This window comes from Elioraea sp. (assembly GCF_022842375.1).
Lineage (GTDB): Bacteria > Pseudomonadota > Alphaproteobacteria > Acetobacterales > Acetobacteraceae > Elioraea_A.
Genome location: NZ_JALHPR010000009.1, coordinates 57,330 through 111,820, shown reverse-complemented (window position 1 = coordinate 111,820; position 54,491 = coordinate 57,330). Strand labels below are relative to the sequence as shown.

The window sequence follows — 54,491 nt, the reverse complement described above, 5'->3', positions numbered from 1 at the left end:
GTGATCGGCAACGCGAACGCCATCAGCCCCTCCGTGTTCGCCACCGGGAACACGATCGCCTCTGTGATCGCGCTCGAGTTCCCCGAGGCGTTGCAGGGATCGCTGAAGCTGTCCTCGCTGCTGGCACTCGGCTTCATCCTGTTCGTCATCTCCTTCATCGTGCTCGCCGCATCGCGCTTCATGCTGCGGCCGCGGCTCGCGAAGTGACCCAGGAAAGCGATCAGGGGAACATGACCAATGGCTGACGCAGTTCCCACCGCCACCGTTCCCCGCCCGATGCGCCAGGCGAACTCCGCGCTCGGCCGCCGGCGCAAGCGGATCGACCGGGTGGTCTCGGTGTTCGCCTACGTGTCCACGGCGATCGGCCTCTTCTTCCTGGCGTGGCTGCTGGTCACGCTGTTCGGCCGTGGCTTCGCGGCGTTCAACCTCAGCGTGTTCACACTCTCCACCGCACCGCCGGGCAGCAATGGCGGCCTGCTCAACGCGATGGTGGGAACGCTGATCCAGACAGCGCTCGGCACCGCGATCGGGGCGCCGATCGGGCTGCTCGTCGGCACCTATCTCGCCGAGTACGCGCGCAACACCTGGCTCGGCAACGTGGTGCGGTTCGTCTCCGACATCCTGCTCTCCGCGCCGTCGATCCTGATCGGCCTGTTCGTCTACCAGCTGATCGTGATCAACACCGGCGGGTTCTCCGGCTGGGCCGGCGTCGCCGCACTCGCGATCATCGTCATCCCCGTCGTCGTGCGCACGACCGAGGACATGCTGCGGCTGATCCCCGATACGCTGCGCGAGGCAGCCATCGGCCTCGGCTCGCCCAAGTGGGTGATGATCCGCTTCGTCTGCTACCGCGCGGCGATGCAGGGCATCATCACCGGCGTGCTGCTGGCGATCGCGCGGATCGCGGGCGAAACGGCGCCGCTGCTGTTCACCTCGCTCGGCAACCTCAACTGGTCGACCAACCTGAACGAGGCGATGCCGAGCCTGCCGATCACGATCTACCAGTACGCCGCGAGCCCGTATGACGACTGGATCGCGCTCGCCTGGGTCGGCGCGCTGATCATCACGATCGCCGTGCTCGCGCTGAACATCCTTGCCCGCTACGTCATCCGGACGGAACCTTCCAAGAAATGAGCGAGACCATGAGCAACGACAGCCAGCCCGCGACGGTCGTGGCCGATCCGGGCACCACGCGCAGCTTCGGCGGCATGACCGCCCGCTCGACCGAGGAGTTGAACACCGCGCGCATCGAGTGCCGGAACCTCGACTTCTTCTACGGCGACAACCGTGCGCTGAAGTCGGTCAACCTGCGTTTTCCCGAGCGCCAGGTGACGGGGATGATCGGCCCGTCGGGCTGCGGCAAGTCGACGCTGCTGCGCGTGCTGAACCGGATGTTCAGCCTCTACCCGGGCCAGCGCGCGACCGGCGAGGTGCTGATGGATGGCGAGAACATCATCAGCGACAAGGTCGACCTGAACTTCCTGCGCGCGCGCATCGGCATGGTGTTCCAGAAGCCGACGCCGTTCCCGATGACGATCTATGAGAACGTCGCCTTCGGGATCAAGCTTCATGAGAAACTGTCCAAGCGCGACATGGACGAGCGCGTCGAGTGGTCGCTCCGCCGCGCCGCCATCTGGGACGAGGCGAAGGACCGGCTGCACACCAACGCCATGGGCCTCTCGGGCGGCCAGCAGCAGCGCCTCTGCATCGCGCGCACCATCGCGGTGAAGCCCGAGGTGATCCTGTTCGACGAGCCGACCTCGGCGCTCGACCCGATCTCGACGTTGAAGATCGAGGAGCTGATCGACGAGCTGAAGCGCGACTTCACCATCGTGATCGTCACGCACAACATGCAGCAGGCTGCACGCTGCGCCGACCAGGTGGCGTTCTTCTTCCTGGGCGAGATGATCGAGGTCGCACCCGCGGCCGATCTCTTCACCCGCCCGAAGCACCCGAAGACGCAGGAATACATCACCGGGCGCTTCAGCTGAACGCCGGGCAGAAGGGAGCGCAGACGTGAGCGAGCACATCGTGAAGGCATACCAGGAGGAGCTTCGCATGCTCCGCGACCTGATCGCCCGGATGGGCGGCATGGTCGAGAACCAGCTCTCCCAGGCCACGAACGCCATGGTTCGCCGCGATGTCGGCCTCGCCTCGCGGGTGGTGGAGGCCGACCCGCAGGTCGACGCGCTCGACCGCGACATCGCGCACCATGTGGTGAAGCTGCTGGCGCTGCGCCAGCCGGTCGCATCCGACCTCCGCCTGATCGTCGCGGCGATGCGCATCGCCTCCGACCTCGAGCGGGTGGGCGACTATGCCGCCAATGTCGCCAAGCGTTCGATCGTGCTGGCGCAGATGCCGCCGCAGGTCTCGATGGGCCCGCTCGAGCGGATGAGCCGCATGGTGCAGGAGATGCTGAAGGACACGCTCGATGCCTTCGCCACCGACGATGCCGCGAAGGCGATGGAGGTGTGGCGCCGCGACGAGCCGGTGGACGAGATGTACAGCGCGCTGTTCCGCACGCTGCTGACCTACATGATGGAGGATCCGCGCAACATCACGCCGTGCACGCACCTGCTGTTCATCGCCAAGAACCTCGAGCGCATCGGCGACCATGCGACCAACATCGCCGAGATCATCCATTTCGCCGTGGTGGGCGAGGAGCCCTCGGGCATGCGGCCGAAGGGCGACACCTCTGCCCTCGCCTCTGCCGACATGGGGGAGACGGGCCGTGCGCCTTGAACCGACGCAGAGTGCAGCGGCGACGATCGCGAGCATGATGAAGCCCCTGATCCTGGTGGTCGAGGACGAGGCGCCGCTCGTGACGATGCTTCGCTACAACCTCGAGAAGCAGGGCTTCCGCGTCGAGGAGGCGACCGACGGTCAGGAAGCGCTTACCAAGATCGCCGAGGTGAAGCCCGATCTCGTGCTGCTTGACTGGATGCTGCCGGCGATGTCGGGCATCGAGGTGTGCCGCCAGATCCGGCGCAAGCCGGGCACGCGCGACCTGCCGGTGATCATGGTCACCGCACGCGCCGAGGATGCCGATGCCGTGCGCGGCCTCAACACCGGCGCGGATGACTACATCACCAAGCCCTTCCCGATGGAGACGCTGCTCGCGCGCATCCGCGCCCTGCTCCGCCGCTCAGGCGCGACACCGGCCAAGGGCACGCTGAAGTTCCACGACATCACGATGGACCTTGCCGCCCACCGCGTGCAGCGGCAGGGGCGATCGGTGCATCTCGGGCCGACCGAATTCCGCCTGCTCGAGTTCTTCATGCAGCACGCCGGCCGCGTGTTCTCGCGCGAGGAACTGCTCGATGCGGTGTGGGGCCCCGACATCCATGTCGAGCCGCGCACGGTCGACGTCCACATCCGCCGCCTGCGGAAAAGCCTGAACGGCCCGGATGAGCTCGACGTGATCCGCACCGTGCGCGCGGCAGGCTACGCGCTCGACACGGAGCCGTCCGGCTAACCTGCCGCGAGTTCGCGCAGCGTCGCGAGCAACGCCGCCGGGTAGGGGATTCCGTTCGCGCGGTTCGCCGCGCGCGTAGCCAGCCGACGGTCGCCCGGGAGCCTGGTCCCGGGCTCCTCCAGCACCCGCGCGGTGATCGCTGCCACCCGGGCGGTGACGGCCTGGGCATTGCCGCCGACAGCACCTGGGGCGATCGCGATGAAACTCTGCCCGATGCGCGGCGGCCCTCCCTTGTCGTCGAGGAATGACGACGCCTCGAAACCCGCGTTCGAGGCGGTGAGGCCTGCGGTCAGCAACTCGACCATCAGCACCAGCGCGGCTCCCTTCGCACCGCCGATCGGCAGCATCGCCCCGCCAAGTGCAGCGGCGGCATCGGTCGTTGGTGCGCCACTGGCATCGACGGCCCAGCCTTCCGGGATCGCCTCTCCCTTCTGGGCCGCGACCATGATGCGCCCGCGCGCCACGACCGAGAGCGAGAGGTCGATCACCAACGGGTCACGCCCCGGCACGGGGCAGGCGAAGGCGATGGGGTTGGTGCCGAACAGCGGCGTGCCGCTGCCGGCGGGCGGGATGGCGGCGGGGCTGTTGGTGAAGGCGATGACGAAGCCGGCCGTCTCGCGAGCAAGGTCCTCCACGAACAGGCCCATCGCACCGGCGTGGTGGCTGTTGCGCACCCCGCAGGCGACGACGCCCTGGGCCGGGAGCAGGGAGGCCATCCAGGAGAGGCCAAGCGCGATCGCCGGGTAGGCGAGCCCGTCATCGGCATCGACCGCGACGGTCCCCGCCGCGGGGCGCGAGACGGCCGGCGCGGCGCTGCCCTTGATCTTGCCCGAGCGAAGCTGCGCGGCGTAGGCCGGCAGGCGGGAGAGGCCGTGGCTGGCGATGCCATCGAGATCGGCGAGTGCGAGCATGTGGGCGGTGTGGGACGCAGCATCGGGCGAGGCGCCGGCCCGCCGCAGCGCGGTGATGCCCAGGCTCTCGGCCGCGTCGAGGGTCAGTCGTTCGGTTGCCATCGTATGCGGTTACGTCCGATCCGCCGTTCAGGCAAGGGGCCGGGGCGAGGGATGCGGCCTGCCCACCGCGTCGGCTATCCTTCCCCGGCATGGTCACGCTGCCCGATCCCGTCGCCGCGCCTGCCCGCACCGCTGCCGTCACGCTCGGGGCGGCGCGGCTGCTTGGCCAGCACGGGCTTGCCGTGCTGCGCGAGGTGAAGCTCGCCGATGGCAGGCGGGCCGATCTCGTTGGGCTTGCCGCCGACGGCACGATCATGATCGTCGAGGTGAAGTCGTGCGCGCGCGACTTCCTGACCGACGGCAAGTGGCAGGACTATCTCGCCTGGTGCGACCGGTTCTGCTTCGCGGTCGACCGTGACTTCCCGCTTGCCCTGCTGCCGGCGGAACCTGGGCTGATCATCGCCGATGCGTGGGATGGGGTGGTACTGCGCGAGCCCCCTTCGCATCCGCTCGCGCCGGCGCGGCGTCGGGCGATCACGTTGCGACTCGCCCGCCTCGGCGCGCTGCGGGCGGAAGCCGTGGCCGATCCGGCCGGGCAGCAGCGGAGCCTCGCGCCGGATTGATGCCGGCGGGAAATGGGAAGCGAAACTGGCACGGGGCTTGCGGGGTGAAACCTTGTCGGTCGTTGGCATCGCCCGCGGCCGGCAGCTAAGCCTTCCTCAACCTTGCCTTGCGGGACCCGGAGTTCTCCTGGTCCCGCTTTTTTTGTCAGTGGTGTTGCAAATTGCATCGCATCCTGCAGCAAGGTGCTGCCGTTCAGGACCGCGAGCAGCTGATCCGCGCCACCGCCGCGCCGGTGCGCGGGACCTTCGCGGGAGCCGCCTCGCTCCGCGGGAGGGGGGAGGCGAGTGCGAGGTTCTGCTGCATCGACCAGCGGCCGACCAGCACTGCCACCGCGGCACCAGTCTCGGTGAGCAGCGGCGCACCGCTCGCGCCATCCGGCAGCGGCCTGTCCAATACCACCTCGACGAGGCCAGGCCAGGCCGGGGAGGGGCCAAGCACGGAGCCGCGGAGCGGTGCGGAGAGCGAATCGGGCGGCACCGCGCGCACGCTGGCATGCGCATCGGCCACGCCTGCATCATGGGCGAAGAGTCGCGTCGGCGCCTCCGCCCGCAGGAGTGCGAGGTCGCGCTGCGGGTCCCGCCACACCACCTCGGCCGCGACGTGGCGATGCCCATCGGCCACCATGATGATGCCGCAGCCCCGCACGACATGCCAGGCGGTGGCGATCGTCTGGCTGTCGCCGACAGCGAAGCCGCTTCCCGTGCGCAGCGCGCCGGCGCGTTGCAGGCTGGTCGGTTCGACCCGCGCCACGGGGCCTGCGCAGCCCGCGATGGCTGCGGCAAGGGCGATCGCTGAGAGTGGAACGCGGCGCATGGCGCGAGACTGCGCTTATCGCCTTGCAGAAGCGTTGCCGGGGCGTTGCAGACGTGTGTCGGGCCCGGCTTCCTGGCCGGCTTCCTGGCCGGGCGGTCTGGCCGCGTCGTCTAGGCCGGCAGCAGCACCGTCGCCGCAGCCTGCGCCGCGATCCCCTCGCCGCGGCCGGTGAAGCCCAGGCGTTCGGACGTCGTCGCCTTCACCGACACCGCCTCGACGCCGATGCCCATGAGCCCGGCGAGGCGCGCCCGCATGTCAGCGGCATGGGGCGAGATCTTCGGCCGCTCGCAGATGAGCGTGACGTCGACATGCGCAATCCGCCCCTGACGCGCCGCCACGCGGCCAGCGGCGTGGCGGAGGAAGGCAGCGCTGTCGGCGTCCTTCCAGCGCGCCTGGCTGGGTGGGAAATGCACCCCGATATCGCCCTCGGCGAGCGCGCCGTAGATCGCGTCGCACAGCGCATGGATGCCCACATCGGCATCGGAATGTCCCGCAAGCCCGAGCGGGTGAGGGATGGTGATGCCGCAGAGCACGAGCGGCCGCCCCTCGACCAGGCGGTGGACGTCGAACCCCGTGCCGATGCGCGGGATCAGGCTGGACACGACCCTGGCGCCGAGCAGCGCCTCCGCGCGGGCGAGATCGCCTGGAACCGTCACCTTGATGTTTTCCTCTGACCCGGGAACCAGGCGCACGGCAAGCCCCGCTGCCTCCGCCACCGCCGCATCGTCGGTCAATGCCTGGCCGGCGGCCTTTTCGTGCGCGGCGAGGATGGCGGCGAACCGGAAGCCCTGCGGCGTCTGCACCCTGACCAGCCCGTCGCGCGGCACCGTCTCGCCCACCAGGCCGCCCTTGTCGCGCTTGAGCGTATCGGTGACGGCGACGGCCGGGATGGCGGCGGCAGCACCTGCATCGAGCGCATCGAGCACCGCATCGATCACGGCAGCAGGCACGCAGGGACGCGCCGCGTCATGGATCAGCACGATCCCGGGCGCATCGGCGGCAAGCGCAGCGAGGCCGGCGAGCGCGCTCTCCTGCCGGCTTGCGCCCCCAGGCGTGGCAGGGGGTATGGCGAGGCCGGCCAGCGCGTCGGCCGCGGCGGCAGCGTCGCCCACGATGCGCACGGCATCGATGCGCGGATGGCGCAGGAAGGCCAGCGCCGCGTGGCGCAGCAGCGGCGCGCCGGCAAGGCTCAGGAACTGCTTGGGGGTCGCAGCACCCAGGCGTTGACCACGCCCGGCGGCGAGGATGAGGGCCACGGTCCGCATGCAGGCGCAGGCTAACCGGTTGGCGCGCGGCTGCAAATGCCCGATCCCGCGCCGATGCCGCATTGCGAAGAGAGCCGGGGGCCACTACGTTGCCCAAATCATGAGCAACGATGCGTCACATACCGCCGCGCTGACCCAGGGCTGTGCAGACACTGCCCCGGACGAGCCAGAGGCCCGCCCCCAGCGGGCCGACCGTCCCCAGCGCGCCACTGGCCGGTTGGCGCCGATCATCCTCGGCCCGCGCGCGACGATCGCGCTGCCGGTGATCCTGGCCCCGATGTCCGGCGTGACCGACCTGCCGTTCCGCCGCCTCTGCCGCCGCCTCGGTGCCGGGCTCGTGGTATCGGAGATGATCGCCTCCTGGGCGATGATCCGCGAGAACCGCCAGACGCTGAAGATGGCGGCAACGGACCCCGACGAGGAGGGGTCGCCCCAGTCCGTGCAGCTCGCCGGCTGCGACCCCGCCGCGATGGCGGAGGCGGCGAAGCTGAACGAGGATCGCGGGGCGGCGATCGTCGACATCAATTTCGGCTGCCCGGTCAAGAAGGTCACGAACGGGCAGAGCGCGGGCTCGGCGCTGATGAAGGACGAGGTCCAGGCCGCCCGCATCCTGGAAGCGACCGTGCGCGCCGTCTCGGTTCCCGTCACGCTCAAGATGCGCATGGGCTGGGACCATTCCCGCCTGAACGCGCCCAACCTCGCGCGCATCGCGGAGGAGAGCGGCATCAGGATGGTGACGGTGCATGGCCGCACCCGGCAGATGTTCTACACCGGCCACGCCGACTGGGGCTTCGTCGCCTCCGTGAAGGCCGCCACGCGGCTTCCCGTGATCGTCAACGGCGACATCGTGACGCCGGAGGATGCGTCCGAGGCACTCGCCCTCTCGGGGGCCGATGGCGTGATGATCGGCCGCGGCGCCTATGGCCGACCCTGGATCCTCGCGCAGGTCGCGCATTTCCTCGCTACCGGCGAGCGCCTGCCCGATCCGTCGCTCGCCGACCAGTTCGCGACGCTGATGGAGCATTACGACGCGATGCTCGCCCACCATGGCGAGAACCCCGGCGTCCGGCTCGCGCGCAAGCATGTCGGCTGGTACTCGAAGGGGCTTCACGGCTCCGCCGAGTTCCGCGCGGCGGTCAACCGCGCCGATACGCGGGCAGAGGTGGCCGCCCTGATCGACGGATTCTACAGGCCATTGATCGAGGCCGAGGCGCGCGGCGCCCCGGCGCTCATGGCTGCCTGAGGGTATTGAGCAGCGTGCATTCGGACCCTGCCGGGGGGGCGGGGAAGCGGGAGCGGGAGATGATGATGGCCGGAAGAGGACGGCGGACGCTGTCGGTCGTGCGCGGGCTGGCCGAAGGGCTGGCCGGGAACATCGCGGGCGGGTTCGCCGACCCACCGGCACGGCTGCTGCGTTCCCAGGCGCCGCCGGCACCGGAGCCGCAGGCGATCCTCGCCGCACTCGCCACCGCCGTCGTCGTGGTTGACCGGCAGGGGCGGTTCCGCTTCGCCAACCAGGCGGCGGAGGAGTTCTTCGCGCTGTCGTCAACCAGCCTTCGCGCGACCAGGCTGGCCGAGCTGGTGCCGGAGGACAGCCCCCTCTTCGCGCTGATCACCCAGGTGCTTGCCGGCGCCGTCTCGGTCTCCGACTACGACCTTGCGATCGAGAGCCCGAGGCTGTCCAAGCGCGGCATCACCGTCCATGGCGCGCCGGTGCCGGAGGCGGCCGACTGTGTGGCGCTGACGCTGATCGACGGCTCGACGCCGCAGAAGCTCGAGAAGCAGATGGGCTTCCGCAACGCCGCTCGCTCGGTCACGGGGATGGCCGCGATCCTCGCGCATGAGGTGAAGAACCCGCTCTCCGGCATCCGGGGTGCGGCGCAGCTTCTCGAAAGCTCTGTTTCCGAGGCCGATCGCGAGCTCACGCAGCTGATCCAGGACGAGGCCGATCGGATCCGCGCGCTGGTCGACCGGATGGAGACCTTCTCCGAACGCCCGATCGAACGTGGCGAGGTGAACATCCACCAGGTGCTCGAGCATGTGCGCCGGCTCGCGCAATCGGGCTTTGCGCGGCATGTGCGCTTCGTCGAGACCTATGACCCCTCGCTGCCGCCCGTCTGGGGCAACCGCGACCAGCTGATCCAGGTCGTGCTCAACCTCGTGAAGAACGCCGCCGAGGCCGTGGCGGAGGTGCCGGGCAACGGCCCGAGTGGCACGATCGAGCTCGCGACCGCCTACCAGCATGGCGTGAGGCTCGCCGTGCCGGGGGCGACGAAGCGGCTGCACCTGCCGCTGGTCGTGTCGGTGAAGGATACGGGCCACGGCATTCCGGAATCGCTGCGCCCGAACCTGTTCGACCCGTTCGTGACGACGAAACGCCAGGGGAGCGGGCTTGGCCTTGCGCTGGTCGCCAAGATCATCGGCGACCATGGTGGGCTCGTCGAATGCGACAGCGCGCCGGGACGCACGGTGTTCCGCCTGCACCTTCCCGTGCATCCGGGCGGCGGTGCGCGTGCCGGCCAGGATCATGACCAGGATCGTGACCAGCATCACGACCAGGACAATGACGAGGCGTGAAGGCGCCGACGACAAGGAACAAGGAGAGCGACGCATGAGCGCCACCGAAGATGTTGCCCGTGGGCAGTTTGCGACAGCGCCGATGGAGGCCACGCGATGAGCGCCACGATCCTCGTTGCCGATGATGACCGCTCGATCCGCACCGTGCTCGGCCAGGCGTTGACGCGCTCCGGCTACCAGGTGCGCACCACAGGCACGGCGGCGACGCTGTGGCGCTGGGTCGAGGACGGGGAGGGCGATCTCGTCATCACCGACGTGGTGATGCCCGACGAGAACGGGCTCGACCTCGTTCCCCGCATCCGCCGCGTGCGGCCCGACCTGCGCGTCGTGGTCATGAGCGCGCAGTCGACGCTGACCACGGCGGTGAAGGCGACGCAGCGGGGCGCGTTCGAGTACCTGCCGAAGCCGTTCGACCTGAACGAACTGCTCGCCGTCGTCGGGCGCGCTCTCGCCGCCTCTCCCGCAGCGCCGGAAGCCGGCGACGGTGACCAGGCGGAGGAGGAGAAGCTTCCCCTCGTCGGCCGTTCAGCGGCGATGCAGGACATCTACCGCACCGTCGCGCGCGTCACCGCGACCGACCTCACCGTGATGATCACGGGCGAGAGCGGCACCGGCAAGGAACTGGTTGCGCGCGCGCTGCACGACTACGGCGCCAGGCGTGCCGGCCCGTTCGTTGCGATCAACATGGCGGCGATCCCGCGCGAGCTGATCGAGAGCGAATTGTTCGGCCATGAGCGCGGCGCCTTCACCGGCGCGCACAACCGCGCCCAGGGGCGGTTCGAGCAGGCCAATGGCGGCACGCTGTTCCTCGACGAGATCGGCGACATGCCGCCCGAGGCACAGACGCGGCTGCTGCGCGTGCTCCAGGAAGGCGAGTTCACCTCCGTCGGTGGCCGCACGCCGGTGCGGGTGAACGTGCGCATCGTCGCTGCCACGCACCGTGACCTGCGTGCGCTGATCCGCCAGGGCCTGTTCCGCGAGGACCTGTTCTACCGCCTCAACGTCGTTCCCATCCGCCTGCCACCCTTGCGCGAGCGGAACGAGGACATCGCGGCCCTCGCACGTCACTTCCTCTCGGTCAACCGGCAGAAGGGGCTGCCGGCCAAGACGCTCGACCAGCCGGCGTTGGACCGGCTCGGCGCCTATCGCTGGCCGGGCAACGTGCGCGAGCTCGAGAACCTGATGCGGCGCCTCGCGGCCCTCTATCCGCAGGAAACGATCGGCGAGGACGTGATCGCGACCGAGCTTGCCGAGACGAGCACGGGAATGCCCGAGCCGCAGGCAGGAGAGCCCGAGACGCTGGCCCAGGCGGTGGAGCGTCATCTCCGCGCCTATTTCGCCGGCCACAAGGACGGGCTGCCGAGCCCGGGCGTGCATGACCGCATCCTGCAGGAGATCGAGCGGCCGCTGATCCAGCTCACGCTCACGGCAACGCGCGGCAACCAGATCCGTGCGGCGCATGTGCTGGGGCTCAACCGCAACACGCTGCGCAAGAAGATCCGCGAGCTCGAGATCCCCGTGGTGCGCGGCCTCGGCTGACGGCCGGACACGGGAACGGCGACAATGGCACAGCCAACGGCCAAAATGCGGGTAGAGGGTGACGAGCGTCGCGGCGCCCTCCGCCGCGTGCTCGACTTCCTCGTGATCGGCCGCGCCGGGCGGTGGCTGACGCTCGGGCTTGCGATCACCTCGATCGCGGCGGGCTTCATCACCTTCGCCGCCGTCACCGGCACCGGCGTGGTCGACCTCTCCCCGGGCGGCATGCTCTGGCTCGTCAACGGCAACCTCGCCCTGCTGCTGGTGCTGGCCGCCATCCTTGCGGTACGCGTCGTCAGGGTGTGGGCGGAGCGTCGGCGCGGCTCGGCGGGGTCGCGGCTGCATGTGCGGCTCGTGGTGCTGTTCGGCCTCGTCGCGGTGACGCCGACCATCATCGTCACGGGCTTCTCGGCGGCGTTCTTCAACCGCGGCCTCGAGAACTGGTTCAACGAGCGGGTCCGCACGGCACTCGCCGAAAGCCTTGCCGCGTCGAAGGCCTATCTCGAGGAGCACCAGCGCACGATCCGCGCCGAAGCACTCGCGATGGCCAATGATCTCAACCGCGCCTCGTCGCTGCTCATCACGCAGGGGCCGATGGTGTTCGCGCGGCTGCTCGAGCGGCAGATCCTCGTGCGCGGCCTGACCGAGGCGGTGGTGTTCAACGCCGCCAATGGCAGGCTGGTCGCGACCGCAGGCCTCCTGGTGCCGCCGGTGGGGGAGACGCTGCCGTCATGGGCGATGGACTTCGCCCGCAGCGGCGAGGTGGCGTTGCTGCCGACCGCGGGCCAGGACCGCGTGCGCGCACTCGTGGCCCTCGATATCCAGGGGCCCCTGATGCTGCTGGTTGGCCGGCCGGTCGACCCGGTGGTGCTTGGGCACATGGAGCGCACCGAGCAGGCGGTGGCGGAGTATCGGCGCCTCGAGGCAAGCCGGTCGGGATTGCAGATCACCTTCGCCCTCATCTTCGGCTCGGTGGCGCTGCTGATCCTGTTTGCCGCGGTTCTCGTCGGCCTGGTGATCGCGGGCCAGATGGCGCGGCCGATCTCATCGCTCGTCTTCGCGGCCGAGCGCGTGCGCGCGGGTGACCTCGGCGTCCGCGTGCCCGAGCGGCAGTCCGACGACGAGATCGGCGTGCTGTCGCGCGCCTTCAACCGCATGATCGGCCAGCTCTCCGCCAACCGCGACGAGCTGATGGACGCCTACCGCCAGATCGACGAGCGGAGGCGCTTCACCGAGGGTGTTCTCGCCGGCGTTTCGGCGGGTGTCATCGGGCTCGACGGCGAGGGTCGCATCAACCTGCCGAACCGTTCCGCCTCCGACCTGCTCGGCCTTGATCTCGTCGCGCGGCTGGGTGAGCGGCTGGCGGAGATCGCTCCCGAGTTCGCCGCCGTGCTCGCCCATGCCGCGGCGGACCCGCGCGCTGCCGCCGAGGCCGAGGTGAAGATCGGCCCCCCCTCGGCGCGGCGGACGCTGCTGGTGCGCATCGACACCGAGATCACCGAGGAGAGGGTGCGGGGCTTCGTCGTCACCTTCGATGACGTGACGGAGCTGCTGGCCGCCCAGCGCCAGGCTGCCTGGGCCGATGTGGCCCGCCGCATCGCGCACGAGATCAAGAACCCGCTGACGCCGATCCAGCTTTCCGCCGAGCGGCTGAAGCGGAAATACCTCGCCGAGATCCACTCCGACCCCGAGACGTTCCAGATCTGCACCGATACCATCGTCCGCCAGGTCGGCGACATCGGGCGGATGGTCGACGAGTTCTCCGCCTTCGCGCGCATGCCCCAACCTGTCCTGCGGCAGGAGGACGTGGCCGAGATCGTCCGCCAGGCGGTGTTCCTGCAGCGGAATGCGCATCCCGAGATCGCCTTCACGCTCGACATCGCCGAGCCGCCGCCGGTGGCGCTGTGTGACCGCAGGCTGATCGGCCAGGCAGTGACGAACCTGCTCCTGAATGCGGCCGATGCGGTAGCGGCCAAGGATGGGGCGGCCAAGGATGGCGGGGGGCGGGAGGGGGCGGGGAGGATCGCGCTCAGCGTCTCGGCGGCCGAGGGGCGGGTGGCGATCGTGGTCGAGGATGACGGGGTCGGCCTGCCGGCGGAGGGTCGCGAGTCGCTGACGGAGCCCTATGTGACGCGGAAAACCAAGGGAACCGGGCTCGGGCTTGCGATCGTGAAGAAGATCATGGAAGACCATGCGGGCCGGCTCGATCTCGCCGACCGGCTGGATGGGGCCACGGGCGCGCGCGTCGTGCTGACGCTGCCGCTCACCGCTGGGGTGCTCCGTCCAGAGGCCAGCCACGAGGCCAGCCCCGAGATGGAGATGCCGAAGGCCGCGCATGGCGCATGACATCCTGATCGTCGATGACGAGCCCGATATCCGCATGCTCGTCACCGGCATCCTGCGTGACGAGGGCTACGAGACGCGCGAGGCGGCGGACAGCGATTCGGCGATCGCCGCGTTCAAGCTGCGCCGCCCCGCGCTCGTGATCCTGGACATCTGGCTGCAGGGATCGCGCCTTGACGGGTTGGGCATCCTCGAGGTGCTGCACCGCGAGGAGCCGCACGTGCCTGCGGTGATGATCTCGGGCCACGGCACGATCGAGACGGCGGTGCAGGCGATCCAGCATGGCGCCTATGATTTCATCGAGAAGCCGTTCAAGTCAGACCGCCTGCTGCTCATCGTGCGCCGCGCGATCGAGGCGGCACAGCTGCAGCGCGAGAACAGCGAGCTTCGCCTGCGCGCGGGTGCCGAGACGGAGCTGATCGGCACCAGCCCGCAGATGCGCGAGTTGCGCGCGGCGGTGGAGAAGGTCGCGCCCACCGGCTCGCGCGTTCTCGTCACCGGGCCGGCAGGGGCGGGCAAGGAAGTCGTTGCGCGGATGCTGCACACGCTGAGCCGGCGCGTGAGCGAGCCGTTCATGGTGCTGAACTGCGCGACGCTCAATCCATCCCGCCTCGAGGATGAACTCTTCGGTGTCGAGGCCGGCGCCGATCCGATGACGAGCCCGCGGCGTGCAGGCACGCTCGAACACGCCCATGGCGGCACGCTGCTGCTCGACGAGGTGGCCGACATGCCGCTCGAGACGCAGGGCAAGATCGTGCGCGTGCTGCAGGACCAGGCCTTCGAGCGTGTGGGCGGGGCCACGCGCGTGAAGGTCGATGTGCGCGTGATCGCGACCACCAACCGCGACCTCGCCGCCGAGATCCAGGCAGGGCGGTTTCGCGAGGACCTCTACTACCGCCTCAACGTCGTGCCGCTCCGCATCCCCGCGCTGCGTGAGCGCCGCGAGGACATTCCCGCCCTCGCGCGCCATTTCCTCGCCCGCTCGGCGGAAGCCTCGGGCCTCGCGCTGCGCGACCTGTCGGAGGATGCGCTCGCCGTGCTGCAGGCCTATGACTGGCCAGGCAACGTGCGGCAGCTGCGCAACCTGATGGACTGGCTGCTGATCATGGCGCCCGGCGAGCCGCGCGAGCCGCTCCGCGCCGAGCACCTGCCCCCCGACATCGGCGCCGCGGCCCCCACCGTGCTGCGCTGGGAGAGGGGCGGGGAGATCATGTCGCTGCCGCTGCGCGAGGCGCGCGAGTTGTTCGAGCGGCAGTACCTGCTCGCCCAGCTCAATCGTTTCGCGGGCAATATCAGCCGCACGGCGAGCTTCGTCGGCATGGAACGCTCGGCGCTGCACCGCAAGCTCAAGACGCTCGGCGTGAACGCCGATGATCGCGCGGCGGTGAACGGCAATGGTTGAAAAGTCTGGGGCTGAGGCCGCGCCGGAAGGCGGTTCCGTCGCGCGGGTGCGCGCGGCCCTTGCCGCGGCCGGCCACCCCGACACGATCCGCATCTTCCCCGAGGGAACCCGCACGGCCGAGGATGCCGCGCGTGCCGTCGGCTGTGATGTCGCGGCCATTGCCAAAAGCCTCGTGTTCCGCACCAAGGGTTCTGCGAGGCCGGTGCTCGTGATTGCCTCCGGCGCGGACCGTATCGATCTTGCGCGCGTCGCCGAGGAAGCGGGTGGTGTGATCGAGCGCGCCGAGGGGCGCTGGGTGCGGGAGGTGACAGGGTTCGCGATCGACGGCGTCTCTCCGATCGGCCACCTGACGCCGCCCGTCGTGCTGGTCGATGCCGCCGTGCTGCGGCTCGATCGCGTCTGGGCGGCGGCGGGAAGCCCCGCGCACGTGTTCGAGACGACGCCGGAACGGCTGCTGGCACTCTCCGCCGGCCGCGTCGCCGACGTGGCGGAGCGTGCGGCATGAGCGGCATCGAGATCCGCCCGTTCCAGGAGATCGACGGCGGCAACTTCGCCGCCCTCGCCGACGATGCCCACCGCGCGGGCCACCGCTTCCTCGACCGCATGGCGGCGGAGTGGCATGGCGGCACGAACCGGTTCGACAGGAAGGGCGAGCTCGTCGTCGGTGCCTGGGAGGGCGGCGTGCTCGCTGGCCTCGTCGGCCGCAACATCGATCCGCATTCGCAGGACCCGACGGTCGGCCGCCTCCGCCACCTCTATGTGCGGAGCGACCATCGCGGACGCGGCATCGGTGCCGCGCTCGCCCGCCACGCGCTTGCCGATGCGGCGGAGCATTTCCGCCTGATCCGCGTGCGCATGGGGGCGGACAACGGTGCCGCGGCGGCGATGTACAACGCGCTCGGCTTCGCGCGCGTGACGGGCGATCCCTTCGCCACCCACGCCCTGGTGCTGCGCGGCCCTGCCGTGCCACCCTCGGGCTGACCACCGAACAGAGGACCGACGATGTCGCGCATCGCCTATGTGAACGGCCGCTACGTTCCCCACCGCGAGGCCTCGGTGCATGTCGAGGATCGCGGCTACCAGTTCGCCGATGCGGTCTACGAGGTGGTTCACGTCCATGCCGGCCGCTTCGTCGATGACGGCCCGCACCTCGACAGGCTGGAGCGGTCGTTGCGTGAGATCCGCATCCCCATGCCGATGCCGCGCACGGCGCTGATGGCCGTGCTGCGCGAGGTGGTGCGGCGGAACCGCATCGACGAAGGCCTGCTCTACATGCAGGTGAGCCGCGGCGTCGCCCGCCGCGACCATGCGTTTCCCACCAAGCCCGTGCCGCCGGCGATCGTCGTCACCGTCAAGCGCATCAAGCCCTACCCGACCTCGATCGACAACTGGGGCACGACGGCCATCACCTACCCCGACCAGCGCTGGGCGCGCTGCGACATCAAGACCGTCGGCCTGCTGCCCAACGTGCTCGCCCGCCAGGCGGCGAAGGAGAAGGGCGCGTCCGAGGCGATCCTGATCACGCCCGACGGCATGGTGACGGAAGGGGCGGCGACCAGCTTCTGGATCGTCGACGCCAACGGGAACCTGCGCACGCGCGACCTCACCGCCAACATCCTGCCCGGCTGCACCCGCCGCGTGCTGGTCGACCTGCTGCGCGAGAACGGCATCGCCTATGCCGAGGGGCCGTTCTCGGAAGCGGAGCTCCGCGCCGCACCCGAGGCGTTCATCACCTCGGCCACCAGCTTCGTGAAGCCGATCCTCGCGGTCGACGGCGCGAAGGTGGGCGATGGCACGCCAGGGCCGGTGACGCGCAGGCTGTTCGACATCTTCGCCCGCCACGTGAACGGCCAGCGCAACACACCCGCCGCCGCGTGAGCCTCATGGCGGTGCCGCGGCCCGACGCCGTCGTCTTCGACTGGGACAATACGCTGGTCGATGCCTGGCCAGGCATCGCCACCGCGCTCAACGCTGCACTCACCCGCTTCGGCCAGGCGCCCTGGACGCTCGCCGAGGTGCGCGGGCGGGTACGGAAATCGCTGCGCGACACCTTCCCCTCCATGTTCGGCCGTGGCTGGGAGGAGGCGAGGGATGTGTTCTACGAGGCGCTGGAGGCCACACACCTGCAGAACGTGACGCCGCTGCCAGGTGCCGAGGCGACGCTCATCCACGCGGCATCGCTCGGGCTGCCGCTCGCGGTGGTGTCGAACAAGACGGGCCGCTATCTCCGCCGCGAGGCGGAGGCGCTCGGCTGGGCGCCCCGATTCGCGGCACTGATCGGCGCCGGCGACGCCGAAGCCGACAAGCCCGACCCGGCGCCGATGCGGTTGGCGCTCGCCGCACTCGGCCTCGGCGCGGGGCCGGCGATCTGGTACGTCGGCGATACGGCACTCGACATGCAGGCGGCCAGGAACGCAGGGATGACGGGGATTCTCGTCGGCGATGCGGCGCATGACGGCGGCCCGGCGGCAGCGGGGCATGACTGGCACGCGCCCGACCATGCAGCGCTACAGGCCCTGCTCGTTTCGCGTGTGGAGGCGTGAGGTAACACGCCAATGTGTTGCGCGACCGCACGAACCCTGCTGATCTTGTGGCGCGGTGGACCCGTGCTATATCTCGCAGGTGCGAGATGGGGCCGGGACGCATCCATCCGCAGACGAACGCGCTAAGACCCACAGCGGCAAACAAGACGGAAAAGGTTGGGCCATGGCGACCGAAAAAGCGCAGAACGTGCAGGACGTGTTCCTGAATCACGTTCGCAAGAACAAGACTCCCGTGACGATCTTCCTCGTCAACGGCGTGAAGCTCCAGGGCATCATCACCTGGTTCGACAATTTCTCCGTGCTGCTGCGCCGTGATGGGCACACCCAGCTCGTCTACAAGCACGCGATCTCCACCGTGATGCCAGGTGCGCCGATCATGCTGTTCGATGCCGCGCGCGCGGGCACCGAGCAGCCTGCCGCGGCGGCAGGGCCGAACACGCTGACGGTCGCGCCGAAGGAGACGGCACCTGCGCCGGCCACGGCGGGGGACTGAGCCCGCCGCGCCGCCGGCGGGTGAGGAGCACCTGCCGGCGGAGCCGAACGCGGCGGCTGTCGTGCTGCCCTGGGAACGGCCTGACGCTTCGCGCGCAGCGGGCCTCGACCCGGCTGACCTGCCGGCCGCATTGCTGCGCCCCGCGGAAGCGCGCCTCGAGGAGGCCGCGTCGCTTGCCGGCGCCATCGGCCTCGACATCGCCTGGAAGGGCATCCTGCCGCTGCGTGGCCGCAAGCCCGCGACGCTCCTGGGCTCCGGCCAGGTCGAGAACATCGCGGCCGAGATCAGGCTTCACCGCGTCGCCGTCGCCGTCGTCGATGCGCAGCTTTCCCCCGTGCAGCAGCGCAACCTCGAGAAGGCCTGGGGCTGCAAGGTCATCGACCGCACCGGGCTGATCCTCGAGATCTTCGGCGCGCGCGCCCGCACCCGCGAAGGCTCGCTCCAGGTGGAGCTTGCGCATCTCGACTACCAGCGCACCCGCCTCGTCCGGTCATGGACGCATCTCGAGCGGCAGCGCGGCGGCTTCGGCTTCCTCGGCGGCCCCGGCGAGAGCCAGATCGAGATCGACCGTCGCCTGATCGGCGAGCGCATCGGCAGGATCAAGCGCGAGCTCGAGGAGGTGCGCCGCACGCGTGGCCTGCATCGTGGCGCGCGCAAGAAGGTGCCGTTTCCCGTCGTTGCCCTCGTCGGCTACACCAACGCCGGAAAGTCGACGCTGTTCAACACCATCACCGGTGCCGAGGTGCTGGCGAAGGACCAGCTTTTCGCGACGCTCGACCCGACGATGCGCGGGCTCAAGCTCCCCTCCGGCCGCAGCGTGATCCTGTCAGACACGGTGGGGTTCATCTCCGAACTGCCGCACGAGCTGGTCGAGGCGTTCCGCGCGACGCTCGAGGAGGTGGCGGAGGCCGACATCATCCTGCACGTGCGCGACGTCGCCCATCCCGATACCGCCGCTCAGCGCGCCGATGTGCTGGCCGTGCTCGACAGCATGGTGAAGGACGGCACGATCGATCCTGCCTGGCAGGACCGGGTGATCGAGGTGCTGAACAAGTCCGACCTGCTGCCGGAAGATGCGCGCGGTGCGTTGGCCGATGCGAAGGACCTTGTGCTCGTCTCGGCACTCACCGGGGCGGGGCTTGGCGTGCTGAAGGCGGCGATCGATGCGCGGCTGTCGGCTGGGCTCCTGGTGCACCGCATCGCGCTGAAGCCCGGCGAGGGCGCGGCACTTGCCTGGCTCTACGCGCATGGCGAGGTACTGGACCGGCGCGACGGGGCGGAGGCGATCCACCTCGCCGTCAGGCTGTCGGAGGATGACCGCGCGCGGTTCGAGAGCCGCCGTGCCAAGGCCGGACGCCCCGCCGGGGCGTGACGGTCAGCACGCGCAGGTGATCACGTCGGCATCGCTTGCGGCCGATGCGTCGGCGTATGCCGCCGCGCCGTTCATATCGGAACGCGGCGGAGGATCAGGTCGGCCGTCTCCCAGGCATTGAAGACAGGATCCCCGTCGCCGAGTGGCGTCGGCGGCCCGCTGTCTTCCGCCCGCTGATAGGCGATGAAACCGCGCGCCCGGAACGGTGCGAGCAATTGTTGGGGGGTAAGCCCGTACACCCGCGAAAGCAGCGAACGCGTGATCTCGACGGCGATCGCCGTCTCTGCCGGAAGGGCCGACAGCATGGGCTCGAGCCCGCGCAGGACCTCGGCTTCCGCACCCTCGACATCGATCTTGATGGCCTTGATCCTTGGCCAAAGCGCCCTGGGCACGATCTCGTGGAGCGGCTTGGCCTCAATCTCTGCCTCGAACGTGGCGTGCCGCGCGGCAAGTTCCTGGGCGTCCGCCACGATTGTCGAAGCACCCGGATTGGTCGCGTCAGACGAATGGATCGATACGTGGCCGACATGGTCGCTGGCGGCGACATTCACCGCGACAACGTTGTCGGCCTCGTTCACGCGGAGATGATCGAGAAGCCGGGCGAAGGTTGTCGGGGAGGCTTCGATTGCAATCACCGCACCCGAGGCGCCGACCATCCTGGAGGCAACCAGCGAGAACAAGCCGAAATTCGCTCCGACGTCGACGAAGACGTCCCCCTCCGAAAGCTGCGCCGCGAGAAGATCGCGAAGCGAGGGGTCCCAGGTCCCGTCCATGTAAAGGCTGCGCACGATCACATCCCGCAGGTCACCGCGAACCCTGAGACCGTCGGAAAGCCGGAAGTCGAGCGGGATCTGCCGCCAGGCGACATAGCGGCGGATGATCTGGTCGCGGATCACGCGACGCAGCGGCGCTGGCCCATGGCGTAGGCCGAAACGGACAACGGGCAGGAGCGAGGCCACCAGCCGCTCGCGAGTGTCAGGCGACCGCGTGCTCATGCACCATCAACCCTTGCAATCGAGAACGACCCGCTCAGGGCCAGGGACGGCATGGCATGCCGCATCGCAGACAGCGCATTCCGCCATCCACCGATGGGTGTCTCTATCCCCTGGGATGGCCCAGGTCCAGCCGCGCAGGTTCCCCGCGCCTGCCGCCCATGAAGCGCCCCGCTTGCGGTTGACTGACGCGCGGCTTCCTGTTGCCATCCGTCGCCATCAATCCATCAGGCCATTCACTTTCAGGAGACAACGATGCCGTCGAAGTTCCGCCCGCTCGGTGACCGCGTCCTGGTCGAGCCGATCGCCGCCGAGACCAAGTCCAAGGGCGGGATCATCATCCCCGAGACCGCAGGCGAGAAGCCGACGCGCGGCAAGGTGCTCGCCGTCGGCCCCGGCGCGCGGGCGGAGGATGGGCGCCTGATGAAGCTCGACGTGAAGGTGGGCGACACCGTTCTCTATGGGAAATGGTCCGGCACCGAAGTGAAGCTCGACGGCAAGGACCGCGTGATCATGAAGGAAAGCGACGTGCTGGGGATCGAGGGCTGACCCACCCCGTTCCAACGGCCGCGGCGGCGACGATGATCGCCGCCGCCCTGGCCGAGGCAGCCGTCACGGAGGTGATGCCGCGCTTCCGCAACCTTGCCTCAGGTGCGGTGCGCACGAAGTCCGGCCCGCAGGACCTGGTGACGGACGCCGACGTGGCGTGCGAGCGCGCGATCGTCGCGGCCCTCGCACGGCACTGTCCCGGCATCGCCGTGGTCGGGGAGGAGGCTGCCTCGGCCGACCCCTCGCTGCTGGCGGCCACCGGCACCGCCGAGTGGTGCTTCGTTCTCGACCCGGTCGACGGCACGGCCAATTTCGCCTCCGGCCTGCCGCTGTTCGGCACGATGCTGGCACTCCTGCATCACGGCGAGCCGGTCGCTGCCTGGGTGCATGACCCGGTGATGCACGACACCGCGATCGCGCTTAGGGGCGAGGGGGCATGGGTGGAGGATCGGCACGGCCGCCGCAACGACCTCCGTGTCGCTGCCGCCGCGCCGATGGCGAGCATGCGCGCTGCCGTCAGCCACCGGTACCTGCCGGGAGACCTCGCCCCACGCGTGCGTTCTCGCCTCGGGATGTTCGGGGCAGGGTGGGAGTTGCGCTGTGCGGCGCATGAGTGGCGGCTGGCGGCGTCAGGCCCGATCCACGTTCTCGTCTACTGGAAGCTGATGCCGTGGGACCATGCGCCGGGCTTCCTGCTGCACAGCGAGGCGGGTGGATACGCTGCGCTGTTCGACGGGAGGCCCTATACTGGCGCGATCCACGCCGGCGGGCTGATCGCTGCACCCGACCGCGCCTCGTGGGACGAAGTCCGCGAGGCGCTGCTCGCGCCGTGACGGTGGCCGATGACCATGATCGGCACGAGAAGGAGCGGTCGCGATGAGCTGGCACAAGACCTCCGACCCTGACTGCCCGGCGACGCCCGATGGCGCGATCGAGACCGTGGTGGTGCCGCGCGCGCATGACATCGGCGGGTTCGAGGTGCGCCGTGCACTGCCCGCCGTCGGGCGGCGGATGGTCGGGCCCTTCATCTTCTGGGACCAGATGGGCCCTGGGGAGTTCATGACGGGCAGGGGCGTCGATGTCCGCCCGCATCCTCATATCGGTCTCGCAACGATCACCTATCTGTTCGAGGGGGCGGTGATGCACCGCGACAGCCTTGGCACGGCGATGGAGATCACGCCCGGCGCAGTGAACTGGATGACGGCGGGGAAGGGGATCGCGCACAGCGAGCGCAGTCCCGTGGCGGTGCGCGCCCATCCCCACAAGCTGTACGGAATCCAGAGCTGGATTGCGATGCCGAAGGACCAGGAGGAGCGTGACCCCGGCTTCGATCATTACGCTGCCGATGCGCTGCCGTCCTGGCAGGGCGAGGGCATCGGCATCCGCCTGATCGTCGGCGCGGCGTTCGGGATGGCAAGCCCCGTGCGCCCTGCCTCCGACACGCTCTATGCCGATGTGACGCTGGCGCAGGGTGCCCGGCTGGCGCTGCCGCGCGAGACGGAGGAAAGGGCGGTCTACGTGCTCGAAGGCAGCGTGGCCGTCGCTGGCACGACCCACGACCAGGGCCGGCTCCTCGTGTTCCGCCAGGACGATCCGATCACGCTCGCCGCCACCGCGCCTGCGCGCGTGCTCGTGCTCGGCGGGGCGGTGATGGATGGGCCGCGCCATATCTGGTGGAACTTCGTTTCCTCCTCGAAGGAGAGGATCGAGCAGGCGAAGGCCGATTGGCAGGCAGGCCGCTTCGCCGCCGTGCCGGGCGAGAGCGAGTTCATCCCGCTTCCGGGCTGACCCTTGGCGGCTTGACCTTCCGCGTGGCGATCGCGATGCCGGCGAGCACCAGCACACCGCCTGCCAGCGCCGTCGGCTGCAGCGTCTCGCCGAGCACGGTCACGGCGATGATCGTCGCCCAGAGCGGGATCAGGTAGTCGACAAAGCCCGCCACGGAGGCCGGCGCACGGCCAAGCAGGCGCCAGTAGAGGACCATCGGCAGCGCCGTCGCGACCGTGCCGAGGGTCATGATCGCGCCTACCGCCACGGGCGTGGCGGGCGGCGCAATGCCCTGGCCGGTGGCGAAGGCGAGGATCGCCGACATCACGATCGAGACGATCTGCTGCCCGAACGCCGTGCCGGCAGGATCGGGAGGGCGTGTCAGCCGGCCATAGGTGGTGCCGGTGGCATAGCCGGTCGCGACCAGCAGCATCGCGGCGAACCCAAGTGCGGAGCCGGAGGAGGAGGCGAGCACGCCGGGCCCGAGCACGAGCGCGATGCCAAGGAAGCCGAGTGCCACGCCCATCACCCCGCGCGGCGTCATCCGCTCGCCCGGCAGGAACAGGTGGGAAAATACGGAGAGGATCAGCGGCATCGAGGCAGCGACGAGGGCGGCGGGTGCCGTGTCGATCCGCCCGAGCGCGAAGGCCATCAGCGCGCTCGACAGCCAGCCATTGGTGGTGCCGAGCACGAGCACGTCGCGCAGCCGCATGCGCGGCCATTTGCCACGCCAGGCGATGAAGAGCCCGAGGGCTGCGAAGGCCGCCACGCCGCGCCAGAACGTGAGCTGGAAGGGCGCGAGCGTCGCGCCGGCAAGCTTCACCCAGAGCAGCGTCGTGCCCCAGGCGAGGGAGACGGTGATGAGCGTCGGCCAGACGCCGAACGCTGCAGTGGGACTCATGCCCGCTCCGCCACCTTCGCCGCCTGCCACAGCGCTTCCATTTCATCGAGCGTCGCCTCGGCCGGCGTACGGCCCTCGGCTGCGAGGCCCAGCTCGATCGCGCCGAAGCGGCGTTCGAACTTGGCGTTGGCGCCACGGAGACACGCCTCTGGGTCGAGGTCGAGCTTGCGGGCGAGGTTGGCGAGCACGAACAGCATGTCGCCCATCTCGTCGGCCAGCCTCGCGCGGTCCTGCGCAGGAGCGGCGAGCTCGGCGCGAAGCTCGGTGGTCTCCTCGGCGAGCTTGTCGAGCACGGCCTCCGCATCGGGCCAGTCGAAGCCGACGCGCGCGGCACGGCGGGTCAGCTTGGCGGCACGCGTCAGCGCGGGGAGGGCGATGGGAAGGCCCGCGAGAACGCCCGTCTCTGCCTTCGCGGCGCGCTCGGTGGCCTTCTGCGCCTCCCAGGCGTGGTTCTGCTCGGCCGAGGTCTCGCGGCTTTCGGCGCCGAACACGTGCGGGTGGCGGCGGATCATCTTGTCGGCGATGCCGCGGGCGATCGCGGCGAAGTCGAACCGCCCATCCTCCGCGCCCATCTGCGCGTAGTAGACAACCTGGAACAGCAGGTCGCCGAGTTCGTCCTCGATCGCAGGCCAGTCGCGCCGGGCGATCGCGTCGGCCACCTCGTAGGCTTCCTCGATCGTGTAGGGCGCGATCGTGTCGAAGCCCTGTTCACGGTCCCAGGGGCAGCCCGTCGCCGGGTCGCGCAGCGCGGCCATGACGCGGAGGAGGCGGCCGAGTTCGGCGGCGGCTTCCGGTGTGTCGTTGTCCATGCGGCGTTCCTCCCGGCCAGGCCTGTTCACAGCGCTCCAAATGTCCGCTAATCATGATTATGGAAAATACGGATACTGTCCGAGGCGGCACTCAGGCGTCCAGCACCAGCCCGTCGAAGCCAGGCTCGACGCCAGGCGGAAGCTTTGCCGCGAGCGTCGCATAGTCGAAGCTCTCGCCCATGTGGGTCAGCACCGTGCGCGCGGGCTTCAGGCGCGCGACCCAGGCGAACACGCGCGCAAGATGCGCGTGCGTCACGTGCGGCTGCTCCTGGAAGCAGCCGACGATCCAGGTGCGCACGCCCTCGAGTGCTGCCAGCGCCGTCTCGTCGAGGTCCAGCACATCGGTCGAATACGCGAACTCGCCGATGCGGAAGCCCAGGCTCGGCATGAAGCCATGGTCCTGCTTGATGGGAAGCACCTCGATGCCGGCCGCCTCGAACCGCGCGCCAGGAACGATCTCGTGCGGCACCAGCACCGGCCGGTAGAAGCTGGCCCCGGGTTTCAGCGGCGCAAAGGCATAGTCGAAGCGCCTCGCGAGATCGGTGAGGGTCGGCGCGTCGGCGAACACGGGAAGGCTCTCGCCCTTCATGCGGTTGATGGAGCGGAGGTCGTCGAGGCCCATGATGTGGTCGGCGTGGGAATGGGTGTAGAGCACCGCGTCGATCCGCCAACGCTCCGCCGCCAGGAGCTGGGTTCGCATGTCGGGCGGCGTATCGATCAGGATGGTCTTGCCCTCGATCTCGACCAGCACCGAGGCGCGGCTGCGCCGGTTCCGCGGATCGGCCGGGTCGCAGGCGCCCCATCGGCCGCCGATGAGCGGCACGCCGCCAGAGCTGCCGCAGCCAAGGACGATGACCTTCACGCCGCCTCTGCGACCCGAAGCCGGCTGAACAGCCGCTGCGTGTTGGCGGCCGTCAGGTCGGCCAGCGCCGGCATGGTGAGGCCACGCACGGAAGCGAGTGCCTTGGCGGTCTGCGCCACCATGGCCGGCTCGCAGCGCTTGCCGCGCCAGGGCTCGGGTGCGAGGTACGGCGCATCGGTCTCGACCAGAAGCCGATCCTCCGGCAGGTCGCGGGCGAGTGCGCGGAGGTCGTCGGACCGGCGGAAGGTAATGATGCCGGAGAAGCTGACATGACCGCCAATCTTTACCGCATCCTCAGCGAGCTGGCGGCCGGAACTGAAGCAGTGCAATAGGAATGGGAAGGCCCCTCCCCGGTCATGCTCTTCCTGCAATATCCGCGAGATATCGGCATCAGCGTCACGTGCATGGACGACGAGCGGCAGGCCCGTTTCGCGTGCGGCACGGATGTGGCTGCGGAAACTTTCAGCCGCAACGTCCCGTGGCGCCTTGTCATAGTGGTAGTCGAGCCCGCTTTCGCCGATGCCGACGACGCGCGGGTGATCGGCCAACGCCACGAGATCGGCCACCTCCGGCACAGGCTCCTCGCCGGCGTTGTGCGGGTGGATGCCCACCGTGCACCACACGTTCGGGAACGCCTCGGCGATCGATTTCAGCAGCGCCGCCTGGCGCATCCGCACGCCGATGGTGATCAGCGTGCCCACGCCGGCTTCACCCGCGCGCGCGATCAGGCCGGGACGCTCCGCCTCTTCCCAATGGTCGAGATGGCAGTGGCTGTCGATCAGCATCAGCCCCCCTGCCCGGCCGCGTCGTCGATCTTGCGGAACAGCGGGCTCGGCGCCGGCAGCGCGACCTCGCCCTCCATCGGCACCGCGAGCGAGGCGAAGCTCCGGTCGGTGATGGCGAGCTGGTCGAGCAGCTTTGCCATCGTCTCCGGCATCACCGGCTGGAGCAGGATGGCCAGCCGACGGAGGAGCTCGACCAGCGTCCACAGCACCGTGCCCATGCGCACCTGGTCGGTCTTGCGCAGCGTCCAGGGCGCCTCGCGGTCGATATAGGCGTTGGCGTCGCGGATCACCGACCACACGGCCTCCAGCGCCGCGTGGAAGGCCTGGCGCCCAATCTCGGCCCGCAGCGTCGGGAGCAGCGCGGCGGCGGCGTCGAGCAGCGCCCGGTCATCGGCCGAGAGCGGCCCCGGGGCCGGCAGCATGCCGCCGCAGTTGCGCGCGATGAAGCCGAGCGTGCGCTGGGCGAGGTTGCCGAACTCATTGGCGAGGTCGACGTTCAGCCGCCGCAGCATCCCCCGGCGGGAGAAGTCGCCATCGGCGCCGAAATGGATCTCGCGCAGCAGGAAGAAGCGGAACGCGTCGCGCCCGAACTCGGCGATCACCGCATGCGGGTCGACCACGTTGCCGAGGGACTTCGACATCTTCTGCCCCTCGACCGTCCACCACCCATGGGCGAACACGCGCTTCGGCGGGGCAAGGCCGGCGCTCATCAGGAAGGCGGGCCAGTAGACGGCGTGGAAGCGGAGGATGTCCTTGCCGACGAGGTGGAGGTCTGCCGGCCAGAAGCCTGACCGTGCGGTATTCCCGTCAGGCCAGCCGGTGGCGGTGACGTAGTTCGTCAGCGCATCGAGCCAGACATACATCACGTGGCCGGGGCTCTCGGGCACCGGCACGCCCCAGCCGAAGCTGGTGCGGCTGACCGACAGGTCCTCGAGGCCGGAGCGGACGAACGACAGCACCTCGTTGCGCCGGCTCTCCGGGGCGATGAAGTCTGGGTTGGCCTCGTAGAAGGCGAGCAGACGCTCCTGCCAAGCGGAGAGGCGGAAGAACCATGACGGCTCCTTCACCCACTCCACCGGCGCGCCAGTCGGAGCAAGGCGGACCCCGTCGTCGCCCACCGTTGTCTCGCTCTCGCGATAGAACGCCTCGTCGCGCACGGCGTACCAGCCGCCATAGTCGCCGAGATAGAGATCGCCGGCGGCCACGATGCGGCGCCACAACTCCTCGCAGGCGCGGTAGTGCCGCGGCTCGGTCGTACGGATGAAATCGTCGTTGGAGAACCCCATCGCCTCGGCGAGGCCGCGGAAATTGGCGCTCACCTCGTCGGTGAAGGGCTTGGGTTCCATGCCCCGCGCGGCGGCTGCCTTCTCGACCTTCTGGCCATGCTCGTCGGTGCCGGTGAGGAAGAACACGTCTCGCCCGTCGAGCCGCATGAACCGCGCCAGCACATCGGCTGCGAGCGTCGTGTAGGCATGGCCGATATGGGGAACGTCGTTGACGTAGTAGATCGGCGTCGTGACGTAATAGCGCTGGTTCTGCATCATTCTTCCTGGCTGCTCATCTCCGCGCCCTTCATCTCAGGGCGCGTCGAGCGCCGCACCTGGCCGAAGCGCCTGGAGAACCGAGAGCACAGCCTGCTTGCGATCGAGGTTCAGCGCGTCGGCAAGGCGCGCCATGCGCCCGACCTTCTCCCATAGCGTTCCCCACTCTTCAAGCGGGCGAAGCCGGGCGATCGCATCCGCCCGGCCGGTCGCTGCCGCCTTTGCAAGCGCAGCGATCCTGTCGCGGAGCAGGGCGAGGAAGAGCGCGAACCCCTCCTCCGATCCCGGCCTCGCCAGCCTGTCGGCCAGCGCATGGGCAGAGGCCTGGTCGAGCCCGGGAAGGCCCTGGAACACCCGCGTGAGGGCGGCCGACAGCTCCGCCGCCCCGCCCTCTGCCAGCGCGAGCGCACGGCCGATCGACCCGCCGGAGAGAGCGGCCGCCGCCTCTGCCTCAGCCGGCGGCAGGGCCGGGGCGAGACGCGCCATGAGGGAGGCGACATCGGCGGTCGCGAGCGGCTTCACCATCAGCCGCCGGCAACGGCTCCTGATCGTCGGCAGCAGCCTGGCGGGCGCATGCGCGACCAGCAGGATCAGCGCGCGGGCGGGAGGCTCTTCAAGGATCTTCAGAAGCGCGTTGGCCGCCTCGGTCGAGAGTTCGTCCGCCGGGTCGACGATCGCCACGCGCCAGGGGCTCTCGGCCCCGGTCAGGCGCAGGAACTCCGTCATCGCGCGGATGTCGTCGACCCTGATCTCGCTGTAGAGGCGGCCGGTCTTGGCGTTCTCGGCGCGGGTGACGACGCGGAGGTCGGGGTGGCTGCCATGCGCGACCTTGCGCGCGACGGAATGGTTGGCAGGAAGGCCGAGTGGTTCCGCCGATGCCGGCCCGCCGGCAAGAACCCAGCGTGCCGCGCGGAATGCGAGCGTCGCCTTGCCGATACCCGGCGGCCCGCCGATCAGCCACGCATGATGCAGCCGCCCGGTGCCCCAGGCAGCGGCGAAGGCCTCTGCCGCCCCGCCATGGCCGAGCAGCGTGGTCTCCTCTGCTGGCGTCATGCCGGGAGCGTGACGCCAAGCCGCGCGCCGACCGCCTCGCCGATCGCGCGTGCGACGTCATCGAGCGGGCGCGTGGCATCGATCACCGCGCAGCGCCCGGGCTCGGCGCGCGCGATGGCAAGGAACCCCTCGCGGATGCGGCCATGGAAGGCGGCATCGAACCGCTCGTAGCGGTTCGTATCGGCGCGCGCGGCGGCGCGCGCGAGGCCATCGGCGACAGGGATGTCGAGGATCAGCGTCAGGTCGGGCGCGAACCCGGCGAGGGATGCGGCATCGATCGCGCGGATCGTCGCGGCCGCCACCCCCTGACCCGCACCCTGGTACACGGCCGTGCTGTCGGCGAAACGATCAGAGATCACCCAGGCACCGCGCGCGAGCGCGGGTGCGATCACCCGAGCGACATGCTGGGCGCGGGCGGCATAGTGCAGCAGCGTCTCCGCCACCGGCTCCCACCGCCCGGGCTCGCCCGATACCAGCAGCGTGCGGATCGCCTCCGCCCCCGCCTCGCCGCCAGGCTCGCGCGTCTCGACCACCTCGCGGCCAGCCTCGCGCAGCATCGCGGCGAGCCGCGCGCGCTGCGTCGTCTTGCCTGCCCCCTCGCCGCCCTCGAGTGTGATGAACCGTCCCCGCATCGCGCGCAGGGTAGGCCGGTCAGGTGCCGAAGACGAGATGCCTCAGCCCGGCACCGATGCGGGGAACGAAGCCGAGCCGCGGCACATCGGCCCCGGCATAGAGCGGCACCGACATGGCCGGCACGCCCTGACCCGACACTTCGAGCTTGCCGATCTCGGTTCCGCGCATCACCGGCGCCTTCACGGGGGCGGCGTAGCGCACCGCGATCTGCGCATTGCGGCGCCAGGCGCGCGGCACGGTCATCACGAGGTCACGCCCGGCGACGAGCGGCACGGTCGACCGCTCGCCCAGATGTACCGGGGCTTCCTCGACCGTCTCGGCCGCGCCGAACAGGCGCACGTTCTCGAACTCGCGGAACGCCCAGCCGACCAGCCGCTCGCTCTCCTCGCCACGCAGGCGCATCGAGGGCAGCCCGTTGACCACCATGATCACCCGCCGCCCGCCCTGGATGGCGGACGCAGCGAGGCCATAGCCGCTTTCCTCCGTGTGCCCGGTCTTGAGCCCATCGGCGCCGACATTGCGGTAGAGCAGCGGGTTGCGGTTCTCCTGGGTGATGTTGGCGAAGCGGAAGGATCTTTCGCTGTAGAGGCGGTAGTATTCCGGGAAGTCATGGATGATGCGGGCCGAGAGGATTGCGAGGTCGCGGCATGACATGCGGTGGTTCGGATCGGGCCAGCCCGTCGAATTGCGCAGCGTCGTCTGCGTCATGCCGATGGCCCGCGCACGCGCCGTCATCATCTCGGCGAAGGCTTCCTCAGAGCCGCTGATTGCCTCGGCGAGCACGATGCAGGCATCGTTGCCGGACTGGACGATGACGCCGCGGAGCAGATCGTCGACCCGCACGGTCTGGCCGACCTCGACGAACATCTTGGACCCGCCCATGCGCCAGGCGCGCTCGCTCACCGGCAGCTCGGTGGCCATGGTCAGCCGGCCTTCGCGGAGCTTCTCGAACACCACGTAGGCGGTCATCAGCTTGCTCATCGAGGCGGGCGGCATCGACACCTCGGCGTCCTTCTCGAGCAGCGTCGCGCCGGTTTCGAAATCGACGATCAGCGCGTGGCGGGCGAGCGTGTCGAGCGGCCCAAGCGGGGTGCTGGCCGGCGTGCCCTGCGGCGCCGGGGGGCGCTGCGCCTGCGGTCGCTGGGGCGGTCGCTGGGCAGGGCGCTGCTGCTGCTGCGCCACGGCGGGTGTCGCGAGGATGGCGGCGGGACCGGCGAGAAGCAGGCAGCGACGGGTTCCTGTGATCGGCTGATCGGGCATGCGGTCCTCCTGCGCTTCAATCGACGATGATGCGGGCCTCGTTCGCCCCGGCGCGGATCGCCGCGGCAAGCAGCCTGTCAGCGTCCCCCACCGAGGCGGCAGGCCCAACGCGCACGCGCCAGAGCGTGCGGCCTCCGCTCGTCAGCGGCACGGCGCGGGAAGGACCCACGCCCGAGAGGCGCGCGCGCATCCGTTCCGCGTTCTGGGCGTTGCCGAAGGCGCCCGCCTGGACCCAGAGCGTGCCGGGGGCGGCATAGCTCTGCGTCAATGTGTCGGGCAGGCGCTCCGTTGGCAGGGAGGCGAGTTGCACCGCCGACGTTGGCGGGGGGGCCGGCAACGGTGCCGCGCTGCGCGGACTGGTCGCGACCCGCGCACCTGGCGGTGGCGGCAGCGCCTCTGCCTGCACAGCCGGGCGCGGGGCCGGGGCGATGGCTATCTGTTGCGATGCCGGAATGGGCGTGCGGGCCCGAGCCTCCGCCGCGACCTGCCTGCTCTCGGCACCGACCACCTGCACGCGCACCTGCGCCGCCCCGCGCGCCGGGAAGCCAAGCAGGCGCCCTCCCTGCGGCGAGAGGCCGATCAGCCGGCCAGGCTCGGCCGGGCCACGATCGTTCACGCGCAGCAGCACCGACCGGCCATTCTCGAGGTTGGTGACGCGCACGATGGCGGGAAGCTGCAGCGTCGGGTGCTGGGCGGTGAGCTTGTTCGGGTCGGCTGCCTCGCCATTCGCGGTGCGCGCGCCCGCCCGCACGGCGACGACGACGCCGAGCCCGGTCTCATCGAGCGCGTAGTCCTCGCGAGGAGCATGCCAGACGCCGGCTGCCTGGTAGGGCTCGCCCACCACGAAGCCGCCCTGCCCGGTATCGCGCGCGGCACTGCCCGTCGCACTCTTGCCGAGCTGTGCGAGGAACCCTGCCTCGGCGCAGCCGGCCACCAGAATTCCAGCGGCGGAGCCGCAGATCAGCCTGGCGGCGAGAAGGGCCGCCCCCCTCATCCGCCCACGAGGTCCGAGAGCAGACCGACGGCCAGCACGTAGTATGTGCTGTTGTTGTAGCGCCGCACGGCCTGCGCATTGGCGAACAGCACGAAGGCCTGGCCCTGTGCGCCGTCGGGTGCGGCGATCGCAGCCGGCATCTCGCCCCGCGGCAGCGCGCTGCCATCGGCACGCCGGACCCCGGCGGCGGCCCAGGCCGAGAGCGGCCGGTTCGCCCGCGCATCGGCCTGCGCGATGGCGAAGCCCTGCGGCAGCCGCGCCTGGAACCCCCAGGGCTCGCCCGGCTTCCACGAGCCCGCCCGCGCGAGGTAGTTGCCGATCGAGCCGAGCGCGTCGCCGCGGCTGTCCCAGATGTCGCGGCGGCCATCACCGTCGAAATCGACCGCATAGGACAGGAACGACCCTGGCATGAACTGCGGCTGGCCCATCGCGCCAGCCCAGCTGCCCAGCATGCGCGGATGCGCGATGTGGCCCTGGTCGAGGATGCGCAGTGCGTTCAGCAATTCGCCGCGGAAATAGCTGCTGCGCCGCCCGTCATAGGCGAGGGTCGCGAGCGCCTGCACCACCGGGAAGCCGCCCGTGTTGGCGCCGTAGTTCGTCTCGATACCCCAGATCGCGGTGATGGTGCGCGAGGAGACGCCGAAGCGCTGCTCGACCGAGGCGAGCAGCGTGCGGTTCTCGGCATGCGCCTTGCGGCCGTTGCCGATGCGCGGCTCGGCCACCACACGGTCGCGATACTGCGCCCAGGTGAGCGTGCCTTCGGGCTGGCGACGGTCGAGCTCGATGATGCGGGGAATGGGCGCAATGGCGTTGAGTGCGGTCTGCACCGTCCCCTGCGAGATGCCCTTGCCGCGCGCTTCGGTGCGCAGCTCGGCGAGCCAGCGGTCGAAGGGCTGGGCGTTGGCGGCGGCGCCGCGTGCCAGCAGCAGCGCTGGCATCGTGGCGATGAGGGTGCGTCGAGTCGCGGTCATGGCATCATGCATGCCATCGCCACGCGCGGTTCTCAACGCACGCTTGGGTCATGCCGGGGATCATCGGACGGGGCACTGCCCTGGCAGGCCAGCGCCACCTCGGCTAGAACATCGCGAGACGTCCAAGAACGGGGTGAGGAACCAGCCCATGCGCGCCATCACGAAGGAATTCGCCGCCTGGGCGGCCGGTGTCGAGACGGCCTCCCTCCCAGAGCCAGTCGTCGCGCGCACCAAGGCGCTTGTGCTCGATCTCGTCGGCAACATCGTCCGCGCCCGCCATGACGCCGAGAGCACGCCAGCACTGCTCGCCGCCGTGCGGGCCATGGGGCTTGCCGGCGGCACCGCCGCGGTGTTCGGCGATGCCGCGCGCTACACCCCGGCGGGTGCCGCGCTGATGAACGGTGCGCTCGCCCACTCCCTCGACTTCGACGACACCCACGCGGCGGGAAGCCTTCACCCGGGCGCGCCGGTGATCCCGGCCGCACTCGCCGCCGCCGAGATCGCGGGCGCCTCGGGGGCGGAGCTGCTCGCCGGCATCGTCGCCGGCTACGAGGCGACGAACCGCCTCGCCCTCGCCCTTCCGGCCGGTGCCCATTACGACCGCGGCTTCCACCCGACCGCCACCTGCGGCGCCTTCGGCGGCGCGGTTGCCGCTGCCCGCGTGTTCGGGCTCGACGCCAGGGGCATCGAGGATGCGCTCGGCATCGCGCTCAGCCAGGCCGCGGGGAGCCTGCAGTTCCTCGTCAACGGGGCGTGGACCAAGCGCTTCCAGGTCGGCTGGTCGGCGATGGCCGGCCTCACGGCGGCACTGCTTGCGCGCGAGGGGTTCATCGGCGCGGCCGAGGCGATCGAGGGGCGGCACGGCTTCCTTCGTGCCTACGCCCCCTCGCCTGACCCCGAGCGCGTGCTCGCCGATCTCGGCCAGGTGTTCGAACTGATGCACACCGCCGTGAAGCCCTACCCTTCCTGCCGCTACGGCCATGCCGCGATCGACGCGGCACTGATGCTGCGCGCCGAGCACGGGCTGGTGGCGGAGGAGATCACGGCGGTGACGGTGCACCTGCCGGCCAAGGGCATGCTGCTGATCGGCGAGCCTGCGGCGAAGAAGGCCGAGCCCGCCAACGTGGTCGACGGCCAGTTCTCGGGCCCCTTCGTGGTCGCCGCGGCACTCGCGACGGGCGCGATGGGCTGGGAAAGCTACGCGCTGCTGTCGGACCCCGTGGTGCGTGCGCTTGCCCGCCGCGTCCGCTGCATCCAGGACGCCGAGATCGAGGCGGAATTCCCCCGCAACATGTCTGGCCGCACCACGGTCGAGACCGCGCGGGGCAGCTTCACCGCCAAGGTGGTGGTGCCGAAGGGAGAGCCCGACAACTTCATGACTGACGCAGAGCTCGCCGGGAAGTTCCACGGGCTTGCCGATGCCATCCTCTCGCCCGCCAAGGCAGCGCAGCTTGCCCAGGCGATCCTCTCCCTCGAGACGGCGGCCGACGCGACGGCGCTCACCCGCCTCGCCGGGCCGGTGAGCGCCGTCAGGCTCGCAGGCGAGTAGGCACCCCTCCTAGGCGGCCGTGCGCCTGAGCTCCACCACCAGGTGAGAGACCGCCTGGTTCAGCTCAGCGACGTTGCCGTCGATATCGCCGGCGCCCCGCGCCGCTGACGCGACGGCCTCTCCGGCACGCGCCGTCACCGTGCCGAGGGCGATGGAACGGTCGGCCATGTCGACCGTCATCGACGAGGCCGCCTGGGCGCCGCGCGAGATCTCGCCGATCGCAGCACCCTGCTGCTCGATCGCCGCGGCGGTGCCTGACGAGGCCTCCTCGACGGCGCTGATTGCCGCCTCGATGCGGCCGAGCACCGCGATTGCCCCCTCGACATCGCGCGAGGTCGCGTTGATCTGCGCGGCGATCTCCTCGGTTGCCTTCGCCGTCTGGCTCGCAAGCGCCTTCACCTCGCCCGCCACCACGGCGAAGCCCTTGCCGGCCTCCCCGGCGCGCGCCGCCTCGATCGTGGCGTTGAGCGCCAGCAGGTTGGTGCGGCCCGCGATGTCGTTGATCAGCGTCACCACCTCGCCGACGGCCTTGGCGTTCGCCGAGAGGCTTTCGACGAGGCGCATCCCGTCGCGCGCCTCGGTGGTGGCGCGCGTGACCACCTCGGTCGAGCGCGTGACCTGGCGGCTGATCTCGCTCGAGCTCGCGGCAAGTTCCTGCACAGCGGCTGCCATCGCCGAGACGTTGGCCGACGCATCGCGGGCGTTCGTCGCGAGCGCGTCGAGTTCCGTCCCCGCGCGGTGCATCGCGCCGCTCGTCTCGCCTATGCTGCCCGCGAAGTCGCGCGTCGTTGCCGTCACGCGGCCGAGGGCGGTGCCGACGCTATCCTCGATCTCCTTGGCGGTGGCCAGCAGCGCCGTGCGCTGCGCGGTGCGCGCCTCCTCGATGGCACGGTCCTGCACGAGCCGCGACTCCTCCGCCTCGCGCAGCGTGCCGCGCAGCGCATCCATCGCGCGGGCGATCGCGCCAACCTCGTCGCGGCGGTCGCTGCCAGGCACGGGCGAGGTGCAGTCACCGGCCGCGAGCGCCTCGATCCGTGCGACCGTGGCGCGGACGGAGGCAACAAGGTCGCGCCCGACGAGGAGCACGAGCACACCGATCAGCAGCACGATGCCAAGCGAAGCCAGGCCGGCCGACAGGACCATGCTCCACATCGCCGCATCCATGTCGTCGACATAGACGCCGGTGCCGACATAGAGGCCCCAGGGCGCGTAGCCCATCACGTAGCTGACCTTGGGCAAGGGCTCGGTCTGGCCGGCGCGGGGCCAGTCATAGGCGACGACGCCGCCGCCGGAGGCGCGCACCACGCGCGACATCTCCTGGAACAGCGCCTTACCCTTGGGGTCGCGCCGCTCCCACACCGAGGTGCCGTCGAGCCGCGGGTTGGCGGCGTGCATCACCATCGTGCCGTCGAGCGTCACGGCGAAGAGATACTCGTTGCCGTCGTACCACATGCGCGAGATGGCCTCGCGCCAGCGGGCCTTGGCCGTCTCGGCGTCGAGCCGGCCGGCTGTCACCTCGGCGTCGAAGCGCTGGGCCATGGTGATGGCGGTCTCGGCGATCGCCCTGACCTTCTCGATGCGGTCTTCCCACATCCGGTCATGGCGCTGCACCAGCATCTTGGCCGTGACCGCGAGGAACGCGATCGAGAAAAGCCCGACGACAAGCAGCAGCTTGCCACGGATCGACAACCGTCCGAGCATCGAACAGCCCTTCGCCGTGCACCGCCGCGCCCGCGCCGCTGCCCATGGACATCCCGAAGGTGTCAGTACTGCATGTGCATGACCGGCCCGTTAACCGGCGGCCGGATCGGCCCTGCTCGAGCCGGTCACCCGTTCGCGTCGAAGCGGCGGAAAAGCCCGACCAGGCGGCCCTGGATCCGCACGCGGTCAGCCGGGATGATGCGCGGCTGGTAGGCCGGGTTGGAGCTCTCGAGTGCCACCGCATCCTTCCGCCGGCGAAGCCGCTTCAGCGTTACCTCGTACTCGTCGATCAGCGCGACCACGATCGCGCCGTTCGGCGCGTCCTGCGCACTCCTGATCAGGACCAGGTCGCCATCGAGGATGCCGTCGCCGATCATCGAATCGCCCGAGACGACGAGGGCGAAGTGGTCGCCGCCCCCGAGATAGTCGGGCGCGATCGGCAGCTCGGCGTCATCCTCCGCCACCGCCTCGATCGGCAGGCCGGCGGCGATGCGGCCGAGGATCGGCACCGCGCCGGCGGCGCGATGTGCCGGCGGCTCCGGCCTTCGGGAGAAGGCCATGACATTTCCCGGCCCCTCGGCCACGAGCACGGGCTCTCCCCGCCGCAGGGTGCCGCGGCGCGGGCTCAGGTACTCCGGCACGCGGACCACTTCGAGCGCGCGGGCGCGATGGGCATGGCGGCGGATGAAGCCGCGCTCCTCCAGCGCGGTGACGAGGCGGTGGATGCCGGATTTCGACCTCAGGTTCAGCGCCTCCTTCATCTCCTCGAAGGAGGGCGAGGTTCCCGTCTCGCGACAATGGGCGTCGATGTACGAGAGCAGCTCGTGCTGCTTGCGCGTGAGCATGGCCAGACCTTTCCGCAGGCACCGTGCCCGGCCTTGGGCGAAGCGCGGCGCCGTTCAGAACAAAGCAGGAACCCGCTTAACGCCCCTTGTCGCGCCGCGTCAAGCGGACGCGGGAAGTTTTTTGCGCGATCAGAATGGGGTGCGGGTGGCCGTCGGGACGGCGATGTCGACATAGCCGCGCTGGACGCAGCGCTCCAGCGCCTCGAAGGCAAGCCGTGCCTCGTCATAGGCGAGCCGGAGGCGGTTCAGGCGGGCGACATCCTCCGACGTCACCTCGCCGCGATTGTCGCGGCCGAGCGTCAGCGCGCAGTTGAGGTAATCGGCCCTCAGCCGGGCAACGACGGTGGCGAGCCTGAGGAACCCATCGCGCGTGACCTCGGGGATGCGCTGGCCGATGACGGCGCGATTGGCTTCGCGTACGCCGTGCTCGACCTCGTCGAGCAGCCGCTTCTGCGCCCGGAACCAGCCTGGATCGGTCTCGGCGATGGCCATGCTGCGGTATCCTCCACCTCGCAGCCTGCACGGGACCGATTGCGGAAGCGTAAACGCGAGGCCATCGGCCTCCCTCGCCACCTCAGGCCGCGGCGATGCCCGGGCGGCGCTGGCGCACGAGCGCGCCGAGCACTGCGATCCCAAGCAGAAGCAGCGGCAGGGCGGCGGGCTCGGGCACGGGGAAGCCGACCGTCTCGGCCGCGATCTGCTGCAGCAACAGCGCCTCGCCAGGCGTGATGCCGAGATCGGCCGCCGCCCGCTCGCCGCTGCCGAGGCTGCGCGGATCGAGGCCGGTGATGGTGCCGAACAGCGTCAGCCCGCTCAGATACGAACCCCACTTGCTCGCGTGCGTTCCGTCATCGAACCAGAGGTCGATCAGCCCATCGGTCAACGCATCGGGGGCGTAGAGATTGCGCGTCGCCACGCCTTGCTGGACGGCGCGGAGGAACGCCTCGCCGACAGGGGCGACGCCGGCGAAGAGATCGGTGCGGGACTGGTAGAGGCCGAAATAGGCCGCGACGAGGTCCTGCGTCATCCGCTCGAGGCCATCGGCTGCCGCATAGGGGCCGGTGATCGTCGCCCCGGTGCGCGTCACCTCGCCCGTCGTATCGTCGGTGGCGGTGACGAGGCCGCCCGCGATCAGGTTCTGACGCGCCCAGGTCTGGTAGAGGAACACCTCGGTGTCGGGGTTGGTGTTCGGGTTGCCGGGGATGGGACCCCGCTCGATGCTGCACGCGCCTGTGCCGAGGCCGGTGGCGGCTGCGCAGGAGGCATTCGTCCCGGTGCCGAAGACCTGCCTCTCTCGAAATATTGGCCGCTCGGCAGACTGGGTGCGCGCGTACTCGGCGAGGCGGGTCGCGTACTCCCTGAACAACGCGGGCGACGCATTCGGCGTGGTGCCGAGCGGCAGCGGCCCGTCGCTCAGTTCCTGCAGCACCATCTTGTCCCAGCGCTGGGAGGCGACGTTGCCGCGCAGGTCCCATCCCGCGGGGTTGGTGTTGAGGTAGTGGCCGCGCAGTGACGCCGCGTTGCGGGTCGAGAGAGCGACGTCGTAGTTCAGGCCTGCCTGGTCGGTCAGCATCTTGAAGATGCCCGGAACGCCGGACCACGGCCGCGGCTCGAAGGCGTTGGACCCGGTCGGGTTCGCGAAACTCGTCCCCGGCACAGGCGCGGTGAGGTCGCGGACGTTCGCGGCATTGTACGACATCACCGGATCGACGCGCCCGAAGGTGTAGCTGTTGCCAACGAAGAGGATGGAGATCGGGCTGGCCGAGGCGATGCCCGGCACCGTCAGCGATGCCGCGATCAGCGCGCCCCGTGCAAGGCGCGCGGCCCCGGCCGTGCGAATGCCCAGCGTCATCGTCGTTCCCCCCGTTTTGATTCTTGCAGTGCGTCCTTTTTGCTGGGGGATGCGGTGAAGCACAAGCCCTGCCGCAACATTCGCCGGCGGCGAGGCCGCCATGCCAGAATAGGCCACGGCGAAGGGGAACGGAGATGCGCGGCATGGACGCAACGCGCCAGACACGGGGCCAGCGCTTCACGCGCGAGACGAAGGCCTTCGCGATCGCCGCCGTCTACTTCGCCGTCAGCTTCTCGGCGATCCTGTTCCACGAGAACGCCGTGCTGGCAGCGCATGGGATCGAGGGGCGCTCCTACTGGTCCATCCTGCCGAAGGCGCTGCTGCTGGCGAAGTTCATGCTGGTTGGCGATGCGCTGAAGCTCGGCGAGCGCATCGGCAGCCGCACCCTCGTGGGCGAACTGGCGTGGCGCTCGCTTGCCCTCGCTGCGCTGCTCATCGTTCTCGTGTTGGTCGAGGAGATCACCGTCGGCGCCTGGCACGGACGGTCCGTTGCGAAGAGCTTCGCCGACCTCGGCGGCGGCACGGCCGCGCAGCGCTGGGCGAGCATGCTGCTGCTGCTCCTGATCCTGATCCCCTATGTCGCCGCGCGCATCGTCGCGCGCGAACTCAAGGCCCGGGCGGCGGCGGCGGTCAGCCGCTAGAGCACGTTCCGATCGATTGGAAGCAATCGATCAGAAGGTCGTGCTATAGAAACATCAATGGGTAGAGCAGCTTAGCCCGACCTGATCGAACCGGTCCCGGTTCGATCAGATCGGGCGCTGCTCTAGAGCGCGTTCCGTTCGATTGGACACAACCGATCTGAAGGTCGTGCTCTGGAAACATGAATGGGTCGAGCGGGCGCTGCTCTAGCGCCGCGTGATGCGCCCGTCGGTCACCGGAACGATCGGTCCGCGCGCGGCGAGCCAGGCTTCCACCACGTCCTCGATGTTCGGCCCCTGGTCATACGCATCGACTGCACCGTCGCGCAGCGTGACGAAGCCATCGCCGCCCGCGCGCATGAAGCTGTTGGTGACGACACCGTAGAGCCTGTCGGGCTCGAGCGGCGCGGCACGCCCATCGGCGCCGATCACGGCGACCGACACGACGCGCCGGCCAGGCGGGGCCGCCGCATCCCATGTCACGCGCAGGCCGGCCAGCTGGGGGAAGCGCCCTGCCCCGCTCTCGGCCGCCGAGAACCCGTTCTCGAGCGCGGCGACGAGATCGGCGCCGCTGAGCCGCAGCACCGCGAGCGTGTTGGAGAAGGGCAGCACCGACAGCAGGTCACCCCACGAGATCGGCCCGGCCGGGATGCCTGACCGCAGGCCCCCGCCATTCTGCAGCGCGATCTCGGCCCCGGCCGGGCGTGCGGCGGCAAGCATCGCGTCCGAGATCGCGTTGCCCAGCGCGCATTCCGCGCGGCGGCATTCGTCGTTGAAGAACGGGCCTGACGCCTGGCCGATCACCCGTGCGCGCAGCGCCGTGAGCGGTGCGGCGAGCGTGGCGATGAGTGCCGCCACCGCGGCATCCTCCGGGCCGGCGAAGGCCAGCGGCCGCGCATCGCCAGAGGCCGCCAGCACCCTCCCCTCACCGTCGAGGTCCAGGTCGAGCCGCCCGAGATGGCGGTTGTTCGCGCCTGTCTGCACCACGGGAACGGCACGGCCGGAGGGTGCCATGACAGGGTGCGGATAGCGCGCGAGCGCCCTATCGTCGCTGTTGGAGAGCAGCGTGTGGCTGTGCCCGCCCACCACGGCCGCGAGTCCCGGCACGGCGGCGGCGATCACCCTGTCCTGCGCGAAGCCGACATGGGTGAGCGCGATTACCGCCCGCGCCCCCGCCGCTCTGGCTTGCGCCGCGGCTGCGGCAAGCGCCGCCTGCTCGTTGCCGAAGCGCAACAGCGGCCCTGGCGAGGAGATGCGGGGTGTTTCTGCCGTGACGGCCCCGATCACCGCGATGCCGCCATCGAGCATCGCCCACGGGTCAACCAGGCCGCCGAGAGCGGGGTCGTCACGCGCATCGAGGTTGGCGGCGAGGATGGGGAACGGTGCCGCGCGGGCAAAGCGCGCGATCGTCTCCGGTCCATGGTCGAACTCGTGGTTGCCGAGCGTCATCGCGTCATAGCCGATGGCTTGCATCACGCGCCGCTCCGCCTCGCCGCGCCAGTGGGTGTAGAAGAGGCTGCCCATGAACTGGTCGCCGGCATCGAGCACGAGCACCTGCCGCCCCTCGGCTTCGGCGAGCGCCCGCTGGCGCAGGATCGCGGCGGCAAGCCGCGCGCTGCCGCCGAGGCAGGTGCCACGCGCCTGGTCCTCCGCCCGGCATGCCCCGCCCGTGGCGCTGACGGGATCGTGGCGCGAATGGATGTCGTTCGTGTGGAGGATGGTGAGCCGGATCGCCGCCTGTGCGCGCGCGATTCGCGGCGTGGCGAGCAGCGGGACGGACGCGAGGAGGCTTCGGCGTGAGAGGCGCATGCGGAAAGGATTACGCCGTGAGCATGCCGCCCCGCCAGCACGGAACGGTGACGCGCGCGGCGCATCGTGGCATCAGGGGCACTGAGCCGGAGGGGTGGCCGAGTGGTTTAAGGCACCGGTCTTGAAAACCGGCGTGCGCGCAAGCGCACCGTGGGTTCGAATCCCACCCCCTCCGCCATCCGGCTCCGGTGGTGGGCTTCGCCCCCACGGGCATGTCGTTCGACGGGCGCGCAAGCGCGCCCGCGGGGGTTCGAACCCACCCCCTCCGCCATCCGGCTCCGGTGGTGGGCTTCGCCCCCACGGGCATGTCGTTCGACGGGCGCGCAAGCGCGCCCGCGGGGGTTCGAACCCACCCCCTCCGCCATCCGGCTCCGGTGGTGGGCTTCGCCCCCACGGGCATGTCGTTCGACGGGCGCGCAAGCGCGCCCGCGGGGGTTCGAATCCCGCCCCCTCCGCCATCCGGCTCCGGTGGTAGGCTTCGCCCCCACGGGATGGCTGAACGGTCTGCCGTGGCTCGCCAGGGGCCACCGGTGTCCCGCTCCATGGTCTGGGCGATCCCGGCGGGCCCGCCATTGGTCTATGGCCTGATCGTTCTCAGCCGCTTCGCCGGAGCCGGCGGAGGGTTCGACAGCCTGGCCTCCGTCGCCACGCTGATAGCCGATGACTGGGCGCTGAGATCGCCCGCGCGACAGAGCGCGCCGCTTCAACGGCACCCGAGAGGACGACCACATGACGTCTCGCATGCTGGGCAAACGTCAGCGACCGAACTTCGCTTGCGCCATTTCACGATCGTCTTCGGGTTCACCCCCGTAGCGGCGCGCCAGTTCCCTCAGGCTCGCTTGACTCTGCTGGATCGCGCGACGGACCGCCTCTGTCGTTGGCGCACACGTCGAGAACCTGGCCCATGGCGCGTCCTTCCATGCCTGCGAAAAGACGGCACCATCAAGCCACGGGATCTGGACGAGGCACACCAAGCGGCGCAGCGCGGCCAATGCGTCTCAGCCTGGGTCCTCTGCGGCACGGGCGTTGATGTCGCGGCGGGCCGCCGTCAGCGAGAGCCCGCCATCGAGCACGATGTCCTGCCCGGTGATCCAGGCGCCCGCGCGCGAGGCAAGCCACGCCACAGCCTCGCCGACCTCCTCCGTTGTGCCGAGACGGCCCAGGGGATGCTGCGCGCTGCGTGCGGCGAGGGTCGCTGCCGGGTCTGCCTCCCGCGCCATGATGCCGCGCGTGAGCGGCGTGAGGACGAGGCTTGGAGAGACGGCGTTCACCCTGATGCGCCGCGGCGCGAGGTCGAGCGCCATCTGCCGCACCATGCCAACGAGCGCGGCTTTCGACGTGCAGTAGGCCAGGCGTTCCGCGTGCGGAACGCTCGCCACCACCGAGGCGATCGCGATGATCGCCCCGCCTCCGGCCATGTGTGGCAGCGCGGCCTGGCAGAAGTGGAAGCAGGGCAGAAGGTTGGTGTGGAGGATGCGGAGGAAGCCGGCCTCGGTCTCGGTCGCGATGCCGCCGATCGCGCTCGCACCGGCGCTGACCACGAGCGTGTCGAGCCCGCCCATGACCGCCGCCGCCTCAGCCGTGACGGTGCATGCGGTATCGGCATCGGTGGCGTCTCCCGCCATCCAGCCCGCGCCGAGCGGGGCGGCGCTCGCTTCCAGAACCTCGGCCCGGCGGCCGGTGAGGAAGGTGCGGAACCCATGCCGCGTCAGCGCCTCTGCCGCGCCGAGGCCGAGGCCGGTCCCGCCGCCGATGATCAGCGCGCGCCCGGCGGGCTGCTCAGAGGGCGAAGGCATGCACCGCCGTCGCGTGCTTGCGGATGAACTCGAAATCGTAACGGACGCCGAGCCCCGGGCCGTCCGGCACGGGCATCGTGCCGTCGTGGCCGAGGGCCTCCTCCTGGTCGGCATAGCCGCACTCATAGACGGGTGGGACGAGGTTGGGCATCCCTGGCCCGACCAGCGCCAATTCGTAGAAATGCGTGTTGCGGGTCGCGGCGACGATGGCGCGATGGGCGGGGCCGCAGGCGTGAACCTGCACGTCCATGCCGATCGATTCCGCGAAGTGGTTGATCTTCAGCACGCCGGTGATGCCACGGTCGTATTCCGGGTCGACGTGGAAGATGTCGCAGGCCCCGGCGATTGCGAAGGAGGCCTTCTGCTCCGGCCCCCGCACGTGCTCGCTGACCATCAGCGGCGTCTTGAGCTTCTCGCGAAGGCGCCGGTTGCCGTCCACCGAGAGGCCGGAATCGCGGTAGGGATCCTCGTACCAGAAGCACCGCGCCTCGTCGCAGGCCTGGCCGACATAGAGCGCATCGGCCCAGGTCCGCAGCTCGCAACCGGGATCGACCATGATCTCCATGCCATCGCCCACGGCGTTGCGCACGGCGTGCACCACGGCGGCCTCGCGGCGCCTGTCGCCGTCATGCCAGCCGTGGATCTTGAAGGCAGGATAGCCACGCGCCTTGCAGGCGGCGGCATAGTCAGCAAACGCCTCGATGCTGTCGAGGCCGCCCGGCTCGTCCTGGCCATGATGGGTGCTCGCATAGGTCGGCAGCCGCGTCCGCCAGCCACCGAGCATCGCCGTGACCGAGATCCCGTATTTCCGACCGACGAGGTCCCACAGCGCGATGTCGAGCGGGCCATGCCCCATGCCGTCATAGGCGCGGGTCTCGCGCTTGAGATCGTCGTAGATCACCTCGCGATGCTCGGGGTTCCGTCCGAGCAGGTGCGGCGCGAGCATCACGGTCTGGCCAAGTGCCGCCTGGGTGCCGACCCAGTGCGTGACGTAGGCGCCGGAGAGACCATCGTCCGTCGCGATCCGCACGGCGTAGCGCATCACCGTGAGGCTCGCCCCCTTCTCGTAGCGGAGGTTGGAAACGCCCATCGCGCGGTGCGCGCCCAGCCCGAGGTCATGGACCACGAAGGTGAAGGGGATGACCTCGACGAGGGTGATGGTGCTCATGTGGCTTGTTCCTCACAGGGCGAAAAGGCGGGGGACGGCGAGCGTCAGCATCGGCGCGTAACCGATCAGCACGAGCACGCCCACCAGCGCGCCGAACACCGGCAGAAGCGGGCGTGTCGTGGCGGCGTAGTCGACGCGCGCGATCTTGCAGGTGATCAAGACCAGCACGGCGACCGGTGGCGAAAGCGAGCCGAGCAGCAGCGCGTAGGTGACGGTCACCGCGAAGTGGTAGGGATCGAACCCATAGGCGACCGAGATCGGCTGCAGCACGGGCACGAGCATGATCAGCGCCGGGATCGGCTCGATCGGGATGCCGACGAGGAGGAGGCTGCCCATGATCAGCGCCATCACGATCCAAGGCTCGTCGGTAACTGATTGCAGCCATCCCGCAAGCGCGGCCGGCACGCCCTCGCGCGCGATGATCCAGCCGAACAGCGCCGCACCCCCGAGGATGATCATGATCGAGGATGAGGCGATCGCCGCCTGCGTGATATTCCCGAGCATCAGCCTCGGCCCGGCACGGCGCGTGGCGAAGGCGTAGACGATGCCGTAGCCGACAGCGACGGCGCCGGCCTCAGTCGCGGTGAAGACGCCCGAGACGATGCCGCCGACGATCAGCGCGGGCATCACCAGCGCCGGCACCGCGCGGCCGACCGAGCCGGCGCGCGCCTGCCAACCCGCCCGCGGATAGACCCGCACGCTCATGCGCGCCGCCATCCGCCAGACCGTCACCATCAGCACCAGCGCGATCACGAGGCCTGGAACAATGCCCGCGAGAAAAAGCGTGCCAACCGAGAGCCCCGTCATCGAAGCGTAGATCACCATCAGGATGCTCGGCGGAACGATCGGGCCAAGGATCGCCGCGCCGGCCGTGACAACGGCCGCGTCCTCGGCGCGGTAGCCGTCACGCCGCATCGCCGGGATCAGCATGCCGCCGACCGCTGCCGCCGAGGCCGCCGCCGACCCCGAGATGGTGGCGAAGAGCAGGCTCGTGAAGATCGACACCTGGCCCAGTCCGCCGCGGACATGCCCGACCATCGCCATCGACAGCGCGATCAACCGCTCGGTGATGCCGCCGACATTCATCACGCTGCCGGCAAGGATGAACATCGGGATCGCCAGCAGCGGGAAGGAATCGAGCGAGGAGTAGAAGCGTTGCGCCAGCACGATGATCGGAACGCCGCCATCGATCAGCAGCGCGCCGGCGGCCGCCAACCCCATGCTGAACGCGATCGGCATGCCGAGCACGAGGAACGCGCATAGGAGCAGCGACAGCGAAACGATCATGTGTCGAGGCCAAGCGCTGGCGGCGCATCCTCCGCCGGCATCGGCGGCGCGGCGGGACGGAACAGGAGTGCCAGGACGGCAAGCCCGGCGCCGAGTGGGATCGGCAGGAAGAACCAGACGCGCGACAATCCGAGCGACGGCGAGGATACCGGAAGCCCACGCTCGGCATAACGCCAGCCCGCCACGAGCAGGATGGCGCAGAAGCCGATCGAGAGTAGAGCGGCCGCGACGCGCTTGGCCCGGCGCAACACCTCGGTGCGCGCAGGCCAGACATCCACCACGATCTCCTCGTGCCACCAGAGCTGCACAGGCAGGCCGAGCATCACCGACCAGACGAGGAGCAGCAGGATCAGTTCCTCGGTCCAGAAGATCGCGGCGCCGATCGCGAAACGGTTCGCGACCTGCACGAGCGTCAGCCCGATCATGACGATGAACGCCGCCAGCATTGCGGCGCGGACGGTCACCATCAGCGCGCCGACCGCCCGCGCGGGCAGCGGGCGGCCGTGCGTCACGCGGCCCGGATCTGGCGCAGCACGTCGGCCCCGCGCGCGCTCGCGGCGAACTCGTCCTGCAGCGGCCCGAGTGCCTGGATGAAGGGGGCGAGGTCGACCGCATTGGTCTGCAGCGTGCCGGCGGCGGCAAGACGGTCGAGCCAGGTCTTTTCCCGCTCGAAATGCTGGGCGCGCTGCCACTTGCCGGCTTCGGTCGCGGCCTGCTGCACCGCCTCCTGCTGCGGCCGAGGCAGGCCGCCGAAGAACCCCGCATTCATCGCGAAGCTGCCATCGAGCAGGATGTGGCGGGTGAGCGAAAGGAAGCGCGTGACCTCGTGGATGCGGAAGGTGAAGCCGACCTCGGCCGAACCTTCCATGGCATCGACCACGCCGGTCTGCAGCGCCGAGTACATCTCCGGTGCCGGGATCGGCGTCGGCTGAGCGCCGAGGGCAGCGAAGGTGCGGACGAACACGGGAGCCTCGGGCAGGCGGATCTTCACGCCGCGGAAATCCCCCGGCGTCGTGATGGGCTTGGTGCGCAGGAAGGTGTTCCGGTAGCCAGCCGTCATCCAGTTCATGACGCGGATGCCGGCGCGGGCTTCGAGCTCGCGCGCGAGCTGTGCCCCGACCGCCCCTTCGACCGTACGCTCGAAATGCGCGAAGTCGCGGTAGAGATAAGCCAGCGCGATCACGCCGAAAGCGGGCGTGTAGTTCGCGTAGAGGCCGCTTTCGCCATAGGCCATCTCCAGCGTTCCGAGCGAGACGCTCTCGATCAGCTCACGCTGCCCGCCCATCTGCGCGGCGGGGAGGATCTGCACCGCCAGCGCATTGCCGGTGAGCTCGGCGACGCGGCGGGCGAACAGTTCCGCCGTCGCGTGCTGCTCGGACTGCGTGGTGACGTGGTGCGCCAGCCTGATGGTACGGGCGCGCTGCGCGTGCACCGCGGGCGCGGCCAGGAGTGCCGCGGCGCCGAACAGAAGCGGGCGGCGGGCAAGAACGTGGCGCCGTGTGTCGGGCATGGCATTTTCCTCCGTAGGGGCGGCTTGCTGCGCCCTGTTCGTTTCGACGCCAACCGCTAGCACGCGGGATGGGGGCGGACAACAAGTGTTGCGTTTAGAGCAACTCTGTTGTTGCCTGTGGAACATGAGCTCCCTCGACAACGCGCTGCGCCTGCTCTCGCTCCTCGATCGGGAGCAACCGCGCCTGCGCGTGACCGACGCCGCCGCAGAACTCGGCCTGCCCAAGAGCAGCGTCTCGCGGCTCCTCTCGACGCTCGAGCGTGCCGGCCTGGTCGAGCGCGAGGGGGAACGGCGCGGGTTCTGTGCCGGCCCGGAACTGTTCCGGCTCGGCAGCCTCTTCCGCACGCGCCTGCCGCCGGAGGAGAGGGTGGACGAGGCGTTGCGTGGCATGGTCGCCCGCTTTCCCGCCACAGGTTATGTTGGCGTGCTGCACGGCACGGACCTCGTCATTCTGCGGTTGCATGAGGGCTTCCATCCCGTGCGGTTCATCCAGCAGCCCGGCAGCGTGATCCCTGCCTATGGCACCGCCGTCGGTCGGGCACTGCTGGCGCGCTTGCCCGCGGCGACGCTGCGGACCGCGCTGCCGCCGCACATCTCGCTTCCCCCGCGCGCGGTCGACATGTCGCGTGCGACGATGCTTGCCGAACTCTCCCGCGTCACGGCGCGCGGCTTCGCCGAGTACGAGCACCCGGGACTAGGCATCGCCGCGATCGGGGTGGCGGTGCGGCTCGCACCTGCGCGGGAGCTTGGCTTCGCCCTCTGCATCGGGCGCGAGGCGATGACGCGCGCCATGCGCGCGGAGATCATTGCGGCGCTGACAGGGACCGCGCGGGACGTGGGCGGGCTCTGCGGCGACCCGGCCTGGATGGGAGCTTCGCCGCCTCGCCGCGACTGACGACGGCGTTCACCGACGACGCCGATGGCAACAGGCTCGCCAAAAGCCTCGCCGAACAGGGTGATCAGCGCGCGCATCGTGGCGATGTCACCGGGGCCGAGGCGGTGGACCATGGTGGCGTCGACGGTCATGGTCCCGCATGTCCGCTGCGATGATCGCGCCAGGAGCGCGTTTCGATCGACTGCAATCAATGGGTGCAACCGCTTTTCCCCGGCGGCGTTGGTGGCGCATGAACCGCATCCACCTCATCGCCTGGGCCGGCGCCTTTGTTCCGTTCATGGCGATCGACCTGGTCTGGCTCGGCATCGTCGCACGCGATTTCTATGCGGGGCAGCTCGGCACGCTGATGGCGCCTAAGCCGCGCTGGGCGGTCGCGATCGGCTTCTATGCCGCCTATTGCGCGGGCGTCGTGCTCTTCGCCGTAATGCCTGGGATCGCCGAAGGCTCGGTGCTGCGCAGCGTCGTGCTCGGCGCAGCACTCGGTGCGCTGGCCTACGGCACCTACGACCTCACCAACCTCGCCACGTTGCGCGGCTGGCCGCCGCTGCTCTCGGTCGTCGACATCGTCTGGGGAACGACGTTGACGGCGACAGCGGCCGGCCTCTCCCATCTCGCTGTGCGCAGCTTCGGCTGAGCACTGCTCATGCACGCCGTTCCGCCCGCCAACGCCCAGGGCTGATGCCCACGATGCGCGTGAAGGTAGAGGTGAACTGCCCCTGGCTGCCGAAGCCGCATTCGAACGCAATCTGCGCAAGGCTGAGCTCTGTCGTCGCGATCAGCATCTGCGCCCGCGCGATTCGCTGCTGCGTGAGGTAGCGATAGGGCGGCAGGCCGGTCGCGGCGCGGAAGGCACGGGCGAAATGATAGGGGCTGAGCCCCGCTGCCTCCGCGATGCCGCCGATCCCGATGTCCTCCGCCAGGTGCGCATCGATGAAGTCGAGCGCTCGGCGCAGCCGACGCGGGGCGAGCGCGCGGGGATCAGGCTCCGCCGCGGTGTAGCCGGACAGCCGCAGGAGCCGTGCCGCGAGCGTCGCGGTCATGCCATCGGCGAGCAGGCGGGCGACGGCATCGGTGGCACCTGCCTCGGCCCAGAACGCGGCGAGGAGTTGCTGGATTGGGTCATCCTGCAGGGCGAGCGAGGCGACGAGCCGCTCGAGCGGAGCGGTTCCCGATGCGCCGACGCCACGCAGCAGCGATTCGATCCGCTGCGCCTCGATCGCCAGGACGCGCACGCGATAGGCGGCGGTGATCTCGACCGGGATGGCGAGCTCCGGCGGCGCGAGGCTGAAGCTGCTGCAGGGCTTGCAGCCTTCCTGCCACACGCCGTCGATCTGCCGGCGCAACGTGACGTCGCCGGTGAGCGATTGCGTGATGCGCCACTCGTTGACCGCCGGGATGACGGTGGCGTGCGGAAGCTGGCTGGCACGCACCAGCGTGATGCCGTTGCGCGCGAAGGCGCGATGCTGCTGGCGGAACAGCGGGAACTGCGCGCGGTACGACGCGGCGAAGCCCGGCAGGCGGCGCGGGTTCATCGCCGCCCCTCTCCACCCTGCATGCTGCTGCGTTGGCCGTTCATCGCTGTCCTCACTGCAGTGGTACGTGCTGCGAGCTTCGCTGTGCGTGCCGCTGCGGTTACGCGCGCGACGGCGCACTGGCCCTGCGTTTTGCGGGCGTAACCTTTTCCGGTGCGGCAGCAAACCGCCTGAAAACCTAGGCAAGGGACCGGAAGAACGCGGGGCGCCCGCATCGCCAGATAGCACGCCGGCCACAGGGTGCCGGTCAGTCCGAAGGAACAACCAGATGAAGCGACTTCTCGCCGCCGCCCTGCTCGCCGCCACGGTCGCCGTCCCAGCGATCGCTGCAGATGCGAAGCAGGAGCTGACGATCACGCGCGGCTCGACGACCGACCAGATCTCCGGCCTCGTGGTGCAGGGCAACTCGGTGGTTCTCGTCTATGGCGCGCCCGGCATGGGCACCAGCAACCAGGCTGTCCGCGTCACGCCGGATGGCGGGCGGCTGCGCGTCGTCTACGACACCGTCGGTGCACTCGGCGTCAACACCTCCGGCCTCTCGCCGATGATGATGATGCGCGGGCCCTCCGGCGGCGATTTCCCGATCTACAACATCCCGAGCTCCGGCTCGAACTGATCGGGGTCGCCCGGTCGCCACGCCACGGCGACCACTGCTGGCCCACCGCCGAACGACGCCGGCTGTCGACGAGGATCGCCAGCCGGCTTGGTGCGCCCCCATCCGATACGGCTGCCAGCCGATCGTTGACTGTTGACACATGACCTGCCCGCCGCCACCGTCCGCCGTGGCGACGGGTGGGCGCGCAATGCCCCGCAGCATGAACGATCGCCGCTGGGAGGGATTGGCCGCGCGATGCAGCCGGGTGCGATGCGAATCGCCGATATCAGGGCCAGCGTGCACGCCTTCCCCGTGCGCCTGCCGATGATCGATCGGCCGCTGAAGCCGCGCCGGATCGTCGTCGTCACGGTCGAGACCGATCAGGGGCTGGTTGGCCACGGCATCACTGGCGCCTTCCTGCCGAGTGCGGTGAAGGCAGCGCTCGAGGACGACATCCTCGCCACCGTGCGCGGCATGGACGCCGAGGCGATCGAGGCGATCCACCTTCGCCTTGGTGCGGCGCTGAACTCCCGCGCCGCGACGGGCACATTCAGCCACGCGCTGTCCGCCCTCGATATCGCGCTGTGGGACCTCAGGGGCAAGGCGCTTGGCCGGTCCGTCGCCTCGCTGCTCGGCGGCGCGCGCAGCGCCTGCGGCGCCTACGCGACGTTCGGCTTTCCTGCGTATGACGCCGACCAGCTTGTTGCCGCGGCCCTTGCACAGCGCGAGGAAGGCTTCGGCGCGCTCAAGATGGTCGTCGGCGTCGCCCCCGGCGGCTGGCGTGAGGATGCCCGCCGTATCCGCCAGGTGCGCGAGGCGGTGGGGCCCGATGTGGCGCTGATGATCGATGCGAATTGCTGCTTCTCGCCCTACGAGGCGCGTGAACTCGCCCGCGCGGTGGCGGAGTGCGACCTCGCCTGGTTCGAGGAGCCGCTTGCCGCCAACGACGCCCGCGCGCTCGCCGATTTCCGCCAGGTCGCGGGCATCCCGGTCGCTGCGGGCCAGATGGAAGGCCACCGGTTCAGGCTGCGCGAGCTCATCACCCACCAGGCGGTGGATGTGCTGCAGCCGAACGTTGCCTATTCGGGCGGGTTCACCGAGGTTGCGAAGGTCGCGCACATGGCCGAGGCCTTCAACCTCCCGATCGACAACGGCGGCGGCTGGCCGCTGCACAACCTCCATGCCATGGCCGGGCTCGCCAATGGCGGCATGGTCGAGTTCCATCTCGACATGCGCCAGATCGGCGAGGCGCTGTTCGATGGCGCGCCACGCCCCGAAGGCGGCATGATCACGGTGCCGGACGCACCGGGCCTTGGCCTCACGCCGCGACGGGAGGTACTGGCCGATACGCGCATCGCCTGAGCGACGTTTGCCGACGCGCTGCGCCACCATGCCTTGACGTGATGACCCTTGGGAGGAAAAGACCATGACCGTATCGTTCCGCCACACGCGCACGCGCCCCACGCTTTCCCGCCGCCGGATTCTGGCGACACCACTCCTTGCCGCACCATTCATCGCAGGCCATGCCTGGGCGCAGGAGCGGTTTCCCTCGCGCACCATCGAGGTGGTGACGCATGCCGGCGTCGGCGGCGGCACCGACATCACCGCACGCATGATGATGGTGCAGGCCCCGGCCGAGTTCGGGCAGGAGCTTGTCGTCGTCAACCGCGTCGGCGGCAGCGGTGCGGCAGCGCTCGCCTACGCCGCATCGAAGCCGCGTGACGGGCACACGATCCTGTTGATCACCCAGACGCACCTGCTCACCGTCATGCGTAACCGCGCGCCGGGCATCAGCTATAGCGACATCGTCGGCCTCGCGCGCGCGACCGAGGATCCGCAGGTGCTGATGGTCGGCAAGGGCAGCCCCCACAAGACCGCGCAGGCCTTCATCGCCGCGGCCAAGGCGCAGAAGATGAAGTTCGGCACCACGCAGGTCGGCGGCGTCGACCATCTCGCGGTGTTCGGCTTCGCCAAGCAGGCCGGCATCCAGCAGCCGACGATCGTCCCCTTCCGCGGTGGCGGCGACATCGCGATCAACCTCGTCAGCGGCAACGTCGACGCCGCCCTGCTGAACCCGTCAGAGCCGGAGGCACAGATCAGGGCCGGCGACGTGATCCCGCTGCTGACGCTGCACGAGGAGCGGATCGCCACGCTGAAGGACGTGCCGACGGCGAAGGAACTCGGCTTCACCTCGGTGCACGCCACCACGCGCGGCTTTGCCGTGCTGAAGGGCGTTCCCGAGGACAGGATCGCGATCCTCGAGGACAGGCTCGTGAAGTCGATGTCGAGCCCGCTGTTCCGCAACTACCTCGACAGCACCGGCCAGGCGCGCAGCTCAGTCGCCGGCAGGCAGGTGTGGCAGGCGCAGCTCGATGCCTTCAATGCCGATGGGCGCGAGGCACTCACTGCCCTCGGTGTTGCGCAGTAGCGGCCATGCCGGGTCCCCGCGTTCGCTGGAGGCATCCTGACACGCGTGCCGCCATCGCCGTGCTGGCGGTGGCGGCAGCTGCCTTCGCGATCACGTTCACGTTCGAGACGGTGCCGCAGGCGCTGATGGAGGGCATGGGTCCGGAACGGTTCCCCCAGCTCGTCATCGGCATGGCGAGTGCACTCGGGCTCCTGCTGCTCTGGCGGTCGCGCACGCTGCCGCCGGAGGCGCTGCCCGCCATCCCGGCGATCGTGTTCGCGACTGTCGGGCTGCTCGTCGCCACCATCCTCGTGCTGCCCTGGCTCGGCGTCGTGCCGACGATGACGGGGGCGATGATCGCACTCGGGTATCTCTGGGGTGAGCGCAGGCTCTGGCTGCTCGCGGCCGTCGCGCTGCCCTTCGCGGCCGGGGTTCACCTGCTGTTCGTGCGCACACTCGGCATCTCGCTGCCGGTCGGGCCCTTCGGCTTCATCCTGGGCTGACGCAGCATGATCGCATTCCTCACTGGCGTGCAGCAGATCATGACGGGCGAACTCCTGCTCGTCGTCTTCATCGGCACGCTGCTCGGCATCTTCGTCGGTGCGCTTCCCGGCCTCTCGGGATCGACCACCAGCGCGCTCCTGCTGCCGCTGACCGTAACGATGAACCCCGTGACGGCGATCGCCTTCCTCGGTGCGATCTACTGCGCGGCGAACTACGGCGGCTCGATCACCGCCATCCTGATCAATACGCCGGGCGATCCTTCCGCCTCAGCCACGGCCTTCGACGGCTATCCCATGGCGGCGCGCGGCGAGGCTGGCCGCGCGCTCGGCATGTCGGCCGTCGCCTCCACCATCGGCGGCATCTTCAGCGTCCTCGTGCTGGTGGTCGCCACCCCCCTGCTTTCGCGCTTCGCTTACAGCTTCGGCCCGCCCGAGTATTTCGCGCTCGCGGTGTTCGGGCTCTCGATGCTCGGCGCCGTGGGGGGGGCGGGCGCGCTGAAGAGCCTGATCGCTGGCTGTTTCGGCGTGCTGCTCGCCTGCGTCGGCATGGACCTGACGACGGGGGTGGAGCGCTTCACCTTCGGCCTGCCTGACCTGACCGACGGGATCAGCTTCGTTCCCGTGCTGACCGGCCTGTTCGCTGTGGCGGAGCTGATCGACCAGGCGACGCGGCTCGATGAGAAGCTCGTGCGCCTGCCGATGGCGGCCGCGAAGCTGCCGACGGTTGGTGACTTCAGGAAGGCCGGCAAGTCGATCGGCATCGGCAGCATTCTCGGCACCTTGATCGGCGTGCTGCCGGCACTCGGGGCGACGACGGCCGCGATCATCACCTACAACGAGGTGCGCCGCTTCTCCCGCTACAAGGAGGAGTTCGGCAAGGGGGCGATCGAGGGCATCGCGGGGCCGGAGGCAGCGAACAACAGCGCCGTCGGCGGCTCGATGGTGCCCACCCTCGCGCTCGGCATCCCCGGCAGCGCGACGACCGCCATCATCCTCGCGGGCCTCCTCGTGCAGGGGGTGAGGCCGGGGCCGCATCTCTTCAACGAGCAGCCGCAGTTCCTCTACGCCGTGTTCGGCTCGATGCTCGCGGCGAACCTGATCTTCCTCGTGCTCGGCCTCTTCCTCGCCAAGCTGTTCGCGATGATCACGCTCATCCCGAATGCGCTGCTCTGGCCTGGCGTGCTGTTCTGCTCCGTGATCGGGGCCTACGCGCCGAACCAGGCGATGGGCGATGTGTGGACCATGCTCGCCTTCGGCGTGATCGGCTTCTTCTTCCGCCGCCACGGCTTCTCGCCAGCCCCCCTGGTGATGGGCCTCGTGCTTGGGCAGATGGTGGAGGAGAGCCTGAAGCAGTCGCTGCTGATCTTCGACCAGCGCTGGATGGGCTTCCTCGAACGCCCGATCGCAGTGACGCTGTTCATCGTGACGCTGACGCTGCTGGCCCTTCCCGCTCTCGCCCGCGGGGTCCGCGCCTTGCGGGGTCGTGCCGCGTAGGGCTTCACTCTCGCGACCGAACAGAGGCCGGGAGACGCGCATGGCGATGGACGACGAGATGAAGGCAGCGCTGGCGCGCGGCAGGGCTGAGGCGCCGTTCGCAGCGCGGCGCTTGCTGCGTGCCGCCCCGGATGCGGTGCTGGCTACCGTCGCAGATGGCCAGCCCTTCGCGAGCCTGGTGACGCCCGCCGTCACCGGCGATCTCTCGTTCCTGCTGTGGCTCTCGCGCCTCTCGGCGCACACGCGACATCTCGCGGACGAGCCGCGCTGTTCGCTGATGGTGGCCGGCGAGGCGGCGACGGCGAACCCGCAGACCCGCCCGCGCGTCACCGTCACCGGCCTCGCCGCCCTGGTGCCGGAGACGGAAGTGCCGGCACTGAAGGCACGCTGGCTCGCC

At 70.0% G+C, this 54,491-nt stretch carries 55 protein-coding genes, 1 tRNA gene and 1 pseudogene (2 of these 57 cut by a window edge); 31 read left to right on the top strand and 26 right to left on the bottom strand.

Annotated elements, in window-relative coordinates; genetic code table 11:
- The 5 genes in view from pstC to phoB are tightly spaced (at most 34 nt apart) and all read left to right on the top strand, a layout consistent with a single transcriptional unit that may run on beyond the window.
- Positions 1 to 207: the final stretch of a phosphate ABC transporter permease subunit PstC gene (gene pstC / locus Q0C38_RS10360; protein ID WP_291297006.1), read on the top strand. It extends 783 nt beyond the left edge of the window; only the last 207 of its 990 coding nucleotides appear in the window; the start codon falls outside the window, past its left edge; the stop codon is at positions 205 to 207.
- A 30-nt stretch (positions 208 to 237) separates the two neighbouring features.
- Positions 238 to 1,134: a phosphate ABC transporter permease PstA gene (gene pstA, locus Q0C38_RS10355; RefSeq protein ID WP_291297005.1), complete on the top strand. Its 897-nt coding sequence runs from the start codon at positions 238 to 240 to the stop codon at positions 1,132 to 1,134.
- Positions 1,135 to 1,142: 8 nt separating this feature from the next.
- A complete protein-coding gene (pstB, locus tag Q0C38_RS10350) occupies positions 1,143 to 1,991 on the top strand; it encodes a phosphate ABC transporter ATP-binding protein PstB (RefSeq protein WP_291297004.1) in 849 nt (282 codons plus the stop codon).
- A gap of 25 nt (positions 1,992 to 2,016) precedes the next feature.
- Positions 2,017 to 2,742, top strand: coding sequence for a phosphate signaling complex protein PhoU (gene phoU, locus Q0C38_RS10345; protein WP_291297003.1), 726 nt, complete (start codon positions 2,017 to 2,019; stop codon positions 2,740 to 2,742).
- Between the two features lie 34 nt (positions 2,743 to 2,776).
- Positions 2,777 to 3,475 carry a phosphate regulon transcriptional regulator PhoB gene (gene phoB, locus Q0C38_RS10340; RefSeq protein WP_291297044.1) on the top strand — a complete coding sequence of 233 codons (699 nt, stop codon included), beginning with the start codon at positions 2,777 to 2,779 and terminating at the stop codon, positions 3,473 to 3,475.
- Here phoB and Q0C38_RS10335 read toward each other — a convergent pair.
- Positions 3,472 to 4,488, bottom strand: coding sequence for an Ldh family oxidoreductase (locus Q0C38_RS10335; RefSeq protein WP_291297002.1), 1,017 nt, complete (start codon positions 4,486 to 4,488; stop codon positions 3,472 to 3,474). The genes phoB and Q0C38_RS10335 overlap by 4 nt on opposite strands.
- Positions 4,489 to 4,577: 89 nt before the next feature.
- Between Q0C38_RS10335 and Q0C38_RS10330 the strand changes: the two genes are divergently transcribed.
- A complete protein-coding gene (locus Q0C38_RS10330) occupies positions 4,578 to 5,051 on the top strand; it encodes an MmcB family DNA repair protein (protein ID WP_291297001.1) in 474 nt (157 codons plus the stop codon).
- Between the two features lie 193 nt (positions 5,052 to 5,244).
- Here Q0C38_RS10330 and Q0C38_RS10325 read toward each other — a convergent pair whose 3' ends face one another.
- A complete protein-coding gene (locus tag Q0C38_RS10325; protein ID WP_291297000.1) occupies positions 5,245 to 5,865 on the bottom strand; it encodes a serine protease in 621 nt (206 codons plus the stop codon).
- 110 nt (positions 5,866 to 5,975) lie between these two features.
- Positions 5,976 to 7,130: a 2-C-methyl-D-erythritol 4-phosphate cytidylyltransferase gene (ispD, locus tag Q0C38_RS10320; RefSeq protein WP_291296999.1), complete on the bottom strand. Its 1,155-nt coding sequence runs from the start codon at positions 7,128 to 7,130 to the stop codon at positions 5,976 to 5,978.
- A 100-nt stretch (positions 7,131 to 7,230) separates the two neighbouring features.
- Between ispD and dusB the strand changes: the two genes are divergently transcribed.
- The 11 genes from dusB (at position 7,231) to hflX (ending at position 19,396) form a co-directional block, all read left to right on the top strand.
- Positions 7,231 to 8,373 carry a tRNA dihydrouridine synthase DusB gene (gene dusB / locus Q0C38_RS10315; RefSeq protein WP_291296998.1) on the top strand — a complete coding sequence of 381 codons (1,143 nt, stop codon included), beginning with the start codon at positions 7,231 to 7,233 and terminating at the stop codon, positions 8,371 to 8,373.
- Between the two features lie 62 nt (positions 8,374 to 8,435).
- Positions 8,436 to 9,707, top strand: coding sequence for a nitrogen regulation protein NR(II) (locus Q0C38_RS10310; RefSeq protein ID WP_291297043.1), 1,272 nt, complete (start codon positions 8,436 to 8,438; stop codon positions 9,705 to 9,707).
- Positions 9,708 to 9,803: 96 nt separating this feature from the next.
- Positions 9,804 to 11,246, top strand: coding sequence for a nitrogen regulation protein NR(I) (ntrC, locus tag Q0C38_RS10305; protein ID WP_291296997.1), 1,443 nt, complete (start codon positions 9,804 to 9,806; stop codon positions 11,244 to 11,246).
- Positions 11,247 to 11,270: 24 nt separating this feature from the next.
- Positions 11,271 to 13,589, top strand: coding sequence for a PAS domain-containing sensor histidine kinase (locus Q0C38_RS10300; RefSeq protein WP_291296996.1), 2,319 nt, complete (start codon positions 11,271 to 11,273; stop codon positions 13,587 to 13,589).
- Entirely contained in the window at positions 13,579 to 14,988 is a 1,410-nt protein-coding gene (locus Q0C38_RS10295) for a sigma-54 dependent transcriptional regulator (protein WP_291296995.1), read from the top strand. Before Q0C38_RS10300 ends, Q0C38_RS10295 begins: the two co-directional genes overlap by 11 nt.
- Positions 14,981 to 15,493 (top strand): YbaK/EbsC family protein, encoded by a 513-nt coding sequence (locus Q0C38_RS10290; RefSeq protein WP_291296994.1) that lies wholly within the window; start codon positions 14,981 to 14,983, stop codon positions 15,491 to 15,493. The genes Q0C38_RS10295 and Q0C38_RS10290 overlap by 8 nt, the downstream gene beginning before the upstream one ends.
- Positions 15,490 to 15,969: a GNAT family N-acetyltransferase gene (locus Q0C38_RS10285; protein WP_291296993.1), complete on the top strand. Its 480-nt coding sequence runs from the start codon at positions 15,490 to 15,492 to the stop codon at positions 15,967 to 15,969. Before Q0C38_RS10290 ends, Q0C38_RS10285 begins: the two co-directional genes overlap by 4 nt.
- A 21-nt stretch (positions 15,970 to 15,990) precedes the next feature.
- On the top strand, positions 15,991 to 16,866 hold the full coding sequence (locus Q0C38_RS10280; RefSeq protein WP_291296992.1) for a D-amino-acid transaminase: 876 nt from the start codon (positions 15,991 to 15,993) through the stop codon (positions 16,864 to 16,866).
- Between the two features lie 5 nt (positions 16,867 to 16,871).
- Positions 16,872 to 17,531 carry an HAD family hydrolase gene (locus Q0C38_RS10275; protein WP_291297042.1) on the top strand — a complete coding sequence of 220 codons (660 nt, stop codon included), beginning with the start codon at positions 16,872 to 16,874 and terminating at the stop codon, positions 17,529 to 17,531.
- A gap of 163 nt (positions 17,532 to 17,694) precedes the next feature.
- Positions 17,695 to 18,024 (top strand): RNA chaperone Hfq, encoded by a 330-nt coding sequence (gene hfq, locus Q0C38_RS10270; protein WP_291296991.1) that lies wholly within the window; start codon positions 17,695 to 17,697, stop codon positions 18,022 to 18,024.
- Positions 18,025 to 18,085: 61 nt separating this feature from the next.
- Positions 18,086 to 19,396, top strand: a complete 1,311-nt coding sequence (gene hflX / locus Q0C38_RS10265) for a GTPase HflX (protein WP_408870021.1) — start codon at positions 18,086 to 18,088, stop codon at positions 19,394 to 19,396.
- Between the two features lie 71 nt (positions 19,397 to 19,467).
- Here the strand turns inward: hflX and Q0C38_RS10260 are convergent, their stop codons facing one another.
- The gene (locus Q0C38_RS10260) at positions 19,468 to 20,391 is read right to left on the bottom strand and encodes an FkbM family methyltransferase (RefSeq protein WP_291296990.1); all 924 of its coding nucleotides are present in this window, start codon (positions 20,389 to 20,391) and stop codon (positions 19,468 to 19,470) included.
- A gap of 252 nt (positions 20,392 to 20,643) precedes the next feature.
- Between Q0C38_RS10260 and groES the strand changes: the two genes are divergently transcribed.
- From groES to Q0C38_RS10245, 3 genes are read left to right on the top strand one after another with little or no spacing between them, the layout of a single operon-like run.
- A complete protein-coding gene (groES, locus tag Q0C38_RS10255; RefSeq protein ID WP_291296989.1) occupies positions 20,644 to 20,937 on the top strand; it encodes a co-chaperone GroES in 294 nt (97 codons plus the stop codon).
- A 32-nt stretch (positions 20,938 to 20,969) separates the two neighbouring features.
- Positions 20,970 to 21,770, top strand: a complete 801-nt coding sequence (locus Q0C38_RS10250) for an inositol monophosphatase (RefSeq protein WP_291296988.1) — start codon at positions 20,970 to 20,972, stop codon at positions 21,768 to 21,770.
- Positions 21,771 to 21,813: 43 nt separating this feature from the next.
- Positions 21,814 to 22,725 carry a pirin family protein gene (locus tag Q0C38_RS10245; protein ID WP_291296987.1) on the top strand — a complete coding sequence of 304 codons (912 nt, stop codon included), beginning with the start codon at positions 21,814 to 21,816 and terminating at the stop codon, positions 22,723 to 22,725.
- On the opposite strand, the gene Q0C38_RS10240 is transcribed toward Q0C38_RS10245, so the two are convergent.
- The 10 genes from Q0C38_RS10240 to Q0C38_RS10195 all read right to left on the bottom strand — a co-directional run bounded on the left by Q0C38_RS10240 (position 22,706) and on the right by Q0C38_RS10195 (position 32,513).
- Complete coding sequence (locus tag Q0C38_RS10240; RefSeq protein ID WP_291296986.1) at positions 22,706 to 23,605, bottom strand: DMT family transporter; 900 nt, start codon at positions 23,603 to 23,605, stop codon at positions 22,706 to 22,708. The genes Q0C38_RS10245 and Q0C38_RS10240 overlap by 20 nt on opposite strands.
- Positions 23,602 to 24,414 (bottom strand): nucleoside triphosphate pyrophosphohydrolase, encoded by an 813-nt coding sequence (gene mazG / locus Q0C38_RS10235; RefSeq protein ID WP_291296985.1) that lies wholly within the window; start codon positions 24,412 to 24,414, stop codon positions 23,602 to 23,604. The genes Q0C38_RS10240 and mazG overlap by 4 nt, the downstream gene beginning before the upstream one ends.
- Before the next feature lie 91 nt (positions 24,415 to 24,505).
- A complete protein-coding gene (locus tag Q0C38_RS10230) occupies positions 24,506 to 25,276 on the bottom strand; it encodes an MBL fold metallo-hydrolase (RefSeq protein WP_291296984.1) in 771 nt (256 codons plus the stop codon).
- A complete protein-coding gene (locus Q0C38_RS10225; RefSeq protein WP_291296983.1) occupies positions 25,273 to 26,061 on the bottom strand; it encodes a TatD family hydrolase in 789 nt (262 codons plus the stop codon). The genes Q0C38_RS10230 and Q0C38_RS10225 overlap by 4 nt, the downstream gene beginning before the upstream one ends.
- Entirely contained in the window at positions 26,061 to 27,605 is a 1,545-nt protein-coding gene (gene metG / locus Q0C38_RS10220) for a methionine--tRNA ligase (RefSeq protein ID WP_291296982.1), read from the bottom strand. The genes Q0C38_RS10225 and metG overlap by 1 nt, the downstream gene beginning before the upstream one ends.
- Positions 27,606 to 27,638: 33 nt before the next feature.
- Complete coding sequence (locus Q0C38_RS10215) at positions 27,639 to 28,655, bottom strand: DNA polymerase III subunit delta' (RefSeq protein WP_291296981.1); 1,017 nt, start codon at positions 28,653 to 28,655, stop codon at positions 27,639 to 27,641.
- On the bottom strand, positions 28,652 to 29,287 hold the full coding sequence (gene tmk, locus Q0C38_RS10210) for a dTMP kinase (RefSeq protein WP_291296980.1): 636 nt from the start codon (positions 29,285 to 29,287) through the stop codon (positions 28,652 to 28,654). The genes Q0C38_RS10215 and tmk overlap by 4 nt, the downstream gene beginning before the upstream one ends.
- Positions 29,288 to 29,306: 19 nt before the next feature.
- A complete protein-coding gene (locus tag Q0C38_RS10205) occupies positions 29,307 to 30,548 on the bottom strand; it encodes a D-alanyl-D-alanine carboxypeptidase family protein (RefSeq protein ID WP_291296979.1) in 1,242 nt (413 codons plus the stop codon).
- A 16-nt stretch (positions 30,549 to 30,564) separates the two neighbouring features.
- Complete coding sequence (locus tag Q0C38_RS10200) at positions 30,565 to 31,542, bottom strand: septal ring lytic transglycosylase RlpA family protein (RefSeq protein ID WP_291296978.1); 978 nt, start codon at positions 31,540 to 31,542, stop codon at positions 30,565 to 30,567.
- The gene (locus tag Q0C38_RS10195; RefSeq protein WP_291296977.1) at positions 31,539 to 32,513 is read right to left on the bottom strand and encodes a lytic transglycosylase domain-containing protein; all 975 of its coding nucleotides are present in this window, start codon (positions 32,511 to 32,513) and stop codon (positions 31,539 to 31,541) included. The genes Q0C38_RS10200 and Q0C38_RS10195 overlap by 4 nt, the downstream gene beginning before the upstream one ends.
- 148 nt (positions 32,514 to 32,661) lie before the next feature.
- On the opposite strand from Q0C38_RS10195, the gene Q0C38_RS10190 reads away from it, so the two are divergent.
- Positions 32,662 to 34,062, top strand: coding sequence for an MmgE/PrpD family protein (locus Q0C38_RS10190; protein ID WP_291296976.1), 1,401 nt, complete (start codon positions 32,662 to 32,664; stop codon positions 34,060 to 34,062).
- Positions 34,063 to 34,071: 9 nt separating this feature from the next.
- On the opposite strand, the gene Q0C38_RS10185 is transcribed toward Q0C38_RS10190, so the two are convergent.
- From Q0C38_RS10185 to Q0C38_RS10170, 4 genes are all read right to left on the bottom strand, one after another.
- Positions 34,072 to 35,763: a methyl-accepting chemotaxis protein gene (locus tag Q0C38_RS10185; protein ID WP_291296975.1), complete on the bottom strand. Its 1,692-nt coding sequence runs from the start codon at positions 35,761 to 35,763 to the stop codon at positions 34,072 to 34,074.
- Positions 35,764 to 35,888: 125 nt separating this feature from the next.
- Complete coding sequence (gene lexA, locus Q0C38_RS10180) at positions 35,889 to 36,608, bottom strand: transcriptional repressor LexA (RefSeq protein ID WP_291296974.1); 720 nt, start codon at positions 36,606 to 36,608, stop codon at positions 35,889 to 35,891.
- 129 nt (positions 36,609 to 36,737) lie between these two features.
- On the bottom strand, positions 36,738 to 37,100 hold the full coding sequence (locus Q0C38_RS10175; protein WP_291296973.1) for a hypothetical protein: 363 nt from the start codon (positions 37,098 to 37,100) through the stop codon (positions 36,738 to 36,740).
- An 82-nt stretch (positions 37,101 to 37,182) separates the two neighbouring features.
- Positions 37,183 to 38,460 (bottom strand): PEP-CTERM sorting domain-containing protein, encoded by a 1,278-nt coding sequence (locus tag Q0C38_RS10170; protein WP_291296972.1) that lies wholly within the window; start codon positions 38,458 to 38,460, stop codon positions 37,183 to 37,185.
- Positions 38,461 to 38,603: 143 nt separating this feature from the next.
- Here Q0C38_RS10170 and Q0C38_RS10165 point away from each other — a divergent pair, with 143 nt between their 5' ends.
- A complete protein-coding gene (locus tag Q0C38_RS10165) occupies positions 38,604 to 39,101 on the top strand; it encodes a hypothetical protein (RefSeq protein ID WP_291296971.1) in 498 nt (165 codons plus the stop codon).
- A gap of 204 nt (positions 39,102 to 39,305) precedes the next feature.
- On the opposite strand, the gene Q0C38_RS10160 is transcribed toward Q0C38_RS10165, so the two are convergent.
- Complete coding sequence (locus Q0C38_RS10160) at positions 39,306 to 40,907, bottom strand: bifunctional UDP-sugar hydrolase/5'-nucleotidase (RefSeq protein WP_291296970.1); 1,602 nt, start codon at positions 40,905 to 40,907, stop codon at positions 39,306 to 39,308.
- An 88-nt stretch (positions 40,908 to 40,995) separates the two neighbouring features.
- Here Q0C38_RS10160 and Q0C38_RS10155 point away from each other — a divergent pair.
- Positions 40,996 to 41,085, top strand: a tRNA-Ser gene (locus Q0C38_RS10155).
- 576 nt (positions 41,086 to 41,661) lie between these two features.
- On the opposite strand, the pseudogene Q0C38_RS10150 reads toward Q0C38_RS10155, so the two are convergent.
- From Q0C38_RS10150 to Q0C38_RS10125, 6 genes and pseudogenes are all read right to left on the bottom strand, one after another.
- Positions 41,662 to 41,761, bottom strand: a pseudogene (locus Q0C38_RS10150) (IS481 family transposase); the annotation flags it as partial.
- 144 nt (positions 41,762 to 41,905) lie between these two features.
- Entirely contained in the window at positions 41,906 to 42,703 is a 798-nt protein-coding gene (locus Q0C38_RS10145; RefSeq protein ID WP_291296969.1) for an SDR family NAD(P)-dependent oxidoreductase, read from the bottom strand.
- Positions 42,687 to 43,871 (bottom strand): enolase C-terminal domain-like protein, encoded by a 1,185-nt coding sequence (locus Q0C38_RS10140; protein ID WP_291296968.1) that lies wholly within the window; start codon positions 43,869 to 43,871, stop codon positions 42,687 to 42,689. Before Q0C38_RS10140 ends, Q0C38_RS10145 begins: the two co-directional genes overlap by 17 nt.
- Before the next feature lie 12 nt (positions 43,872 to 43,883).
- A complete protein-coding gene (locus tag Q0C38_RS10135; RefSeq protein WP_291296967.1) occupies positions 43,884 to 45,158 on the bottom strand; it encodes a TRAP transporter large permease in 1,275 nt (424 codons plus the stop codon).
- Positions 45,155 to 45,670: a TRAP transporter small permease gene (locus Q0C38_RS10130; RefSeq protein ID WP_291296966.1), complete on the bottom strand. Its 516-nt coding sequence runs from the start codon at positions 45,668 to 45,670 to the stop codon at positions 45,155 to 45,157. The genes Q0C38_RS10135 and Q0C38_RS10130 overlap by 4 nt, the downstream gene beginning before the upstream one ends.
- Positions 45,667 to 46,668 carry a TRAP transporter substrate-binding protein gene (locus tag Q0C38_RS10125; protein WP_291296965.1) on the bottom strand — a complete coding sequence of 334 codons (1,002 nt, stop codon included), beginning with the start codon at positions 46,666 to 46,668 and terminating at the stop codon, positions 45,667 to 45,669. Before Q0C38_RS10125 ends, Q0C38_RS10130 begins: the two co-directional genes overlap by 4 nt.
- Before the next feature lie 124 nt (positions 46,669 to 46,792).
- Here Q0C38_RS10125 and Q0C38_RS10120 point away from each other — a divergent pair, with 124 nt between their 5' ends.
- Complete coding sequence (locus Q0C38_RS10120) at positions 46,793 to 47,563, top strand: IclR family transcriptional regulator (RefSeq protein ID WP_291296964.1); 771 nt, start codon at positions 46,793 to 46,795, stop codon at positions 47,561 to 47,563.
- Positions 47,564 to 47,792: 229 nt separating this feature from the next.
- Positions 47,793 to 48,197 (top strand): DUF2177 family protein, encoded by a 405-nt coding sequence (locus Q0C38_RS10115; RefSeq protein WP_291296963.1) that lies wholly within the window; start codon positions 47,793 to 47,795, stop codon positions 48,195 to 48,197.
- A gap of 7 nt (positions 48,198 to 48,204) precedes the next feature.
- Here Q0C38_RS10115 and Q0C38_RS10110 read toward each other — a convergent pair whose 3' ends face one another.
- Entirely contained in the window at positions 48,205 to 49,095 is an 891-nt protein-coding gene (locus Q0C38_RS10110) for a helix-turn-helix domain-containing protein (protein WP_291296962.1), read from the bottom strand.
- Between the two features lie 268 nt (positions 49,096 to 49,363).
- On the opposite strand from Q0C38_RS10110, the gene Q0C38_RS10105 reads away from it, so the two are divergent.
- From Q0C38_RS10105 to Q0C38_RS10080, 6 genes are all read left to right on the top strand, one after another.
- Positions 49,364 to 49,711, top strand: coding sequence for a hypothetical protein (locus tag Q0C38_RS10105; RefSeq protein WP_291296961.1), 348 nt, complete (start codon positions 49,364 to 49,366; stop codon positions 49,709 to 49,711).
- 234 nt (positions 49,712 to 49,945) lie between these two features.
- Positions 49,946 to 51,052 carry a mandelate racemase/muconate lactonizing enzyme family protein gene (locus tag Q0C38_RS10100; RefSeq protein ID WP_291296960.1) on the top strand — a complete coding sequence of 369 codons (1,107 nt, stop codon included), beginning with the start codon at positions 49,946 to 49,948 and terminating at the stop codon, positions 51,050 to 51,052.
- A 64-nt stretch (positions 51,053 to 51,116) separates the two neighbouring features.
- A complete protein-coding gene (locus Q0C38_RS10095; RefSeq protein ID WP_291296959.1) occupies positions 51,117 to 52,118 on the top strand; it encodes a tripartite tricarboxylate transporter substrate binding protein in 1,002 nt (333 codons plus the stop codon).
- 5 nt (positions 52,119 to 52,123) lie between these two features.
- On the top strand, positions 52,124 to 52,600 hold the full coding sequence (locus tag Q0C38_RS10090) for a tripartite tricarboxylate transporter TctB family protein (protein WP_291296958.1): 477 nt from the start codon (positions 52,124 to 52,126) through the stop codon (positions 52,598 to 52,600).
- Between the two features lie 6 nt (positions 52,601 to 52,606).
- Complete coding sequence (locus Q0C38_RS10085) at positions 52,607 to 54,094, top strand: tripartite tricarboxylate transporter permease (RefSeq protein ID WP_291296957.1); 1,488 nt, start codon at positions 52,607 to 52,609, stop codon at positions 54,092 to 54,094.
- Positions 54,095 to 54,134: 40 nt separating this feature from the next.
- On the top strand, positions 54,135 to 54,491 hold the 5' portion of the coding sequence (locus Q0C38_RS10080; RefSeq protein ID WP_291296956.1) for a HugZ family protein. 414 nt of this gene lie beyond the right edge of the window; the window shows 357 of its 771 coding nt (coding positions 1–357); the start codon lies at positions 54,135 to 54,137; the stop codon falls past the right edge of the window.

What these genes read in the sequence shown, in the direction of transcription:
- pstA (WP_291297005.1), top strand. Translation starts at nt 238, where the DNA reads ATGGCTGACGCAGTTCCCACCGCCACCGTTCCCCGCCCGATGCGCCAG.
- pstB (WP_291297004.1), top strand. Translation starts at nt 1,143, where the DNA reads ATGAGCAACGACAGCCAGCCCGCGACGGTCGTGGCCGATCCGGGCACC.
- phoB (WP_291297044.1), top strand. Translation starts at nt 2,777, where the DNA reads ATGATGAAGCCCCTGATCCTGGTGGTCGAGGACGAGGCGCCGCTCGTG.
- Q0C38_RS10335 (WP_291297002.1), bottom strand. Translation starts at nt 4,488, where the DNA reads ATGGCAACCGAACGACTGACCCTCGACGCGGCCGAGAGCCTGGGCATC.
- Q0C38_RS10330 (WP_291297001.1), top strand. Translation starts at nt 4,578, where the DNA reads ATGGTCACGCTGCCCGATCCCGTCGCCGCGCCTGCCCGCACCGCTGCC.
- Q0C38_RS10325 (WP_291297000.1), bottom strand. Translation starts at nt 5,865, where the DNA reads ATGCGCCGCGTTCCACTCTCAGCGATCGCCCTTGCCGCAGCCATCGCG.
- ispD (WP_291296999.1), bottom strand. Translation starts at nt 7,130, where the DNA reads ATGCGGACCGTGGCCCTCATCCTCGCCGCCGGGCGTGGTCAACGCCTG.
- dusB (WP_291296998.1), top strand. Translation starts at nt 7,231, where the DNA reads ATGAGCAACGATGCGTCACATACCGCCGCGCTGACCCAGGGCTGTGCA.
- Q0C38_RS10310 (WP_291297043.1), top strand. Translation starts at nt 8,436, where the DNA reads ATGATGGCCGGAAGAGGACGGCGGACGCTGTCGGTCGTGCGCGGGCTG.
- ntrC (WP_291296997.1), top strand. Translation starts at nt 9,804, where the DNA reads ATGAGCGCCACGATCCTCGTTGCCGATGATGACCGCTCGATCCGCACC.
- Q0C38_RS10300 (WP_291296996.1), top strand. Translation starts at nt 11,271, where the DNA reads ATGGCACAGCCAACGGCCAAAATGCGGGTAGAGGGTGACGAGCGTCGC.
- Q0C38_RS10295 (WP_291296995.1), top strand. Translation starts at nt 13,579, where the DNA reads ATGGCGCATGACATCCTGATCGTCGATGACGAGCCCGATATCCGCATG.
- Q0C38_RS10290 (WP_291296994.1), top strand. Translation starts at nt 14,981, where the DNA reads ATGGTTGAAAAGTCTGGGGCTGAGGCCGCGCCGGAAGGCGGTTCCGTC.
- Q0C38_RS10285 (WP_291296993.1), top strand. Translation starts at nt 15,490, where the DNA reads ATGAGCGGCATCGAGATCCGCCCGTTCCAGGAGATCGACGGCGGCAAC.
- Q0C38_RS10280 (WP_291296992.1), top strand. Translation starts at nt 15,991, where the DNA reads ATGTCGCGCATCGCCTATGTGAACGGCCGCTACGTTCCCCACCGCGAG.
- Q0C38_RS10275 (WP_291297042.1), top strand. Translation starts at nt 16,872, where the DNA reads ATGGCGGTGCCGCGGCCCGACGCCGTCGTCTTCGACTGGGACAATACG.
- hfq (WP_291296991.1), top strand. Translation starts at nt 17,695, where the DNA reads ATGGCGACCGAAAAAGCGCAGAACGTGCAGGACGTGTTCCTGAATCAC.
- Q0C38_RS10260 (WP_291296990.1), bottom strand. Translation starts at nt 20,391, where the DNA reads ATGAGCACGCGGTCGCCTGACACTCGCGAGCGGCTGGTGGCCTCGCTC.
- groES (WP_291296989.1), top strand. Translation starts at nt 20,644, where the DNA reads ATGCCGTCGAAGTTCCGCCCGCTCGGTGACCGCGTCCTGGTCGAGCCG.
- Q0C38_RS10250 (WP_291296988.1), top strand. Translation starts at nt 20,970, where the DNA reads ATGATCGCCGCCGCCCTGGCCGAGGCAGCCGTCACGGAGGTGATGCCG.
- Q0C38_RS10245 (WP_291296987.1), top strand. Translation starts at nt 21,814, where the DNA reads ATGAGCTGGCACAAGACCTCCGACCCTGACTGCCCGGCGACGCCCGAT.
- Q0C38_RS10240 (WP_291296986.1), bottom strand. Translation starts at nt 23,605, where the DNA reads ATGAGTCCCACTGCAGCGTTCGGCGTCTGGCCGACGCTCATCACCGTC.
- mazG (WP_291296985.1), bottom strand. Translation starts at nt 24,414, where the DNA reads ATGGACAACGACACACCGGAAGCCGCCGCCGAACTCGGCCGCCTCCTC.
- Q0C38_RS10225 (WP_291296983.1), bottom strand. Translation starts at nt 26,061, where the DNA reads ATGCTGATCGACAGCCACTGCCATCTCGACCATTGGGAAGAGGCGGAG.
- metG (WP_291296982.1), bottom strand. Translation starts at nt 27,605, where the DNA reads ATGATGCAGAACCAGCGCTATTACGTCACGACGCCGATCTACTACGTC.
- Q0C38_RS10215 (WP_291296981.1), bottom strand. Translation starts at nt 28,655, where the DNA reads ATGACGCCAGCAGAGGAGACCACGCTGCTCGGCCATGGCGGGGCGGCA.
- tmk (WP_291296980.1), bottom strand. Translation starts at nt 29,287, where the DNA reads ATGCGGGGACGGTTCATCACACTCGAGGGCGGCGAGGGGGCAGGCAAG.
- Q0C38_RS10205 (WP_291296979.1), bottom strand. Translation starts at nt 30,548, where the DNA reads ATGCCCGATCAGCCGATCACAGGAACCCGTCGCTGCCTGCTTCTCGCC.
- Q0C38_RS10200 (WP_291296978.1), bottom strand. Translation starts at nt 31,542, where the DNA reads ATGAGGGGGGCGGCCCTTCTCGCCGCCAGGCTGATCTGCGGCTCCGCC.
- Q0C38_RS10195 (WP_291296977.1), bottom strand. Translation starts at nt 32,513, where the DNA reads ATGACCGCGACTCGACGCACCCTCATCGCCACGATGCCAGCGCTGCTG.
- Q0C38_RS10190 (WP_291296976.1), top strand. Translation starts at nt 32,662, where the DNA reads ATGCGCGCCATCACGAAGGAATTCGCCGCCTGGGCGGCCGGTGTCGAG.
- Q0C38_RS10185 (WP_291296975.1), bottom strand. Translation starts at nt 35,763, where the DNA reads ATGCTCGGACGGTTGTCGATCCGTGGCAAGCTGCTGCTTGTCGTCGGG.
- lexA (WP_291296974.1), bottom strand. Translation starts at nt 36,608, where the DNA reads ATGCTCACGCGCAAGCAGCACGAGCTGCTCTCGTACATCGACGCCCAT.
- Q0C38_RS10175 (WP_291296973.1), bottom strand. Translation starts at nt 37,100, where the DNA reads ATGGCCATCGCCGAGACCGATCCAGGCTGGTTCCGGGCGCAGAAGCGG.
- Q0C38_RS10170 (WP_291296972.1), bottom strand. Translation starts at nt 38,460, where the DNA reads ATGACGCTGGGCATTCGCACGGCCGGGGCCGCGCGCCTTGCACGGGGC.
- Q0C38_RS10165 (WP_291296971.1), top strand. Translation starts at nt 38,604, where the DNA reads ATGGACGCAACGCGCCAGACACGGGGCCAGCGCTTCACGCGCGAGACG.
- Q0C38_RS10160 (WP_291296970.1), bottom strand. Translation starts at nt 40,907, where the DNA reads ATGCGCCTCTCACGCCGAAGCCTCCTCGCGTCCGTCCCGCTGCTCGCC.
- Q0C38_RS10145 (WP_291296969.1), bottom strand. Translation starts at nt 42,703, where the DNA reads ATGCCTTCGCCCTCTGAGCAGCCCGCCGGGCGCGCGCTGATCATCGGC.
- Q0C38_RS10140 (WP_291296968.1), bottom strand. Translation starts at nt 43,871, where the DNA reads ATGAGCACCATCACCCTCGTCGAGGTCATCCCCTTCACCTTCGTGGTC.
- Q0C38_RS10135 (WP_291296967.1), bottom strand. Translation starts at nt 45,158, where the DNA reads ATGATCGTTTCGCTGTCGCTGCTCCTATGCGCGTTCCTCGTGCTCGGC.
- Q0C38_RS10125 (WP_291296965.1), bottom strand. Translation starts at nt 46,668, where the DNA reads ATGCCCGACACACGGCGCCACGTTCTTGCCCGCCGCCCGCTTCTGTTC.
- Q0C38_RS10120 (WP_291296964.1), top strand. Translation starts at nt 46,793, where the DNA reads ATGAGCTCCCTCGACAACGCGCTGCGCCTGCTCTCGCTCCTCGATCGG.
- Q0C38_RS10115 (WP_291296963.1), top strand. Translation starts at nt 47,793, where the DNA reads ATGAACCGCATCCACCTCATCGCCTGGGCCGGCGCCTTTGTTCCGTTC.
- Q0C38_RS10110 (WP_291296962.1), bottom strand. Translation starts at nt 49,095, where the DNA reads ATGAACCCGCGCCGCCTGCCGGGCTTCGCCGCGTCGTACCGCGCGCAG.
- Q0C38_RS10105 (WP_291296961.1), top strand. Translation starts at nt 49,364, where the DNA reads ATGAAGCGACTTCTCGCCGCCGCCCTGCTCGCCGCCACGGTCGCCGTC.
- Q0C38_RS10100 (WP_291296960.1), top strand. Translation starts at nt 49,946, where the DNA reads ATGCAGCCGGGTGCGATGCGAATCGCCGATATCAGGGCCAGCGTGCAC.
- Q0C38_RS10095 (WP_291296959.1), top strand. Translation starts at nt 51,117, where the DNA reads ATGACCGTATCGTTCCGCCACACGCGCACGCGCCCCACGCTTTCCCGC.
- Q0C38_RS10090 (WP_291296958.1), top strand. Translation starts at nt 52,124, where the DNA reads ATGCCGGGTCCCCGCGTTCGCTGGAGGCATCCTGACACGCGTGCCGCC.
- Q0C38_RS10085 (WP_291296957.1), top strand. Translation starts at nt 52,607, where the DNA reads ATGATCGCATTCCTCACTGGCGTGCAGCAGATCATGACGGGCGAACTC.